The following is a 56,642-nucleotide window of genomic DNA, read 5'->3' as shown; positions in this document are numbered from 1 at the left end:
CATCACAGGGAAAGCCCTCTTCGCCGTCCGGCGAGTGATACTTTAACAGCAGGCTATCACCCGCTATTTCCATTTCCCAATGGCGCCTGCCCAGACCAACATGCCCCCCATGCAGGCAATTGGTGCCATCGTTAGCCTGTAGTTGATAGCTCTGCCCATTCAGCGCAAAGCGCGCATTGGCGATGCGATTGGCAACGCGCCCTGCAATGGCGCCCAGATAGTAGGGATCTGTTTCGTAAGCCGAGGCGTTATCATAGCCCAGTATCATCGGATGATCGCGGTAGGATAGGGCCTTGGTAATTGCACCATAGCTTAGAATCTGGGCGCGGGTATCACCAGAGTGTAAAATGGCAGACCAAACCGGCCTGCCATCAAATTCAGCAATTTTTGAAATGGATATCATAAATCAGACAAACCGATTGACGAGGTTCTCCAGATATTCTTGGCGGCCAGATCGTGGTTCTGGGTTGATGTCATTGCTGCGTACATGTTGTTCTATCGAGGTTAGATCCATTTTGCCGGCCAGCATATCGCGTGCCTGCGTATCGTTCCAGCCCGCATAGCGCTGTTGCACGGCATTTTCCAGCGTTGCATCCTCTATCATCGCCGCGGCGGCCTTGAACCCGCGCGCACAGATATCCATGCCGCCTATATGGGCCATCAGCAGATCATCCGCATCCAGCGATTGGCGGCGCAGCTTAGCATCGAAATTGGTGCCACCGCTGGTGAACCCGCCGCCGCGTAGGATGTGGTAGTAGGCCAATGCGACCTCGGGCACGTTATTGGGGAACTGGTCCGTATCCCAGCCGGATTGGTAATCATTGCGGTTCATGTCAATCGATCCAAAAACCCCCAGCGCCTGCGCCAATGCGATCTCGTGCTCAAAGCTGTGCCCAGCCAAAATCGCATGGCCCTGTTCTAGGTTCATGGTGACCTCGCCCTCTAGGCCGTATTTCTGCAAGAACCCATAGACCGTGGCCACATCGAAATCATACTGATGTTTGCTGGGTTCTTGGGGTTTTGGCTCTACCATGATCATGCCCTTGAACCCAATTTTGTGCTTGTACTCGACCACCATGTTCAGCATCCGCCCCATCTGATCCATTTCGCGCTTCAGATCGGTATTCAGCAGGGTCTCATATCCTTCGCGCCCACCCCATAGAACATAGTTTTCGCCGCTAAGGCGGTGGGTCGCATCCATGCATGTTTTGATGGTGGCGGCAGAAAAGGCAAAGACATCAGGATCAGGATTGGTAGAGGCCCCCGACATAAAGCGGCGGTGCGAGAACAGGTTGGCCGTGCCCCACAACAGCTTTACGCCCGTTTGTTCCATTTTGCCCGCAAAAACATCTGTGATTTCTTCTAGGTTGCGGGTGTTCTCGGCAAAATTTGCGCCCTCGGGGCGCACATCCGCATCATGGAAACAGAAATACGGTGCGCCAAGCGTGGTGAACATATCAAAAGCCACATCTGCTTTTAGCTTTGCGCCCTGCATCGGATCAGAAATCCGATCTGGAAACCAAGGCCGGTCAAAGGTTTGACCCCCGAAAGGATCGCCCCCGGGCCATGCGAAATTGTGCCAATAGGCCACCGCAAAGCGCAGGTGCTCGGCCATGGTTTTTCCCATGATCACCTCGCTTGGGTTATAGTGGCTAAAGGCCAATGGGTCTGTGTTATTTGGCCCTTTGTAGGGGATTTGGTCGGTGCTGAAAAAAGAGGTGCTCATCACAGTTCCTTTATAGATGGATAGAGTTTGGCAAAGCGCTGATAGCCTGTGTCATAGGCAGAGATCAGCGCGTCAGTCGGCTTGATTGTTTCTTGAATTTTGGGCCGCGCTAGCGCGGATTTGATATCTGCCCCATCTGCTAGCATCGCTAGGCGCGCCGCCCCTAATGCGCCGCCAAACCCACCCTTGTCTGGCAAGACCAAATCTAGGTTTAAAATGGTGGCGATGCTGTTGAGCCAAAAGGCGGACTTGGTGCCGCCACCGATTGCCAACAGCTGTTCTAGGTCTGCGCCTGTCTTGCGCAGGGCGTTCAAACAGTCGCGCAGGGCATAGCCCACGCCCTCCATCACTGCTTGGGTCATATCCGCAGGTGTCGAATGCGCCCGCAGGCCGATAAATGCACCGCCAATATCTGCATCATTGTGTGGGGTGCGCTCGCCAGAAAGATAGGGCAAAAAGGTTATATGCGAAGGCCCAGATATATCGCGCACCACCAGTTCCGCCAGCTGTTCTGGGGTGCTGTTAAGGGTACGGGCTAACCAGTTCATGCTGTCGGTTGCAGATAGGATTACACCCATTTGATACCACCGATCTGGTATCGCGTGGCAAAATGTATGCACCGCTGTGGCGGCATCGGGCGCATAGGAATCGCGTGCCGCCAGTAACACCCCAGAGGTGCCCAGTGAGACAAAGCCTTGGCCCTGAGAAACTGTGCCGGTTCCACAGGCCGCCACTGCATTATCCGCACCCCCCGCAACCACCTGTACCGTGGGGGAAAGCCCGTATTCAGCACAGATTTGCGGCAGAGGCGTGCCAATCACATCACAGCCCTCGACCAGATCAGGCATCTGATCTAGGCGCATGTTTCCGGCCGCTAATAGGGCCTTTGACCAGCGCCTTGCACCTACATCTAGCCAGCTGGTGCCAGCGGCATCGGACATATCGGTGACATAGCGTCCCGTTAGGTGGAATGATAAATAATCTTTTGGTAACAGCACCTTGTGAACCATTGCAAACAAATCAGGCTCGTTATCCTGCATCCAGCGCAATTTTGGCGCGGTAAAGCCGGGGAAGGTTATGTTGCCTGAAATATCGCGCTGGCCCTGCATCCTATCCAGCTCTGCGGCCTGTTGTGCGCTGCGCGTGTCATTCCACAGAATACAGGGTCGCAGAGGGGTGCCCGTATCGTCAAGGCAGACCGCCCCATGCATCTGTCCAGAAAACGATAGCCCGCGTAGGGCGGCGAATTCCGCCGCGTGGTCTATGCGCAGGTTTTTCAATACCTGTGATAGCGCATCCACCCAAACCTTGGGATCCTGTTCTGACCAGCCCGCATGGGGCTGTTGCACGCCATAGTGCGCCGATGCCTCGCCCACAGGGGTGCCGTCGTGCGAAACCAACAAGCCCTTTAGGCCCGAGGTTCCCAAATCTAAACCTAAGTACATTTTATCCTCCGCGACGTATTGATCACAGAAAATCTGTGATCAATCAATCTTTTTCTCTGGTCGTGAGAATAAAATATTTAGGGCATGCTAACTTTCAGAAGACTTGGCCCAAATATTGATGTCTTCATCTGTTGCTATCTCATCAATCGCGGCCAGATCTGCCGCAGTGAATTCAAGGTTCTGAAGCGCGCCAACACAGTCTGTTACCTGAGAGGGTCTGGATGCGCCGATCAGCGCCGTAGTGATACCACCATCGCGCAGCACCCAGGCTAGCGCCATCTGCGCCAAGCTTTGCCCGCGCTGGGCGGCGATATCATTCAGCGCGCTGATCTTGGCAATAGCCGCCTCTGTCAGCCATTGCTCGCCCAGAGATTTGCCCTGTGCGGCGCGGCTGTCCTTTGATACACCTCCTAGGTACTTGTTGGTCAGCATACCCTGAGCCAGCGGCGTAAACGCGATAGATCCAACGCCCAGCTCTGTGAGCGTATCCTTTAATCCATCGCGCTCGATCCAGCGATTAATCATGTTATAGCTGGGTTGATGGATCACACAGGGGGTGCCCAAACGTTCCAAAATGGCCACTGCCTCGCGTGTGCGCTCGGAATTATAAGAGGAAATCCCCGCATATAGCGCGCGTCCAGAGCGCACGATGTGATCTAGCGCGCCCATGGTTTCCTCTAGTGGCGTATTGGGATCAAAGCGGTGCGAATAGAAGATATCCACATAATCCACGCCCAGCCGCTTCAGAGATTGATCGCAAGACGAGATCATATATTTTCGGCTGCCCCATTCGCCGTATGGCCCCGGCCACATTAGATACCCCGCCTTGGATGAAATAATTAGTTCATCGCGCAGACCTGCGAATTCTGTTTTCAAAAGCGCGCCAAAGCTTTGCTCGGCGCTGCCTGCGGGGGGGCCGTAATTATTGGCCAGATCAAAATGGGTGATGCCCAGATCAAAGGCGGTGGTGCATATATCGCGCTTGGTTTGGTGTGGGGTATCATCACCAAAGTTATGCCAAAGCCCCAAGGAAATCGCCGGAAGTTTCAACCCCGACGCACCACATCGGTTATAGATCATTGTGTCATATCTGCTGGGATTGGGTTGATAGCTCATGTGGTGCTCCACTGTTTTTCGCAAAGACTATGCCTCGGATCAACCAAACGCAATACCAATGCCCTGTGCAAGCGACGCCACGAAGCATTTGACCAACTGCACCGCGCCCAGCATATTCAGGCCCATGTTATTAAAACAAAGGGATCGATATATGAACCTACCTGTAATCAGCGGAACTGGTGTATTCACGCCAAAGGAGTCGATTGGAAATGATGAATTGGTTGCAGCGTTTGATGCCTATGTGGATTTGCACAATGCACAGAACGCACAAGAGATAACAGACGGAACCCAAGAGCGGTTGGAATATTCTAGCGCCGAATTTATCACCAAGGCCTCTGGGATTGAGAGCCGCTATGTGATGAACAAATCGGGTATTCTCGATCCTAAAATCATGCGCCCACAGTTGCGCCAACGCACTGACAGCGAGCCCTCGATCATGGCCGAAATGGCATTGGATGCCGCGCAAAAGGCGCTGGCGCAGGCTGGTGTGGATGCCTCTGCTATCGATGTTGTGATTGTGGCGGCCTCTAATCACGAGCGCGCCTATCCTGCGGTGGCAGTAGAGGTGCAGGCGCTATTAGGTACTGGCGGGTTTGCCTTTGATATGAATGTGGCCTGTAGTTCGGCCACCTTTGGGATCCAGGCCGCGTCAGATATGATAAAATCTGGTAGCGTTCAGCGTGCCTTGGTGGTGAATCCAGAAATCTGTTCGGCGCATTTGGAATGGCGGGATCGCGATTGCCACTTTATTTTTGGCGATGTGTGCACTGCCACAGTTTTAGAAGCCAAAGACAGCGCTAGGGATGGGCATTTCGATATTTTGTCGACGCGCTGCGCAACACAGTTTTCAAACAATATCCGCAACAACGATGGGTTTTTGCGCCGCACAAGGCCCGACAACATGAAAGACCGCCGTGATATGCAATTTATGCAAAATGGCCGCAAGGTTTTTAAGGAGGTTCTACCCATGGTCAGCGCCCATATGCTGGGGCATCTTAATGAGGAGCAGATAGCCCCGGATAGTCTGTCGCGCATGTGGTTGCACCAAGCCAACAAGAGCATGAATGATTTTATTGGCCGCAAGGTGATGGGCCGCACACCAACACCAGAAGAGCAGCCAAACATATTACAGGACTACGCAAACACCTCTTCTGCCGGATCGATTATCGCATTTTCCAAATACTCGGATGATCTACAGGCCGGGGATATTGGAATCATCTGTTCCTTTGGCGCGGGATATTCTGTTGGCAGCGTCTTGCTGCGCCGTGCCTAGAATCGGGCGGTAAATTGGTGTTTTTTGTCACTGTTTTCGGCGAAAACAGCTGCTCGAGCGCGGTTCTGGCGAAACTTTCTTGTTGAGACTGAGGAAACCCATTAACCTAATCTCAAATTTAGTCGCACCAGAACCCATTCAAAGGAGACGTTTCCATGCGTTTTAAAAATATTGCTACTTCCACCACATGTGCCGCATTTTTGGCCGCATCTATGATCACCTATGCCCCCGTTGCACATGCAGGTGATGTAGGCGTTGGTGATATTACCAAGGGTATTAAATTCTTCAAAAAGAAGAAAAAGAAGAAATGCCTAAATGATGCACCACTGGGCAAAGGTAAGGTTGCAGAGCTGTCCAAGGAATGCGCCAAGGCGAAAAAAGAAGGCGAAGGCCTGAGCGACGCGGTCACCGAAGAAGGCAAATAAGAACAGATTCTACACAATAGGCCGCTGTTAAATGCGGCCTATTTTTTTGCCTGATGCACCGGCCTGTTGGGCCAGAACACAGAGAAAATCATGCGCAACCGTGGCTGCGGCGATTGCGGTGATTTCTGCGTGGTCATAGGCGGGGGATACCTCGACCACATCCATACCAATCAAGTCTAGATCACCCAAGCCGCGAATGAATTCCAAGGCCTGCCAGCTGTTTAGGCCCCCCATTACGGGCGTCCCTGTTCCCGGTGCAAATGCAGGATCTAGCCCATCAATATCAAAGGACAGGTAAACCGGCGCATCGCCTGCACGGGCTTTGATAACATCCAAGGCCGCATCAATGCCATGCCGGTGCACCCAAGGTGCGGTCAGGATTTCAAACCCTGCATCGGTGTCATTATAGGTACGCAGGCCGATTTGCGTGGATTTTCCGGTGTCGATTATGCCTTCGTGTGCGGCGCGGGCAAACATTGTGCCATGGTCAGTGGCGGTGCCGTCATCCGCCCATGTGTCGCAGTGGGCATCAAATTGGATCAGGGCGATGGGCCCGTGTTTATCCGCATGGGCACGCAACAGCGGATAGGTGATGAAATGGTCCCCGCCGAAGGTCAGCATTTTTGTGTCCGTTTGCAGGATGCCCTTGGCGTGGTTCTCGATGGTCTGTGCAACGGTTTCTGGGTGATGAGGGTCAATGTGGCAATCGCCAAAATCAACGATGCTCAATTGCTCGTATAGATTAAATCCAAAAGGAAAGGCATCAAGCTCGGCCAATTGCGTAGAGGCGGCGCGGATCGCCCGTGGGCCCAAACGACACCCCGATCTATTGGTCACCGCACAGTCATAGGGCACACCGCTAACCGCCACATCAACCCCTACCAGATCGCGGCTATATCGGCGGCGCAAAAAGCTAAGCGCGCCGCCATAGGTCATCTCGTGCCAGTTGCCCATATTGCTGTCGGAACGAAAGGCGAAATCGCCCTTGGGATTGGTCATCATTATCTCCTATAGGCGGCTGAGGTAGGCTTGGTATTCCATCGGCGGAATAATATTCGAAAGCTTTTGCATCTCGTCTCGGCGCACAGCCGCATAGATATCGCGGTAGTGCGCCCCAAACAAGTCCGCCGCCACATCTGATTGCGCAAAGCGCTCTAGCGCATCGGCCCATGATTGAGTCAAATCCGCCGCAGGTTCAAAATCGGGATCATCTAATGATCTTGGTGCGCTTAGCTTGTTTTCGATCCCCAATAACATGCCCCCTAGAATTGCGGTGAAGGCCAGATAGGGGTTCACATCGGCACCACAAATGCGATGCTCCATACGAGCGGCGGGGCCTGTGGTCTGGGGCAGGCGAATACCTGCATTGCGATTGTCGATCCCCCAGTTAGGCGCACAGGGGGCAAAGCTGTTGGGCATAAACCGACGATAGGAATTTGCGTGCGGTGCGAATATCGCCTGTAGATCGCGCATTGTCTCCAAACATCCCGCCACCGCATGTAGCAGACGAGGGTGGATGCCGCTGTTGCGATCGAAAATATTGCATCCCTTGGCGTCTAATACGGAGGCATGTAGATGCATGCCATTGCCTGGAAAGTCTGCATAGGGCTTGGCCATAAAGGTGGCCTCGAACCCGTGCTTGGCCACGACATTACGTACCAAGCGTCGGAAAATCTGGGCGGTATCCGCCGCGGCCAAAATATCATCGCTATGATGGAAGTTAATTTCAAACTGGCCGGGCCCGTACTCGGCGATCAATGTATCAATCGGCAGCCCCAGCTGTGCGGCGCTGGTTTGAATTTCTGTTAATATGACTTCTTGGGCTTGCAGCACCTCTAGGTCGTAATTCTGCGCATTTGGCACGCCCGCGGGCGGTTTCGGTGCATCATATGTCTGTGCACGCCTCTGCACGATGTAGAATTCCAGCTCTGATGCCACCACGGGGCGCAGGCCCAGCCGGCCAAAGCGATCCACAAGATTGGCAAGGATTTTGCGCGGGGAAAGTGCGCTGACCTCGCCACTGGGGTCATGCATTTCCACCATTACCTGTGCGGCGGGATGTTCGGCCCAAGGCACAGGGCACAGCGTGCCTGCGACCGCGCGCAATATGCCATCTGGATCGCCAATGGTTATTCCCAGACCGGTTTCGGCCACTTCCTCTCCAAAAATATTGGGTGCATAGGTCGACAGTGGCAGGCGTACCTGACCCTTTATCAGTTTTTGCACATCGCTTGCAGGCAACCATTTGCCGCGCATAACGCCATTTAAATCGCACAGCATCAGCTCTAGGCGTTCTGGCCGCCCATAGGTATTGCAATGGCGCTCAAACTCTTCTGCGAAGGTCATTGTTCGGCCTCTTGTTCTTCTTTTTGTTGGCGTGCAATCGCGCGCTTGGAATAGATGGAGGTGGACAGTACGCCAAAGGTCACGATGGCGATCATCAGCGTGGATAGGGCATTGATCTCGGGGGATACACCCAAGCGTACAGATGAAAATATCTTAATCGGTAGCGTCGTGGCGGATGGGCCGGCGGTAAATGATGCGATGACCAAATCATCCAATGAAAGGGTAAAGGCCAACAGCCAACCCGCGATAACCGCTGGCGCGATAATCGGCAGGGTAACCAAGCGAAAGGCATCAAACGGGGTGCACCCCAGATCAAGCGCGGCCTCTTCTAGTGCGCGATCAAAGCTGGCCAAGCGCGAAGAGACCACAACAGATACATAGCACATAGAAAACGTCGTATGTGCCAAAACAATGGTCAATACACCGCGATCAAGGCCGATGGAGATAAACAACAGCAAGAGGGATAATCCGGTGATGACCTCGGGCATGACCAGTGGCGCATAGATGAATCCTGAAAATAATGTCCGCCCATAAAATCGCCCGCCGCGCACAATGACATAGGCGGCCATGGTGCCCAAAACGGTGGCAAATGTGGAGGAGAAAAAGGCAACCTTTATGGTGACCCATGCGGCGCGCATGAAGGCCTCGTTTTGAAACAGCTCGCCGTACCATTTTGCGCTGAACCCAGACCATACTGTGACCAGCTTGGATTCATTGAAGCTGTAAATAACCAGTATAATCATTGGGATGTACAGGAATGCGAACCCCAGCGTTAGGGATGTGACATTGAACCAGCTTAGGCGTCTCATTGCTCTGCCTCGCGATTTTTCTGCTCGTTGCGTTGAAACAGAATGATCGGGATGATCAACAATAACAACAGGATTACCGCCACGGCAGAGGCCACGGGCCAATCCCGGTTAGAGAAGAACTCCTCCCACAGCACCTTGCCGATCATCAGGGTTTTTGATCCACCCAATAGTGATGGAATGACAAATTCGCCAAGTGCGGGAATGAACACTAGAAAACAGCCAGCGATGATTCCTGCCTTGGACAATGGTATGGTGATCAGCCAAAATGCCGATACGCGCGAGCAGCCCAGATCTTGACCGGCCTCTAACAGAGAGCTGTCCAGCTTTTCCAGCGAGGCATAGATTGGCAGGATCATAAAGGGCAGATAGGTGTAAACAATGCCGATATAAACCGCGGTATTGGTATTTAGAATGATTAGCGGGTCAGAAATGATCCCCAGCCACATCAAAAACTGATTTAGAAACCCCTCGTTTGATAGGATGCCGATCCATGCGTAAACACGGATTAGAAAACTTGTCCAGAAGGGTAGGATAACCAGCATCATCAGCGTTGGCCGCCATTCTGGCGCGCTTTGGGCCATACCATAGGCGATGGGAAACCCAACCAACAAGGTGAGCAGGGTAGAAATGGCGGCGATTTTCACGCTGGAAAGATAGGCTTTCCAGTACAGATCGTCCTCTGCCAGAAAGGTGAAATTTTCAAAATCCAGAGCGGCGAAAAATGCTTTTAGGCCGGCCCAGCCTGCGCTGATATCCAATTTAGGCGCATAGGGCGGGATAGACAGCATGGAATCCGATAGCGCAATTTTCACAACGATCAAGAACGGTATGAAAAACAGGGCGATCAGCCAAAAATAGGGAATGCAAATTAAAAACGCGCGGCGCATCTTCATTTATCCAGCACCACCCCAGCAGAGGCCGCCCATGACAGGTATACCTGATCTTCCCATGTAAAGCGGCGGCGCGACAGGCGGCGCGAATTGGCGGATTGCGCCTTTATTATTTGCCCGCCTTTTAGTTTTACGTGATAGGTCGATAAATTGCCGAGATAGGCGATATCCAATACTTGGCCTTGTACCAAATTGTCCGCTTTTTCAGGGGGTTGTGCGGTGACATTGATTTTCTCTGGTCGAATAGCTAGCTGATACTCTCTGCCCTGATCCATAGGGGATTGTTCGGGGGTGTTCAGGGGGATTTCACCCTCGGCCCAGTCTAGGTGATGGGGTGCGGTTGCGCGGCCTTGGATCAGGTTAACCTCGCCTATGAAGTCCGCTACATATGCGGAATTGGGGGTTTCATAAATACCATCGGGGGTGTCTATTTGCTCTAGCTTGCCGTGGTTCATAATTGCCACGCGGCTGGCCACAGTCATGGCCTCTTCTTGGTCATGGGTAACAATAACAAATGTGGTGCCGGTGCTTTCTTGGATGTCCATCAGCTCAAACTGGGTTTCTTGGCGCAGTTTCTTGTCAAGCGCCCCTAGGGGTTCATCCAGCAACAACAGCTTCGGGGCCTTGGCCAAAGATCGCGCAAGCGCCACGCGTTGGCGCTGGCCGCCGCTGATTTGATGCGGCTTGCGGTTGGCAAATTTTCCCAGCTGAACCAGCTTTAGCATCTCGTCTACGCGGGCCTGTAGCGCATCGCGCCCGACACCTGATCTTTTCAGGCCGAATGCAATGTTGTCGGCTACAGATAGATGTGGGAACAGCGCGTAGGATTGGAACATCATGTTTACCGCCCGTTTGTTCGGGGGGATCGGTGCCAAATCGGTGCCGCCAAGGGTGATTTGGCCACTGGTCGGGGTTTCAAATCCCGCCAACAGGCGCATCAGGGTGGTTTTACCACAGCCAGATGGCCCCAGCAGGGCAAAGAACTCGCGTGCGTAAATATCCAGATTTAACCCATCGATTGCGGTAAAGTCGCCGAATTTTTTGGTCACATTTTTAAACTGTATCAAGGGGATTTCGGCTGGGTTTTCCCATGGCGCAAAGGGTTCTTGAGTGTTCATTTTATCCCCGGTCAGAAGGTTGGGCGCGCACCATGTGCGCGCCGAAATTAGGGCTATGTGCCTGATTTAATCTTGGTCCACATACGGGTTACTTGGCGCTGAGGCTTTTGCTCGTAAGGTGTTGTGATATATAACTTTTCTAGCGCCGCAGCGGAGGGATAGATCGCGGGGTCATTGATTACATCCTCTTCCAAAAGTGGCTGAGATGCCTTGTTGCCATTGGCATAATACACATAGTTCGATGCATCGGCCATGTTCTGGGCATCCAAGATAAAGTTGATAAATTTATGCGCACCAGTTGGGTTTGGGGCATCTACAGGAATGGCCATTTGGTCAAACCACATCAATGCGCCCTCGGTTGGGGCATTATAGGCGATCTCTACACCGTTTTCTGCCTCGTCGGCACGATCGCGTGCCTGAAGAATATCGCCAGACCAGCCAAAGGCCACACAGATATCCCCATTAGCCAATGCATTGATATACTCAGAGCTGTGGAATTTGGTAACATGCGGTGCGATTGCGGTTAAAACAGGTTCTGCCTTGGCCAATGTCTCTTTGTCATGCGCGTCAGGATTTTCACCGATATAGGCCAGTGCCGCAGGGAAAATTTCCGACGGCGCATCCAGAATATGCACACCACAGGCCGACAATTTTTCTATATTTTCGGGATTAAAGATCAATTCCAAGGAATCGATCGGTGCATCATCGCCCAGAACCTCGGCCACCTTCGCTGTGTTCACGCCAATACCTGTGGTTCCCCACATATAGTTAATGGAATAGGCATTCCCTGGGTCATAAATCGATGTGCGATCTTGAATCAGATCCCACAGGTTTGCGGAATTGGGCAGCTGTGCAGCATCCAGTTTTTGAAATGCACCAGCGGTGATCTGGCGCTGTAGGAATGTACCTGAGGGAACCACCACATCATAACCCGATCCACCGGCCAGCAATTTGGTTTCCAGTACCTCGTTGGAATCAAACACATCGTAAATCAGCTCGATGCCTGTTTCCTCTTGGAATTTATTTAACAGGGCCTCGTCGATATAATCTGACCAATTATAGACGCGTACTGTTTCTGCCATAGATGCCGTGGCACCTAGCGCCAGCGCTGTGGCCATTGTTAAAACGGATTTCATCATTTTTTGCTCCTTTTGAAACGGGGGAATTGACCCGCACTGGTGAATTTGATCAAATTATACGATTCGATGCAAGCTTTTTGGCTCGGGGATAGTTTTGTGATACGAGGGTAAAATGGCAATAGCGCAGATAGTGGTGGTAGAGAAATGACGTCGAAAAATATTCCAGAGCATGCGCGGGTTTATGGCTGTTTGCGGGACATGATTTTGTTTGGTGATTTGGTGCCAGGCCAACCCGTTACCATTCAGGGATTGGTTGATCAGCTGGATGTGGGCATGACACCTGTGCGCGAGGCATTGCGCAGATTGACCGCTGAGGGGGCGTTGATGGCCATGGGTAATCGGCGTATTGTTGTGCCCAAATTGGGGTTATCCCATCTGGAAGAGATTTATTATGCTCGTTTGGCGATCGAGCCAAAATTAGCTGAAATAGCCGCAAAAAAATCTACACCTAGGCTGGTTTCGGATCTACAGATCATAGATGATCGTGTGGACGCGGCGATCGCCAAGGGCGATATTGGGGCATATCTGCGCGAGAACCACGCATTTCATTTCCGCCTGTATCGCGCTGCCGAAGCCGAGGTTCTGCAATCTATCGCGCTGTCTTTGTGGCTGCGAATTGGGCCAAGCCTGCGGGCGGTGGGTGGACGGCGTGGCACCACGAACCTGCCTGATAAACACGACAAGGCGATCACCGGTTTAGTGGCATCGGATTCCAGCATGGTTTATTCAGCTATCGAAGAGGATTTGCGCCAAGGCATGGATCACGTTCGACAGGATATGATCTTTCAGAATGGTGAAGAAGCCGATTGACAGTTGAAATAATTTGATCATATTTATTTCACCCCTGCACAGCATTCCGCAGGGTTCTCAAAAAATGTTAGGACAACCCGTGAATAGTAAAAACTGGATCGAGGCTCTGCCAAAGGCATTCAATGAGTACCGCAATGGACGGAACCTAGACGAGGTGGAATGCATCATTCCAGATCTTGCGGGTATGTCCCGTGGCAAGGCGATGCCGCATTACAAATTCTCGCCCAAGCAGACATTCTTTCTGCCGATTTCTTTGTTCTATCAGACAATTTCTGGCGAATATGTGGATATGGATATTGAAAACCAGTGGATGGAAAAAGACATCGTTTTGCGCCCAGATATCAGCACCGCCTGTGCCGTTCCGTGGGCCGCAGATTGCAGTATGCAGGTGATTAATGATCTAGAAACGCGCGATGGCGCACCCTTGGCTGTTGCACCGCGTACCGTGCTTCGGCGGGTTCTGGATCTTTATGCGGCACAAGGGTGGAAGCCCATCGTCGCCCCGGAAATAGAATTCTATCTGACCAAACCAAATACAGATCCAACCAAGGATATCGAGGCGCCCATTGGGCGCACAGGGCGCAAAGGCGCCCGTCAACAACCCTTTTCCATGGTGGCCGTAGATGATTACGGCGCCGTGATTGATACCATTTATGATTATGCCGAGGCACAGGGGTTAGAAATCGACACCGTGATCCAAGAGGGCGGGGCTGGCCAAATTGAATTCAATCTGATGCATGGCGATCCGATGCGATTGGCAGATCGTGTGTTCTATTTTAAGCGTGCGATCCAAGAGGCCGCGCTGAAACATGGGCTGTATGCCACATTCATGGCCAAGCCCATGCGCGATCAACCAGGCAGCGCCATGCACATCCATCAATCCGTCATAGATACCAAGACAGGGCGCAATATTTTTTCCGATGAGGCAGGCGCACCCACGGAGGCCTTCTATCATTTTCTTGGTGGATCGCAAAAACACCTGATGGAGGTCGTCCCCTTTCTGGCGCCATATGTGAATTCCTATCGCCGTTTTGCAGCGCAAATGAGCGCGCCAACCAATCTGGAATGGGCGGAGGATAATCGCACCACTGGTCTGCGTATCCCCCATTCCGATGCGGCTGGGCGGCGGGTGGAAAACCGCGTTACTGGTGCGGACACCAACCCATATCTATCGCTGGCCGCGAGCTTGGCGGCGGGATATTTAGGCATGATGAATGCGGTTGCCCCGCGCGATGCGGCCACTACCGAGGTTTATCAATCAGAACAAGATTTGCCCGCTAGCCTAAGTGCCGCACTACGCTTGCTAGAGCAAGCAGATGATATCCGCGCGGTTCTGGGCGAAGAGTTTTGTACCATGTATTGCAATATTAAACACGCAGAGCTGGAGGAGTATCAACGCGAGATTTCGCCGTGGGAACGTCAGCATTTGCTATTGAATGTATAAGGAACCCCCATGAACAAGATTTCAAATCATCTACCAACAAACGAGCTACAAGCGCTGGATGCGGCCCATCACATGCATCCCTTTACCGCCAACGCCGAGTTGGCAGATACTGGTGCCTTGGTGATTACTCGGGCCGATGGGGTTAATCTGACGGATTCCGAGGGCAACCAAATTCTGGATGCCATGTCTGGGCTGTGGTGTGTGAATATCGGCTATGGTCGCACCGAGCTGGCCGATGCGGCGGCGCGCCAAATGCGTGAATTGCCCTATTACAATACCTTTTTCCAGACTACACATGTGCCTGCTATCGCCTTGGCCAGCAAGCTGGCGGAATTGGCGCCGCATGATTTGAACAATGTCTTTTATGCCTGCTCGGGATCCGAGGCCAATGACACCAATATCCGCCTTGTGCGACACTATTGGGCGGCCAAAGGCAAACCAACCAAGAAAACCATCATAAGCCGCCACAACGCCTATCATGGCTCTACTATGGGGGGGGCGTCTTTGGGGGGTATGAAGGGCATGCATGCGCAGGGTGGCCTACCTATTCCTGATATCGATTATATCGATCAACCTAATTGGTATGTTGAAGGCGGTGATACCGATCCCGCCGAATTTGGGCTGGAACGCGCCCGCCAGTTAGAGACAAAAATAGCAGAGCTGGGGGCCGATAATGTTGCGGCATTTATCGCAGAGCCAGTGCAGGGTGCAGGTGGGGTGATTATCCCACCAGAAACATACTGGCCCGAAATTCAGCGCATTTGCGATGCCCATGAAATCCTGCTGATCGCGGATGAGGTGATCTGCGGCTTCGGTCGTACGGGGAATTGGTTTGGATCGCAAACTTTTGGTATTAAACCTGATATTATGACAATCGCCAAGGGTCTGTCGTCGGGGTATGCCCCGATTGGGGGCTCTATGGTTTCCGACGAGGTAGCGGATGTGGTGGGCAAGGCTGGCGAGTTCAATCATGGGTATACCTATTCGGGACACCCTGTTTCCTGTGCCGTGGCGTTGGAAAACTTGCGGATTCTAGAAGAAGAAAAATTGATCGAGAATGTGCGCGAGAATACCGCGCCCTACCTGGCCAAGCGCTGGGCAGAGCTAGAGGCGCATCCGCTTGTCGGGCAGGCGCGCATATGCGGCATGATGGGGGCCTTGGCCCTAACGCCAGATAAGGCATCGCGCGCAAAATTTGCATCTGAAGTGGGCGTTGTGGGGCTGATCTGCCGCAACCGCTGCTTCGCCAACCATTTGATCATGCGCCATGTGGGTGATCAGATGATCATCTCGCCACCCTTGACCATGTCGCGTGCTGATATTGACCGGATGATTGAACTGGCGGTGAAATCTCTGGATGAGACGCTGGTGATTATGCGCGCCGAAGGTCTGATGAAAGCGGCGTAATGGATCTGCTCTATGCCAATGACCAACAGGGGGAATACCCCGCCTCATATTACGCGGCGGATGCAAAACCTCTGCCACGCCAACCAAAGGCACACGGGCAGATACAGACACAAGTTTGCGTCATTGGTGCGGGGTTTACGGGATTGTCGGCCGCGCTTCATCTAGCGTGGGCGGGCTACGACGTTACCTTGATCGAGGCCCAGCGCATCGGATTTGGCGCATCCGGGCGCAATGGCGGGCAGGTGGGCACTGGCCAGCGGCTAGAGCAAGACGCGTTGGAAGCGATGATCGGCCGGTCGGATGCGCGCGCGCTATGGGGGATTGCGCAGGATGCCGTGCAGCTGGTTAAGGATTTGGTGTCGCAAATACCGGACTGTAACTTTCGGCCCGGGATCATCCACGCAATGCACCGCCCTCGCCATGTGCGCGTTGACCACGCTTATGTTCAAAAATTGAACCAAGACTATGGCTACAGTGATATTCGCTGTCTGTCCTGTGACGAGATGCGCGCTATGGTGGGATCCGAGGCCTATTTTGGTGGCTCTCTTGACCAAGGGGCCGGGCATATCCAGCCCTTGCGCTATGCCATTGGGTTGGCTCAAATGGCCTTGGCCGCAGGGGTAAAGATTTTTGAAGAGAGCGCCGCACTTAGTATTGAGCGCGGGGCGCAGGTGCGTATCAGCACCGACGATGCCCAGATTACAGCGGATCATTTGATCCTAGGGTGCAATGGATATTTAGGAGATTTGGAAGGCCAAGTGGCCGAGCGCCTGATGCCGATCAACAATTTTATTGTGGCAACAGAGCGATTGGATTCTGTACAGCGCGCGGCGCTAATTGCCTATGATTATGCGGTGGCTGACAGCAAATTTGTGGTAAATTACTTTCGGTTTTCCGAAGATGGGCGAATGGTTTTCGGGGGGAGTGAATCTTATGGTTATCGGTTCCCAAAGGATATCGCATCCAAAGTGCGCAAGCCGATGTTGCAGATTTTTCCACAACTGGCTGAGGCGCGTATTGATTATGCGTGGGGGGGAACCTTAGGGATAACTATGAACCGCATGCCCAGCTTTGCCTATGTGGATGAGAATATTTTCAGCGCCTCGGGCTATTCTGGGCATGGTGTTGCCATGGCGTCCATGGGTGGCAAGCTGGCGGCAGAGGCGGTGATGGGCCGCAAAGAAGGCTTTGATCTAATGGCATCCGTTCCGACACCGCGTTTCCCGGGCGGGCGACATATGCGCACGCCATTGTTGGTGCTGGCGATGCTGTGGTATGGCATGCGAGATCGAATTTAGGTGTCGCTGTGTGCAATCAAGTGCACAAAGCAGTTCGCGCAGTTTGAAGACCCTTCAGGTTAGGATTTGGTCAGGCCCCCTTCGCTAATAGGGATGCCGAGGGCCGGCGCACTTCAGACAATTCCGTATGCTCTGACGATGGGGCTATCCTTATGGCCCAAGCGCGCGAAATTGGTTAGCTTTTGTTTTTAAGCCGACGGGTCATTGGACATTCAGAATTCTGCGGCTTGGTGATGAGATATCTGGTGCCCAGGAGAGGACTTGAACCTCCACGTCCATAAGGACACTAGCACCTGAAGCTAGCGCGTCTACCATTCCGCCACCTGGGCACAGGTGGTTTGGCCCACCTATCTGACCTAAAAATTGCTGTCAACATGGATGCGTGCCTTGGGTGGAAAATTTCGTCCGGTACTGTTAGGTTTGCAAGAATTAAGAGGGACTTTGTCATGTGTGCTTTGCCTATACTGGTCAGTGATTTTCCAACGACCGTAGAGATTGCCGAGCCCGAAACCGGCCGCGAGGTTTGCTATGATGAGTTGATTCACCTTATTCACAGAGCCGCTGAGGGGTTGCGTGCGCTGCATTTGCCGCGCTTGGCGCGTGTGGTGATAGCCGAGAAAAGCGGGCTGGATACTTTGGTGGGACTATTTGCGTGTTGGCAGGTAGGGTTGGTGGCGGTCTGTGTTAACCCGAACCTAAAGCCTGACGAGCAATCCCGCGTGGTGCGCGCCGTAAATGCCGGGGCATGGCTAGGCCAAACAGAATTGAAATTCCCGAAACTTGCCCACGGTGTCGATACTGCACCCCTTGGGCCGGATGATCCGGCACTGATCCTGATGACATCGGGCACCACGGGTATCCCCAAGGGCGTTACCCATAGCCTACACGGATTGCGCTCTAGGGCATCCTTAAACATCGCTGAAATTGGCCGCGATACCCTGTGCCGAACGCTGTGCATCCTGCCTGTGTTTTTTGGCCATGGGCTGATCGGGAACTGTCTAACACCGCTGTTGGCGGGGGGGCGTCTGATCCTGTGGCCCAGTCCGGGTTTCAGGGTGCTAGGGGGCTTTGGTGCGATGCTGGATCAACAGGCTATCTCATTTTTCTCATCGGTGCCGACCTTCTGGAAAATGGCATTACAAATATCGCCGCGCCCAGCGAATGTGCCTGCGCGGGTGCATGTGGGGTCTGCACCTCTGTCGATTGGATTGTGGCAGGACATTGCGGATTGGCTGGGTGGGGGTGAGGTATTTAACACCTATGGGATGACAGAAACGGCTAACTGGATTTCTGGTGGCGCACTATCTGATGCGCAGGGTCAGGGGGGCTATGTTGGCCGCGCTTGGGGTGGAACGCTGGCGGTGTATGCGAACGGGCGGGTAAAGGCCGAAGGCCGCGGCGAGGTTCTGGTGAACAGCCCAACCATAATGCAGGGGTACTGGCAGGGCGCAGACAATCCCAATGCGCACTTCTATGGTGAATGGTTGCGCACCGGTGATATTGGCGAAATCAGCCAAGGCCAGCTAACGCTGGTTGGCCGTATTAAAAGTGAGATTAATCGCGCCGGGATAAAGGTGCTGGCAGAGGAAATAGACATGTTGTTGGAGCGCCACCCAGATGTATCCGAGGCCTGCGCATTTGGCATACCTGATCCGGTAGCCGGTGAACAAGTTGCCGTGGCAGTGGTGGCGGGCCCGAACACCGCGGTATCGGATTTGATAGCGTGGTGTCGCACCCAATGTCGCGCCGAGGCGGTACCCAGCATGATTTTTGGAATGCCCTCGCTGCCCCGCAATGATCGCGGCAAGGTGGTGCGTTCGGAAATCCGCGCACTTTGTATAGGATTGGATGACCAGGATGTTTAACAGGAAAGAAACGGATCGATACCTGCATCAAACACTTGAAACAGAGCGCTTGCGCTTGGTGATTTGTAGCAAAAAAGTGGCCCAGAATCTGGCGCGCCATTGGCAAAACAGCGAAGATATCAGGCGTAATTTGATGATGAACACCCAAGGTTATTCGAACCTTCAGTGGCAGCGTAAAATGAAATGGCCAGACCGTCACAGCATTTTTTATCACGCGTTGGTGCCCAAGGAAATCGGCAAGGCAGTGGGTCTACATCAGGTGATATTGGCCGAGAGTGGCACGATAGATATGGCCGTGGTTATCCATGCCCAAGAGTGGTGGGGGCAAGATATATATTTTGAGGCGCGCCAAAAAATTATCCAACACTTTGCCCAAAGTGATCGAGTGATGCGCTTTTCTGGTAAGTGCTTAGATCGCAATTTTGCCTCGATCTATAATTATAAAAGACTGGGTTTTCGCAGTGTAGGGTTTGTGCAGAAATCCTATTTGGATAGGAAGGCACAACAGCACCTAGGGGTCTGTCTGTTTGAAAAAATGGCCGATGATGTTCTTTCAGAAACAGGGGGTGGCAATGGCCAAGCATGATCCGGCGGTGGAAATTTTGGCTCTGGCATTGGGGGTGGAAAGTGCGCGTATTGATAACAGTTTTGCGCTGGGGCGCAGCGCAGAATGGGACAGTATTGCCCATATGAACATTATCTTGGCGGTAGAGAAGGCACTGGAACGCAGGTTAACGCCCGATGCGGTGCTTGCGCTGGAAAATCTGCAAAGCCTGCGCAATATACTGATGGAAGAGTAGGTGGCGCAAGTTATGCGCCACCGGATCGATTAGCGTGTTATGCGCTTGGTCAGAGAGTTGTCATCATCATCGTCGTCGCTGCTGGCGATTAGGGCGGCTACGGCCGCAACAATCAACAATGGTACCAGAATGCCAGACGAGCTGCTGCCGCCTGTTTCTACGTCTTCGACCATTTCTTCGACCATTGGTTCGGTAAGTGTGCCTGAGAATGCGGCGGTGGAGGCAGTTGCGAACGCCGCAACTGAAAGCATAAGTTTTTTCATGGTATCCCCTTTTAATACTTGTGTGAATGCGAGAAAAGATTAGACAATTTTAAATAAACTTCAATTGTTACCCTAGAAATGAGTGACATATTGTATAAATTTATGACGCCAAGGTATTCATTTTGTGGGCATTATGCACCATAAGCACGCATAAATTGAGACTTTAATCACTATTTCGCGTTTCAGTTGATTTTTCGCGACATGGCGCGTTTTGTGATAATTCTATCTTGTTCGATAGCGGCCGGCGCGGTACTTTTTATCCAAATCTATCGGAGAAAACCATGTCATCTACACCCAAGCTGGTTACCATTTTCGGAGGTTCCGGATTTCTGGGGCGCTATGTTGCCCAGAGAATGGCGAAAGAGGGTTGGCGTGTGCGTGTGGCTGTGCGCCGTCCTAACGAGGCCCTGCATGTGCGCCCTTACGGAGCCGTTGGTCAGGTAGAACCGATTTTGGCAAATATCCGCGATGATGCCTCTACACTGGCGGCTGTGACGGGGGCGGATGCTGTGGTGAATTGTGTCGGCAGCTTTGATTGCTTTGGCAAGAACAATGTGGATGCGGTGCAGGTGGATGGCGCACAACGCATTGCAAAGATGGCGCAACAAGCGGGGGTTGGGCGCTTGGTTCACCTCTCGGCACTGGGGGCGGATGTGCACAGCAATAGCCGGTTTTTCCAAACCAAAGCGGCGGGAGAAGCGCTGGTCAAGGCGGCCTTTAGGTCTGCGGTAATTATGCGCCCTGCGGTGATGTTTGGAAATGAGGATCGATTTTTTAACCGCCCTGCATTTTTCGCGGGGCTTTCGCCGGTTCTACCCATTGTGGGCGCCAACAGTCAGCAACAACCTGTGTATGTTGACGATGTAGCGGCGGCTATCGCGCAGGCGGTATTGGGCCGTGCCTCAGCAGGGGTTTATCAGCTGGGCGGGCCTGATGTTGCATCGCACCGTGCGCTGATGGCGCAGATGCTCGGCGTTATTCGCCGCAGGCGCCTGATGATAGCGGTGCCAAACTTTGCGGCAAAGATTAAGGCTGTGTCCTTTGATTTATGCCAGCGTCTGACGGGTGGTCTGATCAAGAACAAGATTCTATCAGCGGATCAGTTGCGAACCCTATCGCTAGATTGTGTGGTAGACAGCACAGCAAAATCATTTGCCGATCTGGGGATTACACCGTGCGCGATGGATGGGATATTGCCCGAGTACCTGTACCGTTTCCGCCCCTATGGGCAGTATAGCGAGCTAACAGAATCCGCCAAGGATCTGAAAACCTAGCTATAGGCAAAAATCAGTAGCGCGATGCCTAGGATTATTCGGTAGATCACATAGGGCGTAAAGCTGATGCTGGACAAAAACCGCATCATCAGTTTTAGCGCGATTAAACCAGAGCCAAATGCAAATATCGCTGCAATCGCGCCGTTTTTGGCGGCGGCCCAATCGGCGGTAGATGCAACCTCTGCCCCCAGCAATGTGCCAGATGCGATGATTGTAGGGATAGACATCAACATGGCCAGCTTGGCCCCCTCGGTGCGCGAATATCCCAAAATGCGCGCGCCAGTTATGGTGGTGCCAGAGCGTGATGAGCCTGGGATCAACGCCACAGCCTGCCACATGCCCATGATCAGGGCGTCCTTTATTGACCATTGTGATTTTGATTTGTGCTGGGGGGATTTCTGATCAACCACATAGAGCACCACCCCAAACAGCAGCATTGACCATGCGATTACCTTTACGGAACGTATCGCATCGTCCATACCTGTTAGTTTCAGCAGAATGCCAAACAGCACCACCGGCACGGTGGCCAGCGCCAGCAACAGCGCCAATTGCGCCCCTGGGGATGTGAAATCGCCCTTGAACCAGCGCAAGAACCCCCAGAAGGCCATCTTTACATCCGCCCAAAAATATAAAACAACCGCGCCCAAAGTGCCGATATGCACGGCCACATCAATGAATTGGCCTTGGTCTTCTTGGCCCGTGAGGCTGGGTAAAACCGCCAGATGCCCCGATGAAGATACCGGTAAAAATTCGGTTAGGCCCTGAATGATGGCAAGTAGCAGAAGATAATACAGGGGCATAGGGTTTCCTTGGGTTGATTCGCGAACAGTAAAAGCAATTGAAACAGAAGGGAATTTAATTTAATTAGGTAAGCTTGGGTGACTTGTTTTGGTGGTATTTGCTGATTTTCCTTGCGTCATGTTTGAAATTATTGAATATAGGTCAGTATAATTGACTTTTCATTCATTGCAGAATTCCGTAGAACGGCGTTCTGAAATTTTGACGAACAAGGGTAGGGTTATGGCGGAAACGAAAATGTTGAAATTCGTAAACGTTGAGCGGGATATGCCAGAAAAGCGTGTCCCTGATCTTCGCAAGAATGATTACGATGAAATTTATCAACAATACGCATCTGTAAAAGCAGAAGAACAAGCAAGCCGGTGTAGCCAATGTGGGGTGCCGTATTGCCAGTCTCATTGCCCTTTGCATAACAATATCCCGGATTGGCTGCGATTGACCGCCGAGGGGCGATTGCAAGAAGCCTATCAGATCAGCCAAGACACCAATACCTTCCCTGAAATCTGTGGCCGCATTTGCCCACAGGATCGCCTGTGCGAAGGCAACTGTGTGATCGAGCAATCCGGCCACGGCACAGTGACCATCGGATCAGTAGAAAAATACATTACAGATACCGCCTGGGAAAAAGGCTGGGTAAAACCCAATGCCCCAACGCAAGAGCGTAGCGAAGATGTGGCGATTATTGGGGCCGGCCCCGCAGGGTTGGCAGCAGCAGATCGCCTGCGCAAAGCGGGCGTACAGGTTACGGTCTATGACCGCTATGACCGCGCGGGTGGCTTGCTGACATATGGTATTCCTGGGTTCAAGCTGGAAAAAGATGTGGTGATGCGCCGCAATGAATTGCTGGCTGAGGGCGGTGTTAAATTTGTGATGAACACAAACGTTGGCGAGGACATCAGCTTTGCCGATCTGCGCGCAAAACACGATGCGATTTTGATCGCCACGGGTGTCTACAAATCCCGTGAGCTGTCTGGTGTTGGTTCTGGAAACAAAGGCATCGTAAAAGCGCTGGATTATCTAACGGCCTCTAACCGTGTGAACTTGGGCGATACCGTTCCAGAAATCGAAAGCGGTGAATTATCCGCCGCTGGTAAAAAGGTGGTGGTTATCGGTGGTGGTGATACGGCCATGGATTGCGTCCGCACGGCTATTCGCCAAGGTGCAACATCGGTTAAATGCCTATACCGCCGTGATAAAAAGAATATGCCAGGTTCCCAACGTGAAACCCAAAACGCCGAAGAGGAAGGCGTGGATTTCGTCTGGCTATCCGCGCCCAAGGGTTTCACCGGCGAGGGCGATGTAACAGGTGTGATGGTATCCAAAATGCGCCTAGGCGCACCAGATGCATCAGGGCGCCAATCACCCGAGGAAATCCTTGGGGCTGATTACAAAGAAGATGCAGATCTGGTGATCAAGGCGCTGGGCTTTAGCCCAGAAGACCTGCCGACCCTTTGGGGAACACCAGAACTAGAGGTCACCCGCTGGGGCACTGTGAAATCTGATTTCACAACACATGCCACCAGCATCGACGGTGTTTATGCCGCAGGTGATATCGAACGCGGCGCATCATTGGTGGTTTGGGCCATCCGCGATGGGCGCGAAGCAGCAGATAGCATTCTGGGATACTTGAATGCACAAGACGTGGTCGCGGCAGAATGAGCCAGCTCTTTTGAGCAGGATCAAGGTACCAGAAAGAAAGACACAAAATGACTAAATTCGATGCAAAATGGAAAGCAGAACAAGAAGCCAAGCGCGCCTATATGGATGCCCATGGCATGTATTCCGAGGCCGACGAGCACAGCTCTTGTGGTGTGGGATTGGTGGTTTCTGTTGATGGCGAAAAGTCCCGCAAGGTGGTTGAAAATGGCATTTCGGCGCTGAAGGCGATCTGGCACCGCGGTGCGGTGGATGCGGATGGTAAAACCGGTGATGGCGCGGGAATTCACGTGCAAATCCCCATCCCGTTCTTCTATGATCAAGTCGAGCGTACCGGCCACGAACCGCGCAAGGGCGAATATATCGCTGTGGGTCAGGTGTTTTTGCCACGCCAAGATTTTGGCGCGCAGGAAACATGCCGCACAATTGTAGAATCAGAAGTTCTGCGCATGGGGTACTACATCTATGGCTGGCGCCACGTGCCGGTGGATGTAACCTGTCTGGGCGAGAAGGCAAATGCCACCCGCCCCGAGATCGAGCAAATTCTGATCTCTAATTCCAAAGGCGTAGACGAGGTAACCTTCGAGCGCGAGCTCTATGTGATCCGCCGCCGCATCGAAAAGGCCGTGACCGCCGCACAGGTTCAGGATTTCTACATCTGTTCTTTGTCTTGCCGCTCTATCATTTACAAAGGTATGATGTTGGCAGAGCAGGTTGCGGTATTCTACCCCGATCTTATGGACGAGCGTTTTGAATCCGCATTTGCGATTTATCACCAACGGTATTCCACCAATACTTTCCCACAGTGGTGGTTGGCTCAGCCTTTCCGTATGTTGGCGCATAATGGTGAAATCAATACCCTAAAGGGTAACGTGAATTGGATGAAGAGCCACGAAATTCGCATGGCTTCCAAAAGCTTTGGCGATTATGCCGAGGATATTAAGCCGCTGGTTTCTGCGGGTTCTTCGGATTCAGCCGCACTTGATTCTGTGTTCGAGGCAATTGTACGTGCAGGGCGCAATGCGCCGATGGCGAAAACAATTCTGGTGCCAGAATCTGTGAATGCCATAGGGGTCAAGGATGACTGGCGTGATATGTATGAATTCTGTAACTCTGTTATGGAACCATGGGATGGGCCTGCCGCATTGGCCATGACTGATGGACGCTGGGTTGTGGGCGGTCTGGATCGCAATGGTCTGCGCCCGATGCGCTATGTAATCACGGGGGATAATCTGCTGATCGCAGGTTCCGAGGTGGGCATGGTACCCACAGACGAGAGCACTGTGCGTGAAAAGGGCGCGCTTGGCCCAGGGCAGATGATTGCCGTGGATATGGTCGAGGGCCGATTACTACACGATGAACAGCTAAAGGACGAGCTGGCCGCCAGCCGTGATTTCACCAAGAAGGTGAAGGCGGTTGTCGACCTAGACGAGCTGACATCAGGGCAAAACGAAACAGTAGAGTTTAGCGGCGAACAGCTACGCACACGTCAAGTGGCGGCGGGTTATTCCGTGGAAGAGCTGGAAATGATCCTGCATCCGATGGTCGAGGATTCCAAAGAGACCTTGCAGTCTATGGGGGATGATACGCCCTCTGCGGTTCTGTCGGAAATGTATCGCCCGCTTAGCCACTATTTCCGCCAAAACTTCTCGCAGGTCACCAACCCTCCGATCGACAGTTTGCGCGAATCTGCGGTGATGAGCCTGAAAACCCGTTTTGGCAATCTGGGCAATGTACTGGATGACAGCAACGAGCTGACCGAGGTTTTGTCACTGTCCTCGCCCTTTGTGACCAATGCGCAGTTTGGCGCGATGGTCAAACGGTTCGGTGATGCGGTAACCACCATTGATTGTACCTTCGAGGCGGGATCACAGGATGGGCTGACCACCGGCCTAAAACGCATCCGCGAAGAGGCCGAAGATGCCGTGCGCTCTGGTGCTGGCCAAATCATCCTGTCTGACAAAGCACAGGGCACCGAACGCGTTGCAATGCCGATGATCTTGGCTACCAGTGCCGTGCATTCTGGCCTGACACGCATTGGTCTGCGCACCTTCTGTTCCATTAACGTGCAATCAGCAGAATGCGTAGACCCGCACTATTTCGCGGTGCTGATCGGCTCTGGTGCTACGACAGTGAACCCCTATCTGGCCCAAGACAGCCTTGCCGATCGCATCGATCGCGGCCTGCTGGATCTATCGCTAGATCAAGCGATGGAAAACTACAAAGAGGCCATCAACCAAGGCCTGCTGAAAATCATGGCCAAGATGGGAATATCAGTGATTTCCAGCTATCGTGGTGGCCTGAATTTCGAAGCGGTAGGCCTAAGCCGCGCATTGGTGGCGGAATACTTCCCCGGTATGCAAAGTCGCATTTCAGGTATCGGTTTGTTCGGCATCCAGAAGAAAGTTGTCAAAATCCATGCCAAGGGCTGGCTGTCAGGCACTGATTTCTTGCCCATCGGTGGATTTTACAAGGCACGCCGCACCGGCGAAAAACACGCATGGGAAGCGCAGACAATGCATATGCTTCAATCTGCTTGTGACCGCGCTTCATTTGATCTGTGGAAGCAGTATTCCGCAAAAATGCGGGCCAATCCACCGATCCATCTACGCGATCTGCTGGATTTCAAACCGGTGGCCAAACCCGTACCTGTAGACGAGGTCGAAAGCATCACATCGATCCGCAAGCGCTTCGTCACACCGGGTATGTCCTTGGGTGCGCTTAGCCCAGAGGCCCACAAAACACTGAACGTGGCTATGAACCGTATCGGCGCAAAATCCGACAGCGGCGAGGGCGGCGAAGATCCGGCACATTTCGTACCAGAGCCAAACGGCGACAACCCAAGTGCGAAAATTAAACAGGTGGCCTCTGGACGTTTTGGCGTGACGGCGGAATATCTGAACCAATGCGAAGAGCTGGAAATCAAGGTCGCCCAGGGTGCCAAGCCGGGCGAAGGCGGGCAGCTGCCCGGTATCAAGGTTACCGATTTGATCGCGCGGCTTCGCCACTCGACCAAGGGTGTAACGCTGATTTCGCCGCCCCCCCACCACGATATCTATTCTATCGAGGATTTGGCTCAGCTGATTTACGATCTGAAACAGATCAACCCGCGCTGTAAGGTAACGGTGAAATTGGTGGCCTCTTCTGGTGTTGGTACAATTGCGGCGGGTGTGGCCAAGGCCATGGCCGATGTGATCCTGATCTCTGGTCACAACGGTGGTACAGGTGCCAGCCCTGCAACATCTATCAAACATGCGGGTCTGCCGTGGGAAATGGGCCTGTCCGAGGCGCATCAAGTTTTGGCCATGAACAACCTGCGTGATCGGGTAACATTGCGTACCGATGGTGGCCTGCGTACGGGCCGCGATATTGTGATTGCCGCGATGCTGGGGGCCGAGGAATACGGCATCGGCACCGCCGCATTGATCGCCATGGGCTGTATCATGGTACGCCAGTGCCAAAGCAATACATGCCCAGTGGGTGTTTGTGTACAAGACGAGGAGCTGCGTAAGAAATTCACTGGTTCTGCGGATAAGGTGGTAAACCTGATCACATTCTATGCCCAAGAGGTTCGTGAAGTATTGGCTAGCCTTGGTATGCGATCCATGGACGAGGTTATTGGCCGCGCGGATATGCTGGCACAGGTTAGCCGCGGTTCCGCGCATCTTGATGACTTGGATTTGAACCCTATGTTGATCAGTTTGGACGATGCCGCATCTATCAATTACGATCGTGATCGCCCACGTCAGGCAGTGCCTGATACGTTGGATGCTCAGATCCTAAATGATGCCGGCCCGTTCTTTAAGCATGGTGAAAAAATGCAGCTGTCCTATGCGGTGCAAAACACCCTGCGCACCATCGGCACGCGGGTTTCATCCCATATCGTTAAAAAATTCGGTATGCGCAATGAATTGCTAGAGGATCACCTGACCGTGAAACTGACGGGTAGCGCCGGTCAGGCGCTGGGGGCGTTCGCCGCACCGGGGCTAAAGCTAGAGGTCTCGGGCGATGCAAATGATTATGTGGGCAAGGGGCTATCTGGGGGCAAAATCGTTGTGCGCCCACCATTGGCCAGCGCGCTGATCCCTGCGGACAACACCATCATCGGTAACACCGTTCTATACGGTGCGACGGACGGTAAATTGTTCGCCAATGGGCGCGCGGGCGAGCGCTTTGCGGTGCGTAATTCGGGTGCTAAAGTGGTGATCGAAGGCTGTGGTTCTAATGGTTGTGAATATATGACTGGCGGTGTTGCGGTGATCCTTGGGTCTATTGGCTCTAACTTTGGTGCGGGTATGACGGGTGGTATGGCCTATGTTTACGATCCAAACGGCGAGTTTGAGAAATTGGCCAATATGGAAAGCTTGGTTGCCGTGCCTGTGACCGTGGATTTCTGGGAGCGTCAGTTAAAGGGCCTAATCCAAGAGCATCTTGACGAGACAAAAAGCCCCAAAGCCAAGAAAATCTTGCGCCGCTGGGAAGAAGAGTTGCCGCGGTTTGTTCAGATTTGCCCAAAAGAGATGTTAAAGCATATTCAGCACCCTCTGAGCAAAGATGAAGGCAAGAAAAGCGCCTAATTTCAATTAAATATCGCCCCTAGCAGGTATCTGCTGGGGGTTTTCACTATCTGTATATTCGTCTCTACTCTTGACATTAGGCGCAGGTTTGGAAACCTTGGCACTTGCACTGCAAGGCCTCTATAGCAATGAAAAAGAAATCTCCCGCTAAACAAGGTTCTCCGCTATGGAGAGGTCTGCGCTCTGGCCTATTGCGGTGTGCGAAAACCCTGTTTTTCTTATGTTTTATAGCTACTTACGCGGTTATCCTATTTCGTTTTATTGATCCAAGTGGCGGGTTTTATATGGGGGCCGAGGCACGTCGCCTTGGGCATATCGAAGCAAATTGGGTGAATATGGAGAATATCGCACCCGTTATGGCACGATCTGCCGTGGCCGCCGAGGATGCCAATTACTGTCTACATTTTGGATTTGACGTCAGCGCGATTAAACAGGCCATCAACGAGGGTCGCGGTGGATCGGGTATTTCGCAACAGGTCGCCAAGAATCTGTTTCTGTGGCATCAGCGCAGCTATCTACGCAAGGGTTTAGAGGCGGGGTTCACCGTACTGATCGAAACGCTTTGGACCAAGCGCCGCATTCTGGAGGTCTACCTAAATATCGCAGAATTTGACGAAGGTGTGTTTGGGGTGGGTGCCGCGGCCCAGCATTATTTCGGCGTTGATGCGGATCGCCTTACACCACTTCAGGCGGCGCGTTTGGCGGCGATTCTCCCAAACCCAAAGGCCCGATCAGCCAGCGCCCCAAGCACCTATGTGCGCAAACGCACAGGTGCAATTCGATCAGGGGCTGCAACAATTGCCGCCGATGGGCGCGCTGAATGTTTCGAGAGTGGTTGAATTCTCTGCTTTTTCTTGGCATTGGTAATCAACTCTTAGAAAAATGATTGCTCACCGGTATGCACAGACTCTATCACTATCCGCTCTCTCCATTTTCGCGCAAAGTACGCTTGGTTTTGGCCGAGAAAAAGATTGATGTAGAGCTGATCGAAGAGCGCTATTGGGATCCCAGCACCGAGTTTTTGCGTCTGAACCCCTGTGGGCGGGTGCCAGTGATGAAATATGACGGGCGGGTTTTTTCCGAATCTAACGCGATCTGTGAATACCTAGAAGAGCGCACCCCTCAACCCCCCCTAATGCCGCGCACACCCGAGGATCGTGCCGAGGTGCGCCGCTTGGTAAATTGGTTTGATGATGCCTTTTATCACGAGGTGACCAAAAACCTGCTGGGGGAACGGGTGATGAAGAAGGTTACAGGCGCTGGTTACCCAGAAAGTAAGAACGTCAAGGAAGGCGCGCGGCGTATCAAATTTCATCTGGACTATATGGCACAGCTGTTGGATCATCGCCGCTGGTTGGCGGGGGATCAAATGACCTTGGCGGATTTTTCTGCTGCGGCGCAGTTATCCTGCATCGATTATATTTCTGATGTGGATTGGAACCGCCATGATGTGGTTAAGGATTGGTATGCCAAGATCAAATCGCGCCCTGCGTTCCGTTCTCTGCTGGCCGATCAATTGCCCGGATTTCCACAACCGACGCATTATGCCAACCTAGATTTTTAATGGCACTGTCTGGCACAGATCTGAAACAGGCGCTGATACAGCGCGCCCAGCTAGAGGGATTTAGCGCCACCGCGATTTGCAGCCCAGATGCCGCACCCGGTACAATGCAAAAATTGCAAACATTTGTGGATGCAGGGCTGCATGGACAGATGCAATGGATGGAACAGCGCATGCATTGGCGCGGTGATGCGTCTGCGCTGTGGCCAGAGGCCAAATCGGTGATCATGCTGGCGGAAAACTATGGCCCAGATTACGATCCGATGCAGGATCTTGCGCTGGATGACCGGGCGACAATTTCTGTCTACGCCCAGAACAAAGATTACCACGATTTGGTGAAAAAGCGACTAAAACGCCTTGGCCGCTGGTTGATCGATGCCGCTGGTGGGGCCGAAATCAAGGTTTTTGTCGATACTGCCCCTGTGATGGAAAAACCGTTGGCTCAGGCCGCAGGGCTGGGATGGCAGGGGAAACATACCAATGTGGTTTCGCGTCAGCTGGGCAGTTGGTTTTTTCTGGGATCTATTTTTACCACATTGGATTTGCCTGCCGATGGGGCCGAAGATGATCATTGTGGCAATTGCCGTGCTTGTTTGGATGCCTGCCCCACAGATGCGTTTATCGCACCTTATCAATTAGATGCGCGCAAATGCATATCCTATCTAACCATTGAATACGACGGGCCTGTTGCGCCTGATCTGCGCGCAAAAATGGGCAATCGGATTTATGGTTGCGACGATTGTTTGGCGGCCTGCCCGTGGAATAAATTCGCGCAAACTGCGCAAGAGATAGGTTATCACACCCGCGATGGCCTGCGCGCCCCGAAACTGGCAGAGCTGGCACAGCTAGATGATGCCAGCTTTCGTCAGAAATTCAGCAAGAACCCGATCAAGCGTATTGGCCGCAACAGATTTATGCGTAACGTCACCTATGCCATTGGAAATTCTGGGAATTTGGACTTGCTGCCCACAGCGCATCAACTGGCTGCCGATGCTGATCCGGTGGTGCGTGATGGTGCCATATGGGCGATTGAACAGCTAGGAAAACACCAATGACCAAGACACTTCTGAGCATCGGACATGGTTATAGCGCACAGGCGTTTGCGCGTATCCTTTTGCCGCTGGGATGGCGCATTATTGGCACCACACGCGATGCGACGGGTGTTCAGGCGCTACGCGATAGTGGTATCGAGCCTTTGGTTTGGCCCAGTGCGGATTTGTCTTCTGCGATTTCACAGGCGGATTGCATTTTGTCTTCTGTCGCACCCAATGGGGATGGTGATCCTGTGCTCAATGCTTATGGGGCAGAATTGCGCGCCGCTGCGCCGACGCTTAGCTGGGTGGGCTATCTCTCTACTACGGGTGTCTATGGCGATCACAAGGGCGGTTGGGTCAGCGAAGAAACCCCCCTGTCCCCCAGCACCACGCGCGGGGTCTATCGACGAGACGCCGAGGCGGCGTGGGCGCAATTGGGCCTGCCGCTACACATTTTTCGACTGGCGGGTATTTATGGGCCTGGTCGTGGCCCATTCGCAAAGGTGCGCGCGGGGACGGCGCGGCGTATCATCAAAAAGAATCAGCTGTTCAGCCGCATTCATGTCGAAGATATCGCGCAGGTTCTGGCCGCATCTATCGCGAATCCCAATGCCGGGGCGGTGTATAATGTATGTGATGATAATCCCGCGCCGCCACAGGATGTTTTGGGTTATGCGGCGCAGTTGCTTGGGGTGGATATGCCAGTGGCCGAGGATTTTGAAACCGCAGAAATGACGCCTATGGCGCGCAGTTTTTATGCCGAGAGCAAATCTGTAAGCAATGATCGCATCAAGTCGGAGCTGGGGGTTACGCTGTTGTACCCAGACTACAAAACAGGGCTAAAAGCCCTGTTAAATGCTGGTGAATAGTTGGGTGGGTCTCTATTTTAGATAAATAGAACCTGTGTGCCGACCTTGGCAAAATCAAACAGTTCCGCAATTTGCGCATTATATAGCCCGATGCACCCGTTCGAAGAGCGCCGCCCTATTTTGCGATTATCGTGGGTGCCGTGAATGCGATAATATGTCCAAGATAGATACAGCGCATGTGATCCCAGAGGATTTCCGGGGCCGGGTGGGATATATTTCGGCCAGTCTGGATTGCGCTTCAGCATATTTGGTGTTGGGCGCCAATCGGGGCCTACGCGTTTGCGGGTGACTACGGTGCGGCCCTTGCGGGTTAGTTCCTCGGTGGTGGGCACAGCAACGGGATACAGCTTGTAGATGCTTTCGTCTTCTGACCAATAGTACAGGGCGCGGCTGTCGATATCGACCAGTATTGCGCCATTTTTAAGATCCGAGAAATAGTTGCTCCAACCGGTACGACCAATAAATGCCGATGTATTGCGTTTAACGCGGCCTTCTTCGTCATTCAGGCGTTGGTTGGTGTCCTGTGGGGTGTCAAACCCTAGATCGGGATTATCCAGATCTGGATTCCACTCCGCAAGGCTGGGTGATCCCAGCGCCATTGCAGAGCCTGCGGTTACAGCGAACCGACGTCGTGTCATCTTAGTGGTCATAATACCCGCCTGTGTTTAATTTACGCCAATACCTGTCAATATCGGCACTTTGATGCCAAATTCAATTCAATTATAGTTTATAATCCAATATCTAATTTACAAAATAGCGAAAATGAATAGTTTTCAAAAACAGTTGCAACTAGGTTTGTGCTGCGGAATAGGAATTGAAGATGGTAAAAGCATTGTTATGTGGGGCGGCGTTATTTGCCTTGGTGGCTTGTGAGACTACCACCCAAAATGGCGGACGCCCAGGCGATGGTACGGTTGTTGTTCGCCTATCAAAATACAAGCAAAGCAAGATCGAGTTCCGCCACTTGGATGCAGTGAATGCGGTGCGTCAGGCCAATGGGCAGACGCAGGTGGTACTGGATGCGGCCTTGAATGCGGCGGCGCGTGGGCATGCGGCGGATATGGCGCGGCAGAATCGGCCATGGCATTTTGGATCTGATGGATCATCACCCTATGACCGCGCAGCAAATGCTGGCTTTGCGGGGGTATTCGAGGGTGAAAACATATCAGAAACCTTTGAAGATGATTTCACAACGCTGGATGTTTGGATGAAAGAGCCGCTGTCGCGTGCGGTGATTCTAGACGGACAGGCAAATGCCATGGGCATCGGCTGGCACCAAGAGAAAAGCGGTAAAATTTGGTGGGTACAGGTGTTTGGCACAGCCGCGCTAACCCAATAGCTATGGTTTGATGTAAATCGGCGTGCCGACCTTTACCATTGAATAGACCCAACCCATATCACGATCAGATACAGCAATACAGCCCGCGGTCCAATCGCGGCCCTTCTCGCCCTTGTAGCGTGGGCCACCATGGATGAAAATATCCCCCCCCGGATCAACGCCAGCCGCACGCGCCTTGGCACGGTCATTGGCGTTGGGGTATGAAATTCCAAGACTTAGGAAATAGCGGCTGTTGGTATTGACGCGATCAATTAAATAAACACCCTCTGGGGTGCGGCCATCGCCGTATTGTCCCTTGTGCCCCCGAGGGGTGAATCCCAAATCAATTTTAAAGGTTTTGATTACCTTTGATCCTGCCAACATATACATGCGCCGCTTGCTTTTGATCACCGTAACTTGGGTGATTTCTGGCCCATGATAGGCGGGCACGCGTTTGATTATCCCACGCTCGGCGGCGACGGGGCCACCCAGTACCAATAGCGCAGTTACCAGCGCCCAAATGATCCGCATATTTACTGTCCCTCTACCTCTGCCGCCATTTGCTTGGCGGATTTTCTGGCGCGTTCTGTCGCGCTCTTTAATTGTCCACAGGCGGCCATAATGTCTTCACCGCGCGGTGTGCGTACGGGGCTGGCATAGCCAGCTTTGTTCACAATATCTGCAAAAGATTCAATGCGTTCCCAATCAGAGCGCTCGTAGGGTGATCCCGGCCAAGGATTAAACGGTATAAGGTTAATCTTGGCAGGGATGCCCGCAATCAGGCGTACAAGGCGGCGTGCATCTTCGTCGCTGTCGTTCACATCCTTTAGCATCACATATTCAAATGTGATGCGCTCGGCATTCGATAGGCGCGGATAATTACGGCAGGCCTCTAACAGCTCTTCTATTTTATGCTTGCGGTTGATTGGTACCAAAACATCGCGCACATCATCCGTAGTGGCGTGAAACGATATCGCCAGCATACAGCCGATTTCGGCACCTGCGCGAACTATATCTGGCACAACACCCGAAGTAGAGAGTGTGATGCGGCGACGTGATAGCGCAATGCCTTCGTTATCCATAGCGATCAACATGGCATCGCGTACATTGTCCGTATTGTACAAAGGCTCGCCCATGCCCATCAACACGATATTGGACAACAGGCGCTTGTCGCCCGCTGGTTTATCCCATTCACCTAGGTCATCGCGTGCAACCAATACTTGGCCTATAATTTCGGCAGCAGTTAGATTGCGCACCAATTTCTGTGTGCCCGTATGACAGAACGTGCAGGTTAGCGTACAGCCCACCTGAGAAGAAATGCACAGCGTTCCGCGATCGGTTTCGGGAATATAGACCGCCTCTACCTCGTGGCCGCCAGCAATGCGCAACAGGTATTTGCGGGTACCGTCATTGGAAATTTGGCGGGTTACAATTTCTGGGCGCGACAGCGAGAAATGCTCGGCCAAGGCCGCACGGAAATCCTTGGACAGGTTTGTCATTTCATCAAACGTCTTTGCACCTTTTACATACAGCCATTGCCACACTTGGGCGGTGCGCATTTTGATCTGCTTCTCAGGTGTGCCAATGGCGCCCAATGCCTCCATCAAGGCGGGCCGCTGTAGGCCGATCAGATTGGGCAGGGCCGGCAGATCGCTGGCCTTGCGCGGAACAGTCAGCGTATCAGGTGTAATTGGTGGTTTAGACATAGTCGATCCTTGGCCCAGAGGCATTTTTGGCAGACTATTAGAGCACTTCTTCACAGATAAGAAGTGGTATCTTTTAGCATGTTTTCCAAATTTGCACAGCCCAAGCTGATCATAAATTGGTGAACATGTGGTTTATTAGATACCACAGCGCTGTTTGGCGTCATTTAGCGCGGCTGTGAAACCCTTGAGCGAGAAGGTATCCTTGGTGTCTGTGTTGCGCGTGCTGCGTGCGGTTAGAACGGCGGTGGCGCCCTTGGTCATTGCAACGCGCACGGTTTGGTCAACGCTGGGGTTTTCGGGCCATGCGGTTTCGCCAACAGGGCGCAGGTCAAAGGATTGCGTGCCAATGGTCATTTTCACATAGCGATCAGGATCAAAGGGGTAGCCCCCCGCGAATGAAACCTCGCCAACGATTGATTTATCAGCCTGATATGAAACCGATAGCACAATCTCACCGCGCGTCACGGTGCGTGGTTTGCCATCTCGGGAATTTTCGGTCTTTTGAGGGCTAGACGAAATCCAACAGGTTTTGGGGTTACTTTCCTCGTATACGGCCCAGTCTTGAAAGGCATTTACACGCTCTTCTGCCATAACGGGCAGTGCCGCTGTAGCAATCGTTAAAATGATACCTGATTTCAGAAGGGATTTCATATGCCTTGCCTGTTCCGTTTTGTATTAGTGGCGCGTGGCTTTTCGCCTTGGTGCGCATTGACAGCATTATTATATCACAGTTAAGCCTTGTTTCTAGCCCCTAGTCCGCTATCGGCTGAAAATCGCAACAATGGGAACATGGCATGGAAAATTCGGTACAGCTGGCGCAGGTATGGCGCGGTGATTTTTTGGAATGCACCCATAATGGGCATGCGGTGATCGTGGATGCACAGGGTGATATCAAGGGTGCGTGGGGCAATCCAGATCAGGTGATCCTACCGCGCTCTTCTTGCAAAATTCTACAGGCGATGCCGCTGATGCGCTCAGGTGCGGCCCAGAAATTTCGTCTGTCACAGGAACAGCTGGCCTTGGCGTGTTCGTCGCATCAGGGGGCACAGATGCATACGGATCTGGTAGTCAATTGGTTGGGCGCATTGGATCTGGGGCGCGATGATTTACGTTGTGGCCCCCAACGCCCCAGTGATTTTTCCACCGCCAATGCCTTGGTAAAGGCCGGCCAGAAGCCGTGCCAAATCCATAACAATTGTTCGGGCAAACATGCTGGGTTCCTGACGTTGAATGCCCATATGGGGGGCGATGCGGAATACACGGAAATGGATCACCCCGTACAACAGGCGGCGCTGGAGGCATTCGAAGAGTTTTGCGATGAGAAATCGGCAGGCTGGGCGATTGATGGCTGTTCCGCCCCGAATTTTGCCACCAGCCTAGGTGGGCTTGCTGGGGCCATGGCGCGCATTGGTGGCGATGCCGATGGGCGGGTTTTGGCAGATGCCATGGCGCGCCATCCGTTACTGGTGGCGGGCGAGGGGCGGGCCTGTTCTGAACTGATGCAAGCCTGCGAGGGGCGCGCAGTGGTGAAAACCGGCGCTGAGGGCGTGTTCACGGCCATCCTGCTAGATCAGGGTATCGGCATTGCGCTGAAGGTAGATGATGGGGCCATGCGCGGCGCCGAGGCCGCCATTGCCGCATTGCTGGTACGCATGGGGGTGGCCGAGCTTGATCACCCGCTGATTCAAAAGCGGCTGAATGTAGATCAGCTGAACCGACGCAAAATCCGTACAGGCGTTGTGTGTGCCGCCCCTGCACTATTGGCCTAATCCTCGGGTAGTTCGGTGTGGATATGCACATCGCGGCGGGGGTAGGGGATCTGGATATCATTTTCCTTCAGTGCATCCCATAGGGCCAGATAAACATTGCCACGGATATTGGTCAGGCCGCTGGTCGGGTCTTTGATCCAAAACCGCAGTTTGAAATCAATCGAGCTGTCGCCGAAATTAATAATGTGACACACGGGTGCGGGGGTCGATACCACGCGGCCCACGGATTTGGGCGCCTCGGAGGCGATGCGTTTCACGAAATGTGGGTCGCTGTCGTAGGACACCCCAAACAAGATATCCAAGCGCACAAAGTCCGAAGAGTGAGTCCAGTTGACCACTTGGTTGGTGATGAAATCCTCGTTGGGCACCAAGTATTCGCGCCCATCACGCGTGGTGATCGATGCATAACGTGCGCCCAATGATGTGATCCATCCAAAGGTATTGCCCAGCGATATCACATCCCCTGGCTTGATCGATTTGTCCAACAGGATAATCACCCCAGAGACCAAATTTGAAACAATTTTCTGCAAACCAAAGCCAAGGCCAAGGCCTATGGCCCCCGTAAGCAATGCAAAATTCGACAGATCAAACCCAACGGTTTTCAACCCGATCAACAGCGCCACACCATAAAAGCCGATCTGGGCGATTTTCTGCATCAATACCTTGATCGATGGGGAAATATCGCTGGCGGCATTCAAACGCGCATGGGTGGATTTGGTTAGGAAATTGGCCATGACAAACAGAATGGCCAGTGCGAACAATGCCGTCAAAACCATGAGCACCGATAGGCGAAAGCCCTCGGTCTCGATCGCAAGACTTTCTAGTAGCGCGCTGGTATTTTCCCATAGGCCGGTGATGCGCAGGGCGGCATAGGCCCAGCCAAAGGTGCGGATCATTACCCGCACTGTGTTATTGGAAATCAGCCGCGATAGAATTGCAATCGCCAACCATGCCAGCGCAATGGAGGCCACGATATAGATAAAATAGCTACGTGAGGGCCATGTTATGGATTGCATAATCGCATAAGTGGACCATGCAAGCGCCGAGAAAAAAATCAGATCCAGCCGCGCCACCAAGATAGAGGCAAAGCGCAGGGTGGTTTTGGAATGCCCCCCCTGTGCAAGGCTGGTGCGAATGCGCGGACGAAAGACAACCTTTAGGCAATAGGCCGCAAAAATCAGCCCCAGAATGATGCCCATCTGATAGAGCGTCCAAGGTTGCTGTAGCCGCGTTAGGAAATCTGCGACCATATCTGCCAACAGGCCGGCCTGTTCCACCACCGCATCGGCACCTTCGGCTGGGTGCGGGATCGGGGTGCGCTCGGCCTCTTCTAAGGGTTGGATCGACGTGGGGCTGTCTGGGTCTGCCAAGGGTATCTCCTGCTTTGGGGCAGATTAGGCCGCGTGGCCCAGTCCTGCAAGGGCTTGATCCAAGCTGCGCTTGAAGATTGTGCGACAACAGGGTATTGGGCAGTATGACTCGTATTATTGATTTGGATGATAAAACACGGCTGCCATGGAGATTCCATGCAGAGCTCGTAACCCTGTTGCGTGCCAGATAGCCCCTGCCCAATTCTCAGTAGCCACAGTAAAACACCAAGCGACAGGAGTTCATCATGTCAGCACCAAAAACACTCTATGATAAAATTTGGGATGCCCACGTAGCCCACGAAGCAGAAGACGGCACATGTTTGCTATACATCGACCGCCATCTGGTACACGAAGTAACATCCGCACAGGCCTTTGAGGGACTGCGTATCGCGGGGCGCAAGGTACGCGCACCCCATAAAACAATCGCGGTACCTGATCACAACGTGCCCACCACACTGGATCGTGCAGATCCTGCCACCATGACCGAAGAAAGCCGCATTCAGGTGAATGCGCTGGATACCAACGCCAAAGAATTCGGCGTGCACTATTACCCTGTGTCTGACGTGCGTCAGGGTATTGTGCATATCGTCGGCCCAGAGCAGGGCTGGACATTGCCGGGCATGACTGTGGTATGCGGCGATAGCCACACCGCCACCCACGGCGCCTTTGGTGCGCTGGCCCATGGTATTGGCACATCAGAGGTTGAACATGTTTTGGCAACCCAAACGCTGATCCAAAAGAAATCAAAAAACATGAAGGTGGAAATCACCGGCAAGTTGAAACCAGGTGTTACGGCCAAGGATATTACATTGGCTGTGATCGGGGAAACCGGCACTGCCGGCGGTACGGGCTATGTGATCGAGTATTGCGGCGAAGCAATTCGCGACCTGTCTATGGAGGGTCGCATGACCGTCTGTAACATGGCCATCGAGGGTGGCGCGCGTGCTGGGCTAATCGCACCCGATGAAACGACGTTTGCATATTGTAAGGGCCGTCCAAATGCACCCAAAGGTGCCGACTGGGACGCGGCGCTTGAAAACTGGAAAACACTGTATACCGACGAGGGTGCAGAATTTGATCTGGTCGTCACCCTAAAGGGCGAGGATATTCAGCCAGTGGTCACATGGGGCACATCGCCTGAAGATGTGTTGCCAATTACCGCTACTGTTCCAAGCGCAGATGATTTCGAGGGTGGCAAGGTTGCGGCCGCTCAGCGTTCGCTGGATTATATGGGCCTAACACCCGGGCAAAAGCTAACGGATATCGCGATTGATACGGTATTTATCGGATCCTGTACCAATGGCCGTATCGAAGATCTGCGCGCCGCCGCGGAAATCCTGAAGGGTAAGAAAATCAAAGACGGTCTGCGGGCAATGGTTGTGCCAGGATCTGGTTTGGTACGTGCCCAAGCAGAAGAAGAGGGTCTAGCGGACATTTTCAAAGACGCTGGATTTGAATGGCGTATGGCGGGTTGTTCTATGTGTTTGGCCATGAATCCAGATCAGCTGGCCGAGCATGAGCGCTGTGCCTCGACCTCTAATCGGAATTTTGAGGGGCGTCAGGGTTATAAGGGCCGTACGCATTTGGTCTCGCCAGCCATGGCCGCGGCGGCGGCGATCACTGGTAAATTGACCGATGTTCGCACGCTAACCTAGGAGCAATTGTTTGCCGGATTCGATCAAGATAGCGACCTGTAGTTTCTGTGGATTGCGCGCGGTTTTGAAACTGCGCGAATTGACGGGCCATCACGAGCTAGCTTGTGCCGGATGTGCAGCACCGCTGGGCGAGATGAAACCAATGAAAATCTCATCTCGATCACCGGCCCGCCGCACAGGGGTGAAACCCACCCCAAGCTATACGCCCTATAACAAGAAGAAAAAACCGTCCCGCAAGCGCAAGCCGCTGAGCGATATTTTCGAAGACTTTTTCGAGGATATTTGGGACGAAATCGAAGATATTTTCGACTAGGTTAAGGAGACCTATGACAATGGAAAAATATGAAAAACTAACAGGTATCGCCGCACCGATGCCACTGGTGAACATCGACACCGATATGATCATCCCGAAGGTGTTTTTGAAATCAATCGCGCGCACTGGTTTTGGAAAAAACCTGTTTGACGAGATGCGTTTTAACCGTGATGGCACTGAAATCCCTGATTTCGTGTTGAACAAGCCCCAGTACCGCGATGCGTCAATTCTGATTGCTGGTGATAACTTTGGCTGTGGATCATCGCGCGAACATGCGCCTTGGGCGATTGCGGATTTTGGTATCAAGTGCATTATTTCCACCAGCTTTGCCGATATCTTTTTCAACAACAGCTTTAAAAACGGCATCCTGCCGATTGTGATGCCCCAAGAGGTGGTGGATGTGTTGATGCAGGATGCGGAAAAAGGCGCCAACGCGCGTATGACCGTGGATCTAGAATCACAGATTGTAACCACATCCGACGGCGAGGAATTTTCGTTTGAGGTAGATGCATTCAAGAAGCATTGCTTGCTAAATGGGTTAGATGATATCGGCCTGACCTACCAAAAAATCGACGCCATCGATGCCTTTGAGGCTGAACAGGCCGCCAAGGCGCCTTGGCTATAGGTCTGCGCAGATGATAGATGGGCTGGCCAGTGCCGGCCCTTTTTACTGGAAATATTAACTAATTTTGGTATATTCCTGCAAAAGTGACCTGAGCCATGGGTGTGGTTTGGGTCTCTGCGTATTTTCACGCCGACTGGGTGGAGGGGTTATGTTACTGCGCTTATTGGGTGCGACTATACGGGCAGGTTTGGTGTTTCTTACCATTCTAATGCCCACAGCTATGTTGACCAGCGGCTTTGGTGATATCAGCCTATTCAGCATTGTTTTGGCGGTTTTCGCATCTTCCGTGATCTTTGCTGAATATCTGGTCGAGGTGCCCGCAGTTCTAGAATTCCGCTATGCGTCGCCTTATAATCGCCTGCGGTTTTTGGTGGTTATTACGCTGACGTTGGTTGTGGCGCGTGGTGTGCGCGATGGGCTTGTCCTACAAGAGGTGTCTGGGGTTTTGGGATGGCTAGAGGCCATGTCAGGGCGGATGTTCAGCGGTTGGCTTAGCCCTGTTGATTTACTGGATCAGGCCATGAATTATGGCACGGGTGCTGTTGGGCACAACATGCACAATATCGCATCATTTGCGTTACTGGTTTCTATTTTCTCTTGCTGTTTCATTGGGGTGTGGCTGTGGACAGGGCCTTGGCCGCTTAGCCAAGATGGATTTAATCTGTGGCCCAATATGCCCAGCTTTAGCGTGCGTGCGGGCCAACGCGCTGCCGTCAGCATGAGCCGGATCGCGATCCTAAGCTTTACCTTGGCGATCTCTTTGCCGTTTATTCTGCCGTTTTTCATCGGGTTTGGGCGGGTTTATCTGGGGTTGGATTATTCCAACAGCCCGCTGACGTCCTTTTGGATTGTGTTTTTCTGGGCGGTTATTCCCGCCATGGCCTTGGTGCGTACCATTGCATTGCTGAAGCTGGCATTTTTAGCGGAAAACCTGCGCAAGTTCTAGGCGGATATGCCGCCTTGACCATTGCGGGCGGGGGCAGTAGGAAATTCCCAACTTATTCACAAGGGGAATTTCCATGAGCAATCCTTCACTACTTATTCTACCGGGCGACGGTATTGGCCAAGAAGTTATGGCAGAGGTGCGCAAGATCATCGACTGGTTCGGCGAAAACCGCGACCTAAAATTTGATGTCAGCGAAGATCTGGTAGGCGGTGCCGCTTATGATGCACATGGCACGCCTCTAACGGATGCAACTATGGCCAAAGCCCAAGAGGTGGATGCGGTTTTGCTGGGTGCGGTTGGCGGCCCAAAATACGATGATCTGGATTTCGCAGTTAAGCCAGAGCGGGGCCTGTTGCGCCTGCGCAAAGAAATGGATTTGTTTTCAAACCTACGCCCTGCGCAGTGTTTTGATGCACTGGCTGATTTCTCGTCGCTAAAGAAAGATCTGGTTGCTGGCCTTGATATCATGATCGTGCGCGAGCTAACATCTGGGTCGTATTTTGGCGAACCACGCGGTATCTTTACCGAAGATAACCAGCGCGTTGGTATCAACACGCAGCGCTATACAGAATCCGAAATTGATCGCGTTGCCCGCAGCGCATTTGAATTGGCCCGTCGCCGCAACAACAAAGTTTGTTCGATGGAAAAAGCCAACGTGATGGAAAGCGGCATCCTGTGGCGCGATGTGGTGACAGAGGTACATCAGGCAGATTATGCGGATGTTGAATTATCTCACATGTATGCAGACGCTGGTGCGATGCAATTGGTTCGCGCGCCCAAACAGTTTGATGTGATCCTAACAGACAACCTGTTCGGTGATTTGCTATCTGATACGGCGGCAATGCTGACGGGATCACTGGGCATGTTGCCCTCTGCCTCTTTGGGTGCACCTATGGAAAATGGCCGCCCCAAGGCGATGTACGAACCCGTTCACGGTTCTGCACCTGATATCATGGGTCAGGACAAGGCAAACCCCAGCGCCTGTATCCTCAGCTTTGCCATGGCATTGCGCTATAGTTTTGATGAAGGCGATGCGGCTACATTGCTGGAAACAGCGGTCGAACAGGTTCTTGCCAAGGGCATCAGAACCGGTGATTTAATGCAAGCCGACGGTGGGACGCCTGTAGGGTGCAAGGCCATGGGCGATGCGATTATTGCGGAATTGGCGGCGTCTTAAGCGCCCCCAATTCTACACCTAAGGGCGGGTCTTTTGGCCCGCCTTTTATTTTGCCAGCTGCAATTTGAAATCAGCACCATCACCTGTTTCGTTGCAGCGCGGGCGGATTAATACGAATTCTGTACCCTCGGGGATAGAAACGCCACCCAAAGATCGGGTAAAGGGCTGCTCTTCCACATGAGGGTGGTGCAGGGTGCGGTACCCTAGCTCTGTTCCATCTGGGCTATATACGCCCCAACCATCGGCATAGTGATCCCAGCCAGTATCAGGATGCGCAAGGGTTACGGAAAACGACCAGCCACTGCCTGATTTGCTGGCTGTTGCGTCTACCACCTCTGGGGGGGATGCAAAGCTGGGTGCGGCGAATAATATGAATGCGATGAGATATTTCATGGGGTTTGATCCTGTACTTTTGGGGTGAATTTGTGCGCTGGGTTGATAAAGGTCAAGCACTTCTAGAATCTACTGGCATTTGGGCAAGATGGGCCATAATTGGGAGGGGGCCACAGTAGGTGTCGTGCACTTCTATGTGCAGGCTATATTCTTGGGGGTATGTGCATTACTGTGATCTGTGACTGTGGGTTCGGGTGCCTCTTGGGATCGTAGAATGAATATGAAAGGCCGCATGATGATTTCTAAACTTTTTTCCCGACGCAAGAAGGCTGCGCGCGCCGAGCGTATTCGCATCACGCCCCCAACAGCCGCGCCCGACCGCCATGGGATCGCCATTGTTGCCATCCTAAAGGATGAGGCCAAGCATATTGTCGAGTGGGTGCAATTCCACCGCGCGGCGGGTGTGCGCCATTTTATCATTTACGATAACCTAAGCACAGATAATACAGTGGCGTTATTACACGAGTGCCTTTCGGCAGAGATGCTAACACTTATTCCATGGCAAATGGATACACAAGACGCCAAGACGGGCCTGATCCTGCCCCGTCAGGTATTGGCCTATTGCCATGCGATATCCACCTTTGGGGCAGATTACAGATGGATGACCTTCATCGATATCGATGAATTTCTGGTGCCAAAGATCGGCAATACACTGTTAGAGGCGCTAGAGCCTCTGAACCGCTATTCCAATATCTCGCTGAGCTGGACGATGTATGGGTTTAATGGGCACCAAGACCCCCCAGAGGGGTTGACCATCGCACAGTATAAAAACCGCGCAGCAAACCCGCTGGCCAAGGGCATGGGGTTTCTAAACTTTAAGTGCATCGTTGATCCGTGCAAGGTGAATATGGTGGCGGTTCATAAATTCGAAACCACAGACATGGGCGCACAGTCGGTGAATGATCAGGGCGTATCTGCCCATAATAAACTGCGTAAAAAGGCCAGCTTTCTGTCTGATACACGCCTGCAATTGAACCATTACTACACGTTTTCCAAGGCAGAGCTGGATGCCAAGATTGCGCGCGGGGGCGTTTCTGGTGCATCGGGTCAGCGCCACAACGACCGCGTGCGCTTGATTGCCACACAGATAGAGCAAGATACCGTGGAAGACCTATGCGCCTTTGATTTCTGGCAACGTGCCCAGCAAGATGGCTGAGGTTTTTTGCGTCTATAACGAATCCAAGGCCAGCAAGCGGCGTGCGCTGGAGGCTGTTTCTGCGGTGGGCTCGGCGCGCATACGGCGCATGCCCTTTCTATCCTTCACCCCATATCCCGAAACCAATGCGCGCGCCGAATTGGCGCTGTCGTCGGCCACCAAGCCTGCGAAAAACCCATTGCTAAGGGCGCTAAAACGCAAGGTGCTACAGTGGCAGTATAATGGCGCGCGCCGCTATTTTAGCGCCCATCGGGGCCAAACGGCACTCAGTTGGAATGGCCTAAAGGGATCGCGGCGAGCCTTTATGATGGGGGCGCAAGATGCGGGGGCGCGGTGCCTGTATGTGGAACATGCGCCGCTACCGGGCAAGTTATCGCTGGATCGCCAGGGGCTGAATTACACCAACAGCTTGCCGCGCAATGCCGATTTTTACATCCGATGGGCCAAGGAGCATAGGGGCACTATCGACCTGCACTGGCGCAAGGCCAAGCAAAACATCACAGCGCGCAAAGCCCGCGCCGGGTATCAATCGGGCCTTACTGATACGCTGAGCAAAGACGAGCGGTTTGTGTTTATCCCCCTACAGGTGCCCAGTGATACGCAAATTCGTGTGTTTGGGGGCTGGGTTCAGAGCGTGGAAAACATGCTAGATGTTCTGGCGCGCAGTGCCGCGCATCTGCCCGAGGGCTGGCATTTGCGGATAAAAGAGCACCCGTCATCGGATGTATCCTTTGGGGTAATGTTGCGCGAAATGGCAGAGAACAGCCATGGCCGCATACGTGTGGATAACCAGACAGACACCTTTGAACAGGTTGAAAAATCGGGGGCGGTGCTGACGATAAATTCGTCAGTGGGGTTAGAGGCTATGTTTTTTGAAAAACCTGTGATCACGCTGGGGCAGGCCTTTTATGGGTTTTCCCCGCTAGTCCATTGTGCCGATTCTGCGCAGAGTTTGGCAGATTTATTGGCCTCTGTTGCACAGCTGAAGACAGACCCCACACTGCGCAGTGCCTATCTGAATTATTTGCTGAATGAATATTACCCCGATTGGGCGCCAGATGCGGCGGGAAAGTGGCATCTGAATCACAATATCGTTTTAAAAAGGCTGGCAGAATAGCATCATTTGATGCCAAATTGGCTGATTTCTTACGCTATCCTGCGCGTTGCCGCCGCGGGCTCTTTTCTTTTGCTGAAACAGCGGGTAAGAGGCGCTGTCCTTACGGACTTGTCCAAACTTTAACTTTAGGAGACCTAAAATGGGTTACCGCGTTGTTGTCGTGGGTGCTACAGGGAATGTAGGCCGCGAAATGCTGAATATACTGGATGAACGCCAGTTTCCGATCGAAGAACTAGAAGTGCTTGCCAGCCGCAAGTCACTGGGTACGGAATGCATGTTAGGCGACAAGACGTATAAGACGAAGGACTTGGACACCTTTGACTTTACGGGATGGGATATTGCCTTATTTGCTGTCGGTTCAACCGCCACCAAGGAATACGCACCCAAGGCCGCCAAAGCCGGCTGTGTGGTTATCGATAACAGTTCTTTGTATCGCTATGATCCAGAGGTGCCGTTGATTGTACCAGAGTGTAATCCCGACGATATCGAGCTGTACTCAAAGAAAAACATTATCGCTAATCCCAACTGTTCTACGGCACAGATGGTTGTGGCGCTGAAGCCATTGCATGACCGCGCCAAGATCAAGCGCGTGGTGGTTTCTACATATCAGTCTGTTTCTGGCTCTGGCAAAGAGGCGATTGACGAGCTGTGGAACCAGACCAAAGGTAAATATGTTCCCGGTCAAGAGGTAGAAGCCAAGGTTTACCCTAAAGAGATCGCATTTAATGTGATTCCGCATATCGATGTGTTCATGGAAGATGGCACAACGAAAGAAGAGTGGAAAATGGTGGCCGAGACCAAGAAAATCGTCGATCCGGCGATCAAGGTAACCGCCACATGTGTACGGGTACCGGTCTTTGTTGGGCACTCTGAATCCATCAACATCGAATTTGAGGAATTCTTGGACGAAGATGAAGCCCGCGAAATCCTGCGCACTGCACCTGGGATCATGGTCGTGGATAAACGCGAAGATGGCGGCTATGTGACACCTGCGGAATGTGTGGGCGAATTTGCTACATACATCAGCCGTATACGCCAAGACAGCACCATCGATAACGGCATCAACCTATGGTGTGTTTCGGATAACCTGCGCAAAGGGGCGGCGCTAAATGCCGTTCAAATCGCAGAGCTGTACGGCCGTCGTATTTTGAAAAAAGGCTAAGACATATAAATAGGCAGGTCTCTGCCACCTGATGAAAGGCCCGCGCATACGCGGGCCTTTTGTGTTATACAGGGGGAAAAGAGGGATTTTATGCGTCTATTTTATACAGCTATTTTTGCAGTTCTGGCAGGTACCGCTGGGGCTGATCAATTCCAAATTCGATCCGATGTGCGCCACGTTACCTTTATGGCGCAGGGTGGAATCATCACGCGCACTGCTGCGCTGAACCTGCCTGCGGGGCAGCACAAGATTACGGTTTTGGGCCTGCCTGCCAATCTAGAGCCAACGGGGTTTTCCCTGAAATTAGAGAATGCGCCGGATGCACAGATTACCGCCACGCAATTTATCCAAACCCGCAAACAGCCGATCCCTCGGGAGTTTTCTGAGCAAGAGCGCCAGATGCAGGCGCATCTGGATCTGGCTGTTAAGAACCTTCAGGCGCATCAGGCCTTGATGAGTCAGTCCAAGGCCATCGCATCAGCGGCACAGCTGCAGTTGAAATTTCTGGGCAGTGTTGCAGATGGTTCCTCAAGTGCGCTGAGCCTAGAATCCGTGTCAGGGCCTGAGGTTCTTTCAGAGCTGACCCAGAATATCGGCCAAGAGGTCGCGCGCGCCATAAAGGCCGAAACAGAGGGTCGCCACCAACTGGCGCTGTTGACCCGCCAAGAGAACGAGCTGCGCGCAGAGGTAGAGCAAGCGCAAGAGGCGCTAAATGCGGTTACCCCAACCGAGCGTGATGAGTTACAGGTGGTGTTGGATGTGCAGGCCGGCGCGCCGATCAATGGCAGGGTTTCAATCGAATACATTTCAGATCAGGTGTTCTGGAATCCCTATTACCGCGTAAATGTGGCACAGACCCAAGATCAGGGTGATATCACCATCCAGCGCAGCGCACTGATTGTACAGCAAACATACGAGGACTGGGGGGATGTCAATGTTACCCTATCTACGGCCAACCTGAACGAGCGCATGCAAATGTATATGCCGCGCCCACAGACCCCTCGAATTTTTAACCCTGACGACCGGCGCAATTTGTATTCTAAGTCATCTGGATCGGTGAATGCGGATTTCAACTCCATTGCGGAGCCCATGATGGAGGAGCTATCCTCTGCACCGGCGAACAGTGGCGCACAGCTGCTGGGGCAAACCGTGGTCTTTAATGTGCCCAGCTCGATCTCGCTTAAATCTGGCGGCGATGCGGTATTGGTGCCTCTGGATGAAATTCAGACCCAGAAACAGCTATATGCACGATCCAGCGCAAACGAAAAAGGCCAGAGCTTTCTGATGGTGGATATGGAAAACACCACCGCTGGGCGGATCATTCGCGGTAATGCGGCGGTGTTTCGCGATGGCGCATTTGTGGGGGATATAACCATGCCTGACAGTGTGGCGGGGGATGAATATTCCCTAGCGCTGGGCGTATTAGATGGGCTGATTGTTCAGCAAGAGGTGATAGAACGCGAAGACGGCGACAAGGGCATCCTGTCATCGCAGCAGACCGCCAAATATGCCTACCGCACCGAGGTGAAAAGCCTGCTGTCCTATGATATCGCCCTGCATCTGTATGACACCATCCCCCAATCCACCCAAGAGGATCTGGTGATCAGCGATTATGCCAAGCCCGCCATCACTGTGCGCGATGCAGATCGCACCAAAGGATTGATGATATGGGAGCTAGACGTACCGGCGCAATCTGTTCAATCCGTTGATTTCGGGTATCAGATGCGCTGGCCCTCGGGGATGCAACTGGAATAGCGCATCACATAACTGTTATCTCTGAGGCTTGCATCAAGCGCCAGAATGATCAAACTTGCCTACATATAATATAAGCCAAAAGAACACCCAACAGCCAACGGAGTTGAAAATGAAAAGACTATTGATCGGTACCGGTCTTGTGGTCGCGGTTGCAACCGCTGCTATGGCCACCCCAGACGAAGATATCACCGCACGCCAGGCCACCATGAAAGCCATCGGCGCCGCCGCCAAGGCAGGTGATTTTGCTGCAATGAATGCCGCCGCAATCGAGGCCAAGGCCGCATTTATGGTTGATACCACGGGCCAAGGCACTGTGAAAACCACAGCCCTTGATACCATTTGGACAGATGCGGATGCCTTTAACGCTATTATGGACAGCCTTGTGGAAAAATCAGCCGCGGCCGACAAAGCTGTTTTTGGCACCTGTAAGGCTTGCCACGCTGATTACCGCATGAAAAATTAAAGCATTTCGAATGTTTCTGTGGCGGGATTGTACTGTTGTATTGTCCCGTCATGAATATCCAAGATTGCGCCGTGGATTGCGAGTTCGCCAGCCTCTACGCGGCTTGCAACAAAGGGATAGCTCATCAAATTATCCAAAGATGTAATAATCCCTTCGCGTTCTAATGCGCTGACCTGATCTGCATCTGACCCGCCCTTGGCTATCACACGCTCATAGGCTGGGCGCAATATTTCGATCCAACGCCCGACAAAGCTGGTGTTGTCTTCTAGCTCTGGGGCCTTGCCAGAACACATGTCATGGCATCCCTTTACGCCGCCACATTTGGTATGCCCCATAATGATCACACTGCTGACCTTTAGCGCACATATGGCGTATTCCAATGCTGATGCGGTGCCGTGATGTTGGCCGCTGGTGTCATAGGGCGGCACAAGGTTTGCAATATTGCGATGCATGAAAAAATCCCCGATATCGGCCCCAAACATTGTGGTGGCCAATACACGGCTGTCACAACAAGAGATTACAATCGCTTGCGGTTCTTGACCCTCGGTGGCTAAACGCGCAAATTTTTCTTGGCTGTTTGCAAATTGGTTTTGACGCCAATCTTGATATTGTGTGATTAAATTTTGAGGCAGTGTTGATACAGGGGTCATGATTTTTTCTTCGCTTAGGTAGGCATAGTTTTGCTAAATTTTGTGGCATTTTTCAAGCCCTCCAAGCAGCAAAGATTACCGATTGTTCATTCTGCACTCCCTATAAGCACATATCTTTTAGCGAGGGTATAAAAATGAAAAATCACGTTGTGTCGCTTCGGCACACAGAAACGCCTGCGGTACAAACAGAAACCTTGGCCAGCCTAGAGGCCTCACTGGGTGCAGAACGGTGCAAGACCGTGATCGAACGGGCGGTCTTTGAAATGACTGACCGCCTATGGTTGTTGGAAAAACTATTGCGCGATGGACAAGTACAAGAGGTAGAGCGGATCGCCAACAGTTTGGTCACCATCTCGACCCAAATTGGCCTAAGCGAATTTGCATTGGTTGCAAATGATCTGGCCGAATGTGTCAGCCGCAAGGACGTGAACGCAATTCTTGCGGTCGGGGCACGATTGGTGCGGGTGGGCGAACGTTCGCTGTATCTGGCGGTGCAATTCCCAGAAAATGCAGGTTAGCATTTGCGCGTCTTGGGAAATCAGCTAGGCTTGGCGAAAAACGGAGCCAAACATGTCCCCCCAATTCGCCCCCCCTAGCGCCGCAGCCCTACCCCTGTATCTGATCGAGATATCAGAGCTAGATACAAAACTACAGGAGCTGGGCGAAGGAGTGGCATCATGGGCCAAGGCCAACGCGTTTAGCGGCTCATTAGGGCAAGTACTGATGGTGCCTGATGCACAGGGGCGCGTGATCTTGGCGCTAGCAGGTTGGGGTAGCCCACAGGCCCGCGCGCGCGGGCGCCTGCATATGGCCACGGTGGCACAGCGCTTGCCAGAGGGCATATATGAAATTGCTACCCCACTAGAGGGGGATGCGGCAGAAGAGGCGGCATTGGCCTGGGTGCTGGCCCAGTATTGTTTTGATCGCTACAAAACCAAATCGGGCGCATCGGCCTTGTTAAAACCACCCAGCGGGGTGGATCAGGGGCGTATATTGGCCATGGCAGAGGGTGATTTTCTAACCCGAGATTTGATCAACACCCCCACCAATGACATGGGCCCCGAACAGCTAGAGCAGGCGTTTCGTACACTGGGCGAAACCCATCAGGCCGAGGTTACTGTGATCGAGGGGGATGATCTGATAGAACAAAATTTCCCTATGATCCATGCGGTTGGCCGCGCATCGGATCAACAGCCGCGCCTGCTGGATATGCGTTGGGGTAACGCAGACGACCCACTGGTTACATTGGTGGGCAAGGGCGTGTGCTTTGATACCGGTGGGTTGAACATCAAACCCGGCGGATCAATGGGCCTGATGAAGAAAGATATGGGCGGATCGGCCCATGTAATGGGCACGGCACATATGATCATGGCGCTCGGCCTACCCGTACGTTTGCGCGTCTTGGTGCCTGCGGTGGAAAACTCTATTTCGGCAGGGGCATATCGCCCCCAAGATGTCCTGACCAGCCGCAAGGGGTTTACAGTAGAGATTAACAATACAGACGCCGAGGGCCGACTGGTGTTGGCGGATGCGCTGGCCTTGGCAGATGAAGAGCGCCCAGATTTGCTGATCTGCAATGCTACCCTTACGGGGGCGGCACGTGTGGCGATGGGCCCCGATATCGTGCCGTTTTTCACCGATGATGATGCCTTGGCAACACAGCTGTATCAAACGGGCCTATCCAAGGCAGATCCCATGTGGCGCCTGCCGTTTTGGGAACCCTATGAGGCGATGATTGAACCTGATGTGGCGGATCTGGATAATGCCCCCAAGGGTGGCTTTGGTGGCGCGATTACCGCTGCGCTGTTTCTGCGCCGCTTTGTGGAACATGCGGACAGCTTTGTTCATGTGGATATGTATGGCTGGTGTCCCAGCGCAAGGCCTGGGCGCACGTTGGGCGGCGCATGCCAATCTGCACGCACCATGTTTGCGGTGATCGAGGCGCGCTATGGCTGATCTACGCCGCGTAACCGCCAGCGTTTCTAACCTATGTGACCGACCGGATGGTGATTTGCAACGTCAACTGTTGTTTGGGGAATGTTTCGAGGTACAGGCCACAGAGGGCGATTGGGCCTTTGGTCAGCGCCCCAATGATGGGTATGCGGGGGTGTTGCCTCTGGCGGATTTGGCGGGCTGGGCCGATCCTACGGTGCGCGTACGCGATCTGGGTGCGCATGTTTATGGCGTACCGGACATCAAAACCGTACCGCAACAACATCTGCCCTATCAATCAGAGCTGACGGTTGTGGGCGAGCAGGGCGATTTCGTGGAGCTGGCCGCCGGTGGTTTTGTGCATCAGATGCAAATAGAGCCAGTAGCGGATCGCCAACATGATCCCGTGCGCATCGCAGAACGGTATCTGGGGGTTCCCTATCTATGGGGGGGGAATTCGCAATACGGCATCGATTGTTCGGGGTTGATCGCGGCAGCGATGCGCGGCTGTGGCCAGCCCTGTATGGGGGACAGCGGCGCACAGGCCGATACCCTAGGGACAGAGCTGATGGCCAATGCGGCCCTGATGCGGGGGGATTTGATTTTCTGGCGTGGGCATGTTGGCATCATGTATGACAGCACATTGCTGTTGCATGCCAATGGTCATCACATGCGGGTGGCATTCGAGCCGCTGGCAGATGCGGTGGCGCGGATTTCAGCAACCGGTGGTGGTGCCATTACCAGACGGCGGCGGGTTACTTTACGGCCTTGATCAACTTGCGCTCTAGCACGCGCAATACGGCCCGCAGATCTGATCCGCGTTTCAGTATCCTCCCATCCATGGCAACAATACTATACATTCCCTGGCGATCTTTCAGTTTGGGGCGTTTTTCTATTGTATAGATCGGGTGTTCTGCGGCGCGGCGGAAAATAGAGAATACCGCCACATCCTTTAGCGCCGAAATTCCATAATCTCGCCATTCGCCGGCGGCCACCATGCGCCCATATAGCGAAATAATCGGGCCCAGTTCGGTGCGATGAAAATGCACGGTGCTGGGGGGGGTGGGGTTGACACTGCCATTCATTGGAACATGTTTGTTCATAGGTCGAGTGTGCGACAGATCATGAAATGATGCAAGAGAGGAAGAGATGCGCGATTTCCATTTAAATGGCCGCTCGGCGGTTTATGGGTGCAATGGCATGGTCGCCGCATCTAATCCATTGGCATCCAAGGTCGCGGTGCAAATATTAGAGTCAGGCGGCAATGCGGTGGATGCCGCGATTGCGGCGGCGGTACTGCAAGGGGTATGCGAGCCACAGATGACAGGCATAGGCGGCGATTGTTTCATTCTATTTGCGCCCAAGGGGGGGGCGGATGTTGTGGCGCTGAATGGGTCTGGGCGTGCACCGGCCGCACTGTCTGCTGATAAAATCCGCGCGGATGGTCACCGAACTATGCCCACCAACGGCGTAGAGTCCGTAACAATCCCGGGGGCCATTGATGCCTTTTGTCGATTGTCCAAGGATCATGGGAAAATCGGGCTAAAGGCCAGCTTGGCCCCAGCAATCCATTATATGAAACAGGGGGTACCCGTCGGCCCGCGCACCAGTTTTGATTGGGACTTGGCCGCAGATCGCCTACAGGGGGTCGCGCGCGCGTTTTATCTACAGAACGGCCAAGCGCCTAAGGCAGGGCAGATGTTCGCCGCCCCGAAACAGGCCGAGGTTTTGGAATTGGTCGCCGAGCACGGACCGACGGGATTCTATCAGGGGGCGGTGGCAGAGGATATGGTGCAAAGCCTACGCGGATTGGGCGGGGTGCATACATTAGATGATTTCGCCTCTGTTGCCTGTGAGTACACAGACCCAATTCAGGGTGAGTTTGGGGGCTATGATTTGATTGAACATCCCCCCAATGGGCAGGGTGCAACGGCGATTTGCATGAGCAACATTCTGTCGCATTTTGATATTGCCTCGATGGATCCCTATGGCGTTCAACGCGCCCATATCGAGGCCGAGGCGGCCAAGCTGGCCTATGATGCGCGCAACCGCTTTATTGCGGATCAGTGTGATCATCTGGATCATATGCTGAGCGTTGATACCGCGGTTAAGATGGCTGGTCTGATTGATCCAAAACGCGCAATGCCCTGTGCCACGCGTATGAGCGAATCTGTACACAAGGACACGATCTGCCTGTCTGTAGTGGATCGGGATTTAAATGCGGTGTCGTTGATATATTCCGTGTTCCACTCGTTTGGCTCTGGGTTGGCATCAGAAAAATACGGGATAAACTTCCAGAACCGCGGTGCTGGATTTACCCTAACACCCAATCACCCAAACGAGGCTGGCGGCGGCAAGCGGCCAATGCACACCATCATACCTGCCCTGCTGGCGCAGGGGGACAAGGTGATCATGCCCTTTGGAGTGATGGGCGGGGCCTATCAACCCAATGGGCATGTACGGTTCATTTCAAATCTGGTGGATTTTGGTATGGATCTACAGCGGGCCATTGATGGGCCTCGGGCCTTTTGTGATGCGGGGGAGATGAAGGTAGAGCGCGGTTATAGCGCCCCCGTGCGCCAGGGTTTGGCCGATCTGGGGCATGAAGTGACCATACCTAAGGTGCCCATTGGGGGCGCACAGGCCGTATGGATAGATCACAAAAACGGTGTTTTGGTTGGGGCCAGTGACCCGCGCAAGGATGGCGCCGCGCTGGGGTATTAGGCGCCCACTAGTTCATTTGGGCGGATGTAGAATACTGCCCATTTCGCAGCGCGCCAAATAACTCCGCTACCTCTGGGTGATCAACCGGTTCGCCTGTTTCATCGCGCAACAGGTTCTGTTCGGATACATAGGCTACGTAATACGAGGATTCGTTTTCTGCCAACAGATGATAGAAGGGTTGTTCTTTGGCGGGGCGGTGATCCTCTGGGATACTTTCCCACCATTCTTCTGTATTGGAAAATTCTGGATCGATATCAAAAATCACCCCGCGAAAGGGATGTTTGCGGTGGCGAACCACCTGACCGATGGTGAATTTTGCAGATGCGCGTAGCATTAAAACCTCGAATGATAGACCCCCTCTGTTTAGGTGCAGAAGGATGGGGTGTCTAGCGCCCATGGAGCGGATTATCGAATTGACCACCCCCTAGCCATGTGTGAGGGTCGCGTTGTTCCCTAAATATTAAGGACGGATTGTGGATATCATTTTTACGGTATTGGAAATTGTAGCGCCGGTTTTTCTGTTGGCGTGTATCGGGTTTGGCTGGGTTAAGTATGGCTGGGCATACGAGATAGAGTTCGTAACCCGCATCGCAATGACGTTGTCTGTGCCTGCGCTTATTTTTGTGGCGCTGATGAAATCACAAGTGGCACCAGATGCCTTGTCGGCGCTGTTTCTTGCCAGCCTTGTCTGCTACGGGTTGCTGATTGTGGTTTTCTGGTTGGTTCTTTGGCTGGGGGGCATGGATCTTCGCACCAATTGGGCACCGCTAATTTTCGGCAATACTGGAAATCTGGGTCTGCCGTTGGCGCTATTTGCGTTCGGTGATGAGGGGCTTAGCTATGCTGTAATCGTTTTTGCGGTGATGGCGATTCTGTCGTTTTCTGTCGGGGTGTGGATGGTATCGGGTGGCGGCGGATTTACAAAAATGATCAAGGAACCGATCGTCTGGGGCACATTGTTGGGGGGATTGTTTCTGGTGCAAGGGTGGGAAACGCCCGATTGGGCCACAAATTCGCTAGAGCTGTTGGGCCAAATGGCAATCCCGTTGATGTTGATCACGCTGGGTGTATCCGTTGCGCGCCTACAGGTTGGGACACTGGGGCGCGGGGCCGTATTGGTGGCGCTGAAGACGGTATTATGCGTTGCGGTGGCTTGGGGCGTTGGGCGGTATTTCGCTCTTGATCCGGTGGCCTTTGCGGTGCTGGTGGTGCAGATATCTACCCCCGTTGCGGTAACCTCTTATTTATTGGCCCAGAAATATGGTGCGGATGCGGATCAGGTGGCGGGCATGGTTATTATTTCGACACTTCTATCGGTGATCACACTTCCGGCATTGCTGGTGGTCTTGATTTAGCAATCTATCTATATCATAATTAAAGAAAACCAGCAAAAGACTGGACTACAGGCAAATGAAAAAAATAACGCTTCTTCTCGTGGCCGTTGGCTTCGTCCTAACCTCTTGTGGTGGGGGGGGTGGTACGCGCGCGCCCAGCAATTTAGACAATGCATGTTCTATCAAGAACCAGCGCAAATCGTGGTTCAAGGATATGGAGCGCACCGAGCGTCGCTGGGGGGTGCCGGTATCTGTACAGATGGCAACCATCTACCAAGAAAGCAAATTCGACGGTAAGGCTCGCACGCCTTTTAAATGGAAGGCCAAGGTCATTCCAATGGGCCGTCAATCCTCGGCCTATGGGTTTTCACAGGCCCTGGATGGTACGTGGGATTGGTACCGCGATGAAACAGGCAAGCGTGGCGCAAAGCGCGACCGATTTTCGGATGCGGTTGATTTCATGGGGTGGTACATGGATCAAAGCAGCCAAAAATTGGGCATTTCGAAATCTAACGCATATGCGCAGTACCTAGCCTATCATGATGGGCACACCGGCTATCGCCGCGGCACCTATAAGAAGAAAAAATGGCTGGTGGCGGTTGCACGATCTGTCCAAGACCGTGCAATCCTATACGATGCCCAATTGCGCCGCTGTCGCTAGGCCAGTTAGGGCTTGGTGATGCGAAACAGCTTGTTAGAATGTTCGGTACTGGTGTTCAGGGCATCTAGCTTTACGGTGGTGCGATTGCGCGATTGATCGGTAACGATCCACTGGCGTAGTTGAATTGGATTATCGGTAAAAACCAGCTGAATTTGCCCCAGATTGGGTTCTTTGGGATCCCGTGCGATAATGGATGTAAAGCGCCCATCATAGGTCTGTTTTACCACCATGCCGCTGGTTTCTAAATTAACATTCTTTGCCAAAATCAGGTTTAGCGGCGAGCGGCGCAGCGGGTAAATCTTGGGTTTACCTTTGGATTTTCCATCATACACGGCAATACTACCCGCGCTGGCCAAAACCAGTGGCGCATTGGTGCCATTATATTCAAACCGCATGCGCCCTGGACGTTTGATGTAAACTGTACCGGTGGTTTGCGAACCATTTGAATTGATTTGTGTGAATGCTGTTTGGGC

At 52.9% G+C, this 56,642-nt stretch carries 56 protein-coding genes and 1 tRNA gene (2 of these 57 cut by a window edge); 34 read left to right on the top strand and 23 right to left on the bottom strand.

The features are described from left to right. The 4 genes from QQL62_RS08890 to mgrA all read right to left on the bottom strand — a co-directional run. Positions 1-403, bottom strand: partial view of an aldose epimerase family protein gene (locus QQL62_RS08890; protein ID WP_284377955.1) — the beginning only. It extends 533 nt beyond the left edge of the window; 403 of the gene's 936 nt are visible here — the first part of the coding sequence; it begins with the start codon at positions 401-403; its stop codon lies off the left edge, out of view. A 3-nt stretch (positions 404-406) separates the two neighbouring features. Beyond that, the gene (gene xylA / locus QQL62_RS08885) at positions 407-1,726 is read right to left on the bottom strand and encodes a xylose isomerase (protein ID WP_284377953.1); all 1,320 of its coding nucleotides are present in this window, start codon (positions 1,724-1,726) and stop codon (positions 407-409) included. Continuing rightward, entirely contained in the window at positions 1,726-3,171 is a 1,446-nt protein-coding gene (xylB, locus tag QQL62_RS08880; RefSeq protein WP_284377951.1) for a xylulokinase, read from the bottom strand. The genes xylA and xylB overlap by 1 nt, the downstream gene beginning before the upstream one ends. Positions 3,172-3,258: 87 nt before the next feature. After that, positions 3,259-4,287 (bottom strand): L-glyceraldehyde 3-phosphate reductase, encoded by a 1,029-nt coding sequence (gene mgrA, locus QQL62_RS08875; protein WP_284377948.1) that lies wholly within the window; start codon positions 4,285-4,287, stop codon positions 3,259-3,261. Between the two features lie 151 nt (positions 4,288-4,438). On the opposite strand from mgrA, the gene QQL62_RS08870 reads away from it, so the two are divergent. Together QQL62_RS08870 and QQL62_RS08865 are read left to right on the top strand one after the other, a co-directional pair. Further along, the gene (locus tag QQL62_RS08870) at positions 4,439-5,560 is read left to right on the top strand and encodes a beta-ketoacyl-ACP synthase III (RefSeq protein WP_284377946.1); all 1,122 of its coding nucleotides are present in this window, start codon (positions 4,439-4,441) and stop codon (positions 5,558-5,560) included. Between the two features lie 155 nt (positions 5,561-5,715). After that, positions 5,716-5,985 carry a hypothetical protein gene (locus QQL62_RS08865; protein ID WP_284377944.1) on the top strand — a complete coding sequence of 90 codons (270 nt, stop codon included), beginning with the start codon at positions 5,716-5,718 and terminating at the stop codon, positions 5,983-5,985. A 27-nt stretch (positions 5,986-6,012) separates the two neighbouring features. Here the strand turns inward: QQL62_RS08865 and speB are convergent, their stop codons facing one another. Genes speB through QQL62_RS08835 form a run of 6 tightly spaced genes read right to left on the bottom strand, consistent with a single transcriptional unit; the run spans position 6,013 to position 12,284 of the window. Further along, positions 6,013-6,984 (bottom strand): agmatinase, encoded by a 972-nt coding sequence (gene speB / locus QQL62_RS08860; protein WP_284377942.1) that lies wholly within the window; start codon positions 6,982-6,984, stop codon positions 6,013-6,015. 9 nt (positions 6,985-6,993) lie between these two features. Beyond that, positions 6,994-8,331: a glutamine synthetase family protein gene (locus QQL62_RS08855; protein ID WP_284377940.1), complete on the bottom strand. Its 1,338-nt coding sequence runs from the start codon at positions 8,329-8,331 to the stop codon at positions 6,994-6,996. Next, positions 8,328-9,140: an ABC transporter permease gene (locus QQL62_RS08850; RefSeq protein ID WP_284377938.1), complete on the bottom strand. Its 813-nt coding sequence runs from the start codon at positions 9,138-9,140 to the stop codon at positions 8,328-8,330. The genes QQL62_RS08855 and QQL62_RS08850 overlap by 4 nt, the downstream gene beginning before the upstream one ends. Beyond that, entirely contained in the window at positions 9,137-10,027 is an 891-nt protein-coding gene (locus tag QQL62_RS08845; RefSeq protein WP_284378709.1) for an ABC transporter permease subunit, read from the bottom strand. The genes QQL62_RS08850 and QQL62_RS08845 overlap by 4 nt, the downstream gene beginning before the upstream one ends. 2 nt (positions 10,028-10,029) lie before the next feature. Further along, positions 10,030-11,148, bottom strand: coding sequence for an ABC transporter ATP-binding protein (locus QQL62_RS08840; RefSeq protein WP_284377935.1), 1,119 nt, complete (start codon positions 11,146-11,148; stop codon positions 10,030-10,032). Positions 11,149-11,201: 53 nt separating this feature from the next. Then, positions 11,202-12,284, bottom strand: a complete 1,083-nt coding sequence (locus QQL62_RS08835) for a polyamine ABC transporter substrate-binding protein (protein ID WP_284378707.1) — start codon at positions 12,282-12,284, stop codon at positions 11,202-11,204. 147 nt (positions 12,285-12,431) lie between these two features. Between QQL62_RS08835 and QQL62_RS08830 the strand changes: the two genes are divergently transcribed. The 4 genes from QQL62_RS08830 (at position 12,432) to QQL62_RS08815 (ending at position 17,246) form a co-directional block, all read left to right on the top strand. After that, positions 12,432-13,097: a GntR family transcriptional regulator gene (locus QQL62_RS08830; RefSeq protein ID WP_284377933.1), complete on the top strand. Its 666-nt coding sequence runs from the start codon at positions 12,432-12,434 to the stop codon at positions 13,095-13,097. Between the two features lie 79 nt (positions 13,098-13,176). After that, a complete protein-coding gene (locus QQL62_RS08825) occupies positions 13,177-14,541 on the top strand; it encodes a glutamine synthetase family protein (protein WP_431355754.1) in 1,365 nt (454 codons plus the stop codon). 9 nt (positions 14,542-14,550) lie between these two features. Next, positions 14,551-15,948 (top strand): aspartate aminotransferase family protein, encoded by a 1,398-nt coding sequence (locus QQL62_RS08820; protein ID WP_284377929.1) that lies wholly within the window; start codon positions 14,551-14,553, stop codon positions 15,946-15,948. Next, complete coding sequence (locus tag QQL62_RS08815; RefSeq protein ID WP_284377926.1) at positions 15,948-17,246, top strand: NAD(P)/FAD-dependent oxidoreductase; 1,299 nt, start codon at positions 15,948-15,950, stop codon at positions 17,244-17,246. Before QQL62_RS08820 ends, QQL62_RS08815 begins: the two co-directional genes overlap by 1 nt. A gap of 243 nt (positions 17,247-17,489) precedes the next feature. On the opposite strand, the gene QQL62_RS08810 is transcribed toward QQL62_RS08815, so the two are convergent. After that, positions 17,490-17,575, bottom strand: a tRNA-Leu gene (locus tag QQL62_RS08810). A 117-nt stretch (positions 17,576-17,692) separates the two neighbouring features. On the opposite strand from QQL62_RS08810, the gene QQL62_RS08805 reads away from it, so the two are divergent. From QQL62_RS08805 to QQL62_RS08795, 3 genes are read left to right on the top strand one after another with little or no spacing between them, the layout of a single operon-like run. Then, positions 17,693-19,111: a class I adenylate-forming enzyme family protein gene (locus QQL62_RS08805; protein ID WP_284377924.1), complete on the top strand. Its 1,419-nt coding sequence runs from the start codon at positions 17,693-17,695 to the stop codon at positions 19,109-19,111. Continuing rightward, positions 19,104-19,697 carry a GNAT family N-acetyltransferase gene (locus QQL62_RS08800; RefSeq protein ID WP_284377922.1) on the top strand — a complete coding sequence of 198 codons (594 nt, stop codon included), beginning with the start codon at positions 19,104-19,106 and terminating at the stop codon, positions 19,695-19,697. The genes QQL62_RS08805 and QQL62_RS08800 overlap by 8 nt, the downstream gene beginning before the upstream one ends. Further along, complete coding sequence (locus QQL62_RS08795) at positions 19,684-19,911, top strand: acyl carrier protein (RefSeq protein WP_284377920.1); 228 nt, start codon at positions 19,684-19,686, stop codon at positions 19,909-19,911. The genes QQL62_RS08800 and QQL62_RS08795 overlap by 14 nt, the downstream gene beginning before the upstream one ends. 29 nt (positions 19,912-19,940) lie before the next feature. Here the strand turns inward: QQL62_RS08795 and QQL62_RS08790 are convergent, their stop codons facing one another. Continuing rightward, positions 19,941-20,174: a hypothetical protein gene (locus tag QQL62_RS08790; RefSeq protein WP_284377918.1), complete on the bottom strand. Its 234-nt coding sequence runs from the start codon at positions 20,172-20,174 to the stop codon at positions 19,941-19,943. A gap of 281 nt (positions 20,175-20,455) precedes the next feature. On the opposite strand from QQL62_RS08790, the gene QQL62_RS08785 reads away from it, so the two are divergent. Further along, the gene (locus QQL62_RS08785; protein ID WP_284377915.1) at positions 20,456-21,448 is read left to right on the top strand and encodes a complex I NDUFA9 subunit family protein; all 993 of its coding nucleotides are present in this window, start codon (positions 20,456-20,458) and stop codon (positions 21,446-21,448) included. Here QQL62_RS08785 and QQL62_RS08780 read toward each other — a convergent pair. After that, on the bottom strand, positions 21,445-22,248 hold the full coding sequence (locus QQL62_RS08780) for an undecaprenyl-diphosphate phosphatase (RefSeq protein ID WP_284377913.1): 804 nt from the start codon (positions 22,246-22,248) through the stop codon (positions 21,445-21,447). The two genes, QQL62_RS08785 and QQL62_RS08780, sit on opposite strands and share 4 nt — an antisense overlap. 220 nt (positions 22,249-22,468) lie before the next feature. On the opposite strand from QQL62_RS08780, the gene QQL62_RS08775 reads away from it, so the two are divergent. From QQL62_RS08775 to QQL62_RS08750, 6 genes are all read left to right on the top strand, one after another. Next, positions 22,469-23,905, top strand: coding sequence for an NAD(P)-dependent oxidoreductase (locus QQL62_RS08775; protein ID WP_284377910.1), 1,437 nt, complete (start codon positions 22,469-22,471; stop codon positions 23,903-23,905). Between the two features lie 47 nt (positions 23,906-23,952). Further along, positions 23,953-28,479: a glutamate synthase large subunit gene (gene gltB, locus QQL62_RS08770; protein ID WP_284377908.1), complete on the top strand. Its 4,527-nt coding sequence runs from the start codon at positions 23,953-23,955 to the stop codon at positions 28,477-28,479. Positions 28,480-28,607: 128 nt separating this feature from the next. Then, positions 28,608-29,318 carry a monofunctional biosynthetic peptidoglycan transglycosylase gene (mtgA, locus tag QQL62_RS08765; protein ID WP_284377905.1) on the top strand — a complete coding sequence of 237 codons (711 nt, stop codon included), beginning with the start codon at positions 28,608-28,610 and terminating at the stop codon, positions 29,316-29,318. 59 nt (positions 29,319-29,377) lie between these two features. After that, the gene (gene fzlA / locus QQL62_RS08760) at positions 29,378-30,043 is read left to right on the top strand and encodes an FtsZ-binding protein FzlA (protein ID WP_284377903.1); all 666 of its coding nucleotides are present in this window, start codon (positions 29,378-29,380) and stop codon (positions 30,041-30,043) included. Next, positions 30,043-31,095: a tRNA epoxyqueuosine(34) reductase QueG gene (gene queG / locus QQL62_RS08755; RefSeq protein ID WP_284377901.1), complete on the top strand. Its 1,053-nt coding sequence runs from the start codon at positions 30,043-30,045 to the stop codon at positions 31,093-31,095. Before fzlA ends, queG begins: the two co-directional genes overlap by 1 nt. Next, complete coding sequence (locus QQL62_RS08750) at positions 31,092-31,943, top strand: SDR family oxidoreductase (RefSeq protein ID WP_284377899.1); 852 nt, start codon at positions 31,092-31,094, stop codon at positions 31,941-31,943. Before queG ends, QQL62_RS08750 begins: the two co-directional genes overlap by 4 nt. 17 nt (positions 31,944-31,960) lie before the next feature. Here QQL62_RS08750 and QQL62_RS08745 read toward each other — a convergent pair whose 3' ends face one another. Next, entirely contained in the window at positions 31,961-32,593 is a 633-nt protein-coding gene (locus tag QQL62_RS08745; protein ID WP_284377897.1) for a L,D-transpeptidase, read from the bottom strand. A 170-nt stretch (positions 32,594-32,763) separates the two neighbouring features. Here QQL62_RS08745 and dalA point away from each other — a divergent pair, with 170 nt between their 5' ends. Then, positions 32,764-33,282 carry a divisome-associated lipoprotein DalA gene (dalA, locus tag QQL62_RS08740; RefSeq protein ID WP_284377894.1) on the top strand — a complete coding sequence of 173 codons (519 nt, stop codon included), beginning with the start codon at positions 32,764-32,766 and terminating at the stop codon, positions 33,280-33,282. Here dalA and QQL62_RS08735 read toward each other — a convergent pair whose 3' ends face one another. The 3 genes from QQL62_RS08735 to QQL62_RS08725 form a co-directional block, all read right to left on the bottom strand. Continuing rightward, positions 33,283-33,792 carry a L,D-transpeptidase family protein gene (locus tag QQL62_RS08735; protein ID WP_284377891.1) on the bottom strand — a complete coding sequence of 170 codons (510 nt, stop codon included), beginning with the start codon at positions 33,790-33,792 and terminating at the stop codon, positions 33,283-33,285. It lies immediately after the preceding gene. Between the two features lie 2 nt (positions 33,793-33,794). Continuing rightward, positions 33,795-34,967 carry a dual-specificity RNA methyltransferase RlmN gene (gene rlmN, locus QQL62_RS08730; RefSeq protein WP_284377888.1) on the bottom strand — a complete coding sequence of 391 codons (1,173 nt, stop codon included), beginning with the start codon at positions 34,965-34,967 and terminating at the stop codon, positions 33,795-33,797. Between the two features lie 135 nt (positions 34,968-35,102). Continuing rightward, a complete protein-coding gene (locus QQL62_RS08725; protein ID WP_284377886.1) occupies positions 35,103-35,618 on the bottom strand; it encodes an invasion associated locus B family protein in 516 nt (171 codons plus the stop codon). 143 nt (positions 35,619-35,761) lie between these two features. Between QQL62_RS08725 and QQL62_RS08720 the strand changes: the two genes are divergently transcribed. Next, positions 35,762-36,736, top strand: coding sequence for an asparaginase (locus QQL62_RS08720; protein ID WP_284377884.1), 975 nt, complete (start codon positions 35,762-35,764; stop codon positions 36,734-36,736). Here QQL62_RS08720 and QQL62_RS08715 read toward each other — a convergent pair. Next, positions 36,733-38,106 (bottom strand): mechanosensitive ion channel family protein, encoded by a 1,374-nt coding sequence (locus QQL62_RS08715; protein WP_284377881.1) that lies wholly within the window; start codon positions 38,104-38,106, stop codon positions 36,733-36,735. The genes QQL62_RS08720 and QQL62_RS08715 overlap by 4 nt on opposite strands. Before the next feature lie 245 nt (positions 38,107-38,351). On the opposite strand from QQL62_RS08715, the gene leuC reads away from it, so the two are divergent. The 5 genes from leuC to leuB all read left to right on the top strand — a co-directional run bounded on the left by leuC (position 38,352) and on the right by leuB (position 42,822). Then, positions 38,352-39,761 carry a 3-isopropylmalate dehydratase large subunit gene (gene leuC, locus QQL62_RS08710; RefSeq protein ID WP_284377878.1) on the top strand — a complete coding sequence of 470 codons (1,410 nt, stop codon included), beginning with the start codon at positions 38,352-38,354 and terminating at the stop codon, positions 39,759-39,761. 10 nt (positions 39,762-39,771) lie between these two features. Then, complete coding sequence (locus tag QQL62_RS08705; protein ID WP_284377877.1) at positions 39,772-40,074, top strand: hypothetical protein; 303 nt, start codon at positions 39,772-39,774, stop codon at positions 40,072-40,074. 19 nt (positions 40,075-40,093) lie between these two features. After that, positions 40,094-40,699, top strand: a complete 606-nt coding sequence (gene leuD / locus QQL62_RS08700) for a 3-isopropylmalate dehydratase small subunit (protein WP_284377875.1) — start codon at positions 40,094-40,096, stop codon at positions 40,697-40,699. 148 nt (positions 40,700-40,847) lie between these two features. Then, positions 40,848-41,645 (top strand): hypothetical protein, encoded by a 798-nt coding sequence (locus QQL62_RS08695; RefSeq protein ID WP_284377873.1) that lies wholly within the window; start codon positions 40,848-40,850, stop codon positions 41,643-41,645. Positions 41,646-41,718: 73 nt separating this feature from the next. Beyond that, entirely contained in the window at positions 41,719-42,822 is a 1,104-nt protein-coding gene (gene leuB, locus QQL62_RS08690) for a 3-isopropylmalate dehydrogenase (RefSeq protein WP_284377870.1), read from the top strand. Positions 42,823-42,867: 45 nt separating this feature from the next. Here the strand turns inward: leuB and QQL62_RS08685 are convergent, their stop codons facing one another. Next, positions 42,868-43,215 (bottom strand): hypothetical protein, encoded by a 348-nt coding sequence (locus tag QQL62_RS08685; RefSeq protein WP_284377867.1) that lies wholly within the window; start codon positions 43,213-43,215, stop codon positions 42,868-42,870. Between the two features lie 214 nt (positions 43,216-43,429). Here QQL62_RS08685 and QQL62_RS08680 point away from each other — a divergent pair, with 214 nt between their 5' ends. From QQL62_RS08680 to QQL62_RS08660, 5 genes are all read left to right on the top strand, one after another. Beyond that, positions 43,430-44,371 (top strand): glycosyltransferase family 92 protein, encoded by a 942-nt coding sequence (locus tag QQL62_RS08680; protein ID WP_284377866.1) that lies wholly within the window; start codon positions 43,430-43,432, stop codon positions 44,369-44,371. Beyond that, positions 44,364-45,488, top strand: a complete 1,125-nt coding sequence (locus tag QQL62_RS08675; RefSeq protein WP_284377864.1) for a capsular polysaccharide export protein, LipB/KpsS family — start codon at positions 44,364-44,366, stop codon at positions 45,486-45,488. Before QQL62_RS08680 ends, QQL62_RS08675 begins: the two co-directional genes overlap by 8 nt. Positions 45,489-45,627: 139 nt before the next feature. Further along, positions 45,628-46,650, top strand: coding sequence for an aspartate-semialdehyde dehydrogenase (locus QQL62_RS08670; RefSeq protein WP_284377858.1), 1,023 nt, complete (start codon positions 45,628-45,630; stop codon positions 46,648-46,650). A 90-nt stretch (positions 46,651-46,740) separates the two neighbouring features. Beyond that, positions 46,741-48,405, top strand: coding sequence for a DUF4139 domain-containing protein (locus QQL62_RS08665; protein WP_284377856.1), 1,665 nt, complete (start codon positions 46,741-46,743; stop codon positions 48,403-48,405). Positions 48,406-48,514: 109 nt separating this feature from the next. Further along, the gene (locus tag QQL62_RS08660) at positions 48,515-48,868 is read left to right on the top strand and encodes a hypothetical protein (RefSeq protein WP_284377854.1); all 354 of its coding nucleotides are present in this window, start codon (positions 48,515-48,517) and stop codon (positions 48,866-48,868) included. Here QQL62_RS08660 and QQL62_RS08655 read toward each other — a convergent pair. Continuing rightward, on the bottom strand, positions 48,865-49,518 hold the full coding sequence (locus QQL62_RS08655) for a carbonic anhydrase (protein ID WP_284377851.1): 654 nt from the start codon (positions 49,516-49,518) through the stop codon (positions 48,865-48,867). The genes QQL62_RS08660 and QQL62_RS08655 overlap by 4 nt on opposite strands. 134 nt (positions 49,519-49,652) lie before the next feature. Between QQL62_RS08655 and QQL62_RS08650 the strand changes: the two genes are divergently transcribed. The 3 genes from QQL62_RS08650 to QQL62_RS08640 are packed head-to-tail and all read left to right on the top strand — an operon-like array spanning position 49,653 to position 52,222. Beyond that, complete coding sequence (locus QQL62_RS08650; RefSeq protein ID WP_284377848.1) at positions 49,653-50,036, top strand: hypothetical protein; 384 nt, start codon at positions 49,653-49,655, stop codon at positions 50,034-50,036. Between the two features lie 52 nt (positions 50,037-50,088). Next, positions 50,089-51,474 carry a leucyl aminopeptidase family protein gene (locus QQL62_RS08645; protein ID WP_284377846.1) on the top strand — a complete coding sequence of 462 codons (1,386 nt, stop codon included), beginning with the start codon at positions 50,089-50,091 and terminating at the stop codon, positions 51,472-51,474. Then, a complete protein-coding gene (locus tag QQL62_RS08640; protein WP_284377844.1) occupies positions 51,467-52,222 on the top strand; it encodes a C40 family peptidase in 756 nt (251 codons plus the stop codon). The genes QQL62_RS08645 and QQL62_RS08640 overlap by 8 nt, the downstream gene beginning before the upstream one ends. On the opposite strand, the gene QQL62_RS08635 is transcribed toward QQL62_RS08640, so the two are convergent. Continuing rightward, positions 52,206-52,553, bottom strand: coding sequence for a DUF2794 domain-containing protein (locus QQL62_RS08635; RefSeq protein WP_431355753.1), 348 nt, complete (start codon positions 52,551-52,553; stop codon positions 52,206-52,208). The genes QQL62_RS08640 and QQL62_RS08635 overlap by 17 nt on opposite strands. 46 nt (positions 52,554-52,599) lie before the next feature. On the opposite strand from QQL62_RS08635, the gene QQL62_RS08630 reads away from it, so the two are divergent. Next, a complete protein-coding gene (locus QQL62_RS08630) occupies positions 52,600-54,174 on the top strand; it encodes a gamma-glutamyltransferase family protein (RefSeq protein ID WP_284377840.1) in 1,575 nt (524 codons plus the stop codon). Positions 54,175-54,181: 7 nt separating this feature from the next. On the opposite strand, the gene hspQ is transcribed toward QQL62_RS08630, so the two are convergent. After that, entirely contained in the window at positions 54,182-54,508 is a 327-nt protein-coding gene (gene hspQ / locus QQL62_RS08625) for a heat shock protein HspQ (RefSeq protein WP_284377838.1), read from the bottom strand. A gap of 139 nt (positions 54,509-54,647) precedes the next feature. Between hspQ and QQL62_RS08620 the strand changes: the two genes are divergently transcribed. Then, a complete protein-coding gene (locus QQL62_RS08620; protein WP_284377836.1) occupies positions 54,648-55,529 on the top strand; it encodes an AEC family transporter in 882 nt (293 codons plus the stop codon). A gap of 55 nt (positions 55,530-55,584) precedes the next feature. Continuing rightward, complete coding sequence (locus QQL62_RS08615; protein WP_284377834.1) at positions 55,585-56,169, top strand: transglycosylase SLT domain-containing protein; 585 nt, start codon at positions 55,585-55,587, stop codon at positions 56,167-56,169. Positions 56,170-56,174: 5 nt separating this feature from the next. On the opposite strand, the gene QQL62_RS08610 is transcribed toward QQL62_RS08615, so the two are convergent. Next, positions 56,175-56,642, bottom strand: partial view of a LolA family protein gene (locus tag QQL62_RS08610; protein ID WP_284377832.1) — the 3' portion only. It continues 123 nt past the right edge of the window; the window shows 468 of its 591 coding nt (coding positions 124-591); the start codon falls outside the window, past its right edge — the gene reads right to left on this strand; the stop codon is at positions 56,175-56,177.

Source organism: Amylibacter marinus (genome assembly GCF_030160015.1).
Taxonomy (GTDB): domain Bacteria; phylum Pseudomonadota; class Alphaproteobacteria; order Rhodobacterales; family Rhodobacteraceae; genus Amylibacter; species Amylibacter marinus.
This window is presented reverse-complemented; position numbering and strand designations above follow the sequence as displayed.

What these genes read in the sequence shown, in the direction of transcription:
- xylA (WP_284377953.1), bottom strand. Translation starts at nt 1,726, where the DNA reads ATGAGCACCTCTTTTTTCAGCACCGACCAAATCCCCTACAAAGGGCCA.
- leuC (WP_284377878.1), top strand. Translation starts at nt 38,352, where the DNA reads ATGTCAGCACCAAAAACACTCTATGATAAAATTTGGGATGCCCACGTA.
- QQL62_RS08695 (WP_284377873.1), top strand. Translation starts at nt 40,848, where the DNA reads ATGTTACTGCGCTTATTGGGTGCGACTATACGGGCAGGTTTGGTGTTT.
- queG (WP_284377901.1), top strand. Translation starts at nt 30,043, where the DNA reads ATGGCACTGTCTGGCACAGATCTGAAACAGGCGCTGATACAGCGCGCC.
- hspQ (WP_284377838.1), bottom strand. Translation starts at nt 54,508, where the DNA reads ATGCTACGCGCATCTGCAAAATTCACCATCGGTCAGGTGGTTCGCCAC.
- QQL62_RS08640 (WP_284377844.1), top strand. Translation starts at nt 51,467, where the DNA reads ATGGCTGATCTACGCCGCGTAACCGCCAGCGTTTCTAACCTATGTGAC.
- leuD (WP_284377875.1), top strand. Translation starts at nt 40,094, where the DNA reads ATGGAAAAATATGAAAAACTAACAGGTATCGCCGCACCGATGCCACTG.
- QQL62_RS08615 (WP_284377834.1), top strand. Translation starts at nt 55,585, where the DNA reads ATGAAAAAAATAACGCTTCTTCTCGTGGCCGTTGGCTTCGTCCTAACC.
- QQL62_RS08685 (WP_284377867.1), bottom strand. Translation starts at nt 43,215, where the DNA reads ATGAAATATCTCATCGCATTCATATTATTCGCCGCACCCAGCTTTGCA.
- fzlA (WP_284377903.1), top strand. Translation starts at nt 29,378, where the DNA reads ATGCACAGACTCTATCACTATCCGCTCTCTCCATTTTCGCGCAAAGTA.
- QQL62_RS08735 (WP_284377891.1), bottom strand. Translation starts at nt 33,792, where the DNA reads ATGCGGATCATTTGGGCGCTGGTAACTGCGCTATTGGTACTGGGTGGC.
- QQL62_RS08670 (WP_284377858.1), top strand. Translation starts at nt 45,628, where the DNA reads ATGGGTTACCGCGTTGTTGTCGTGGGTGCTACAGGGAATGTAGGCCGC.
- QQL62_RS08635 (WP_431355753.1), bottom strand. Translation starts at nt 52,553, where the DNA reads ATGAACAAACATGTTCCAATGAATGGCAGTGTCAACCCCACCCCCCCC.
- xylB (WP_284377951.1), bottom strand. Translation starts at nt 3,171, where the DNA reads ATGTACTTAGGTTTAGATTTGGGAACCTCGGGCCTAAAGGGCTTGTTG.
- QQL62_RS08870 (WP_284377946.1), top strand. Translation starts at nt 4,439, where the DNA reads ATGAACCTACCTGTAATCAGCGGAACTGGTGTATTCACGCCAAAGGAG.
- QQL62_RS08795 (WP_284377920.1), top strand. Translation starts at nt 19,684, where the DNA reads ATGGCCAAGCATGATCCGGCGGTGGAAATTTTGGCTCTGGCATTGGGG.
- dalA (WP_284377894.1), top strand. Translation starts at nt 32,764, where the DNA reads ATGGTAAAAGCATTGTTATGTGGGGCGGCGTTATTTGCCTTGGTGGCT.
- QQL62_RS08775 (WP_284377910.1), top strand. Translation starts at nt 22,469, where the DNA reads ATGGCGGAAACGAAAATGTTGAAATTCGTAAACGTTGAGCGGGATATG.
- QQL62_RS08745 (WP_284377897.1), bottom strand. Translation starts at nt 32,593, where the DNA reads ATGACCACTAAGATGACACGACGTCGGTTCGCTGTAACCGCAGGCTCT.
- QQL62_RS08680 (WP_284377866.1), top strand. Translation starts at nt 43,430, where the DNA reads ATGAATATGAAAGGCCGCATGATGATTTCTAAACTTTTTTCCCGACGC.
- QQL62_RS08850 (WP_284377938.1), bottom strand. Translation starts at nt 9,140, where the DNA reads ATGAGACGCCTAAGCTGGTTCAATGTCACATCCCTAACGCTGGGGTTC.
- QQL62_RS08790 (WP_284377918.1), bottom strand. Translation starts at nt 20,174, where the DNA reads ATGAAAAAACTTATGCTTTCAGTTGCGGCGTTCGCAACTGCCTCCACC.
- mgrA (WP_284377948.1), bottom strand. Translation starts at nt 4,287, where the DNA reads ATGAGCTATCAACCCAATCCCAGCAGATATGACACAATGATCTATAAC.
- QQL62_RS08655 (WP_284377851.1), bottom strand. Translation starts at nt 49,518, where the DNA reads ATGACCCCTGTATCAACACTGCCTCAAAATTTAATCACACAATATCAA.
- QQL62_RS08665 (WP_284377856.1), top strand. Translation starts at nt 46,741, where the DNA reads ATGCGTCTATTTTATACAGCTATTTTTGCAGTTCTGGCAGGTACCGCT.
- QQL62_RS08630 (WP_284377840.1), top strand. Translation starts at nt 52,600, where the DNA reads ATGCGCGATTTCCATTTAAATGGCCGCTCGGCGGTTTATGGGTGCAAT.
- QQL62_RS08820 (WP_284377929.1), top strand. Translation starts at nt 14,551, where the DNA reads ATGAACAAGATTTCAAATCATCTACCAACAAACGAGCTACAAGCGCTG.
- mtgA (WP_284377905.1), top strand. Translation starts at nt 28,608, where the DNA reads ATGAAAAAGAAATCTCCCGCTAAACAAGGTTCTCCGCTATGGAGAGGT.
- QQL62_RS08725 (WP_284377886.1), bottom strand. Translation starts at nt 35,618, where the DNA reads ATGAAATCCCTTCTGAAATCAGGTATCATTTTAACGATTGCTACAGCG.
- QQL62_RS08815 (WP_284377926.1), top strand. Translation starts at nt 15,948, where the DNA reads ATGGATCTGCTCTATGCCAATGACCAACAGGGGGAATACCCCGCCTCA.
- QQL62_RS08780 (WP_284377913.1), bottom strand. Translation starts at nt 22,248, where the DNA reads ATGCCCCTGTATTATCTTCTGCTACTTGCCATCATTCAGGGCCTAACC.
- leuB (WP_284377870.1), top strand. Translation starts at nt 41,719, where the DNA reads ATGAGCAATCCTTCACTACTTATTCTACCGGGCGACGGTATTGGCCAA.
- QQL62_RS08660 (WP_284377854.1), top strand. Translation starts at nt 48,515, where the DNA reads ATGAAAAGACTATTGATCGGTACCGGTCTTGTGGTCGCGGTTGCAACC.
- speB (WP_284377942.1), bottom strand. Translation starts at nt 6,984, where the DNA reads ATGACCAATCCCAAGGGCGATTTCGCCTTTCGTTCCGACAGCAATATG.
- QQL62_RS08785 (WP_284377915.1), top strand. Translation starts at nt 20,456, where the DNA reads ATGTCATCTACACCCAAGCTGGTTACCATTTTCGGAGGTTCCGGATTT.
- QQL62_RS08835 (WP_284378707.1), bottom strand. Translation starts at nt 12,284, where the DNA reads ATGAAATCCGTTTTAACAATGGCCACAGCGCTGGCGCTAGGTGCCACG.
- QQL62_RS08830 (WP_284377933.1), top strand. Translation starts at nt 12,432, where the DNA reads ATGACGTCGAAAAATATTCCAGAGCATGCGCGGGTTTATGGCTGTTTG.
- rlmN (WP_284377888.1), bottom strand. Translation starts at nt 34,967, where the DNA reads ATGTCTAAACCACCAATTACACCTGATACGCTGACTGTTCCGCGCAAG.
- gltB (WP_284377908.1), top strand. Translation starts at nt 23,953, where the DNA reads ATGACTAAATTCGATGCAAAATGGAAAGCAGAACAAGAAGCCAAGCGC.
- QQL62_RS08840 (WP_284377935.1), bottom strand. Translation starts at nt 11,148, where the DNA reads ATGAACACTCAAGAACCCTTTGCGCCATGGGAAAACCCAGCCGAAATC.
- QQL62_RS08675 (WP_284377864.1), top strand. Translation starts at nt 44,364, where the DNA reads ATGGCTGAGGTTTTTTGCGTCTATAACGAATCCAAGGCCAGCAAGCGG.
- QQL62_RS08650 (WP_284377848.1), top strand. Translation starts at nt 49,653, where the DNA reads ATGAAAAATCACGTTGTGTCGCTTCGGCACACAGAAACGCCTGCGGTA.
- QQL62_RS08720 (WP_284377884.1), top strand. Translation starts at nt 35,762, where the DNA reads ATGGAAAATTCGGTACAGCTGGCGCAGGTATGGCGCGGTGATTTTTTG.
- QQL62_RS08845 (WP_284378709.1), bottom strand. Translation starts at nt 10,027, where the DNA reads ATGCGCCGCGCGTTTTTAATTTGCATTCCCTATTTTTGGCTGATCGCC.
- QQL62_RS08855 (WP_284377940.1), bottom strand. Translation starts at nt 8,331, where the DNA reads ATGACCTTCGCAGAAGAGTTTGAGCGCCATTGCAATACCTATGGGCGG.
- QQL62_RS08750 (WP_284377899.1), top strand. Translation starts at nt 31,092, where the DNA reads ATGACCAAGACACTTCTGAGCATCGGACATGGTTATAGCGCACAGGCG.
- QQL62_RS08800 (WP_284377922.1), top strand. Translation starts at nt 19,104, where the DNA reads ATGTTTAACAGGAAAGAAACGGATCGATACCTGCATCAAACACTTGAA.
- QQL62_RS08645 (WP_284377846.1), top strand. Translation starts at nt 50,089, where the DNA reads ATGTCCCCCCAATTCGCCCCCCCTAGCGCCGCAGCCCTACCCCTGTAT.
- QQL62_RS08865 (WP_284377944.1), top strand. Translation starts at nt 5,716, where the DNA reads ATGCGTTTTAAAAATATTGCTACTTCCACCACATGTGCCGCATTTTTG.
- QQL62_RS08805 (WP_284377924.1), top strand. Translation starts at nt 17,693, where the DNA reads ATGTGTGCTTTGCCTATACTGGTCAGTGATTTTCCAACGACCGTAGAG.